This is a genomic window from Gemmatimonas sp., assembly GCF_027531815.1.
In the GTDB taxonomy this organism is placed as follows: domain Bacteria; phylum Gemmatimonadota; class Gemmatimonadetes; order Gemmatimonadales; family Gemmatimonadaceae; genus Gemmatimonas.
Genome location: NZ_JAPZSK010000017.1, coordinates 1 through 57,671 on the forward strand (window position 1 = coordinate 1; position 57,671 = coordinate 57,671).

General features: G+C 68.0%; 42 protein-coding genes (1 of these 42 running past the window's edge). 22 read left to right on the plus strand and 20 right to left on the minus strand.

Translation table 11 applies throughout. From position 1 onward, the window contains the following. Nucleotides 1-390: 390 nt before the first annotated feature. The 3 genes from O9271_RS16890 to O9271_RS16900 all read right to left on the minus strand — a co-directional run bounded on the left by O9271_RS16890 (nt 391) and on the right by O9271_RS16900 (nt 6,772). Nucleotides 391-1,377 carry an integron integrase gene (locus O9271_RS16890; protein WP_298272313.1) on the minus strand — a complete coding sequence of 329 codons (987 nt, stop codon included), beginning with the start codon at nt 1,375-1,377 and terminating at the stop codon, nt 391-393. A 200-nt stretch (nt 1,378-1,577) separates the two neighbouring features. Then, nucleotides 1,578-4,817 (minus strand): glycosyl hydrolase, encoded by a 3,240-nt coding sequence (locus O9271_RS16895; RefSeq protein ID WP_298272314.1) that lies wholly within the window; start codon nt 4,815-4,817, stop codon nt 1,578-1,580. 275 nt (nt 4,818-5,092) lie between these two features. Next, nucleotides 5,093-6,772, minus strand: a complete 1,680-nt coding sequence (locus O9271_RS16900) for an amidohydrolase (RefSeq protein WP_298272316.1) — start codon at nt 6,770-6,772, stop codon at nt 5,093-5,095. Nucleotides 6,773-6,836: 64 nt separating this feature from the next. Here O9271_RS16900 and O9271_RS16905 point away from each other — a divergent pair, with 64 nt between their 5' ends. After that, on the plus strand, nt 6,837-7,133 hold the full coding sequence (locus O9271_RS16905; RefSeq protein ID WP_298272318.1) for an antibiotic biosynthesis monooxygenase: 297 nt from the start codon (nt 6,837-6,839) through the stop codon (nt 7,131-7,133). A 72-nt stretch (nt 7,134-7,205) separates the two neighbouring features. Next, the gene (locus O9271_RS16910) at nt 7,206-9,116 is read left to right on the plus strand and encodes an amidase family protein (protein ID WP_298272320.1); all 1,911 of its coding nucleotides are present in this window, start codon (nt 7,206-7,208) and stop codon (nt 9,114-9,116) included. Nucleotides 9,117-9,342: 226 nt separating this feature from the next. On the opposite strand, the gene O9271_RS16915 is transcribed toward O9271_RS16910, so the two are convergent. The 4 genes from O9271_RS16915 to O9271_RS16930 form a co-directional block, all read right to left on the minus strand. Beyond that, nucleotides 9,343-10,560, minus strand: coding sequence for an aminotransferase class I/II-fold pyridoxal phosphate-dependent enzyme (locus tag O9271_RS16915; protein ID WP_298272323.1), 1,218 nt, complete (start codon nt 10,558-10,560; stop codon nt 9,343-9,345). Nucleotides 10,561-10,640: 80 nt separating this feature from the next. Next, nucleotides 10,641-12,929: a hypothetical protein gene (locus O9271_RS16920; protein ID WP_298272325.1), complete on the minus strand. Its 2,289-nt coding sequence runs from the start codon at nt 12,927-12,929 to the stop codon at nt 10,641-10,643. A 54-nt stretch (nt 12,930-12,983) separates the two neighbouring features. Continuing rightward, nucleotides 12,984-14,963, minus strand: coding sequence for an ABC-F family ATP-binding cassette domain-containing protein (locus O9271_RS16925; protein ID WP_298272327.1), 1,980 nt, complete (start codon nt 14,961-14,963; stop codon nt 12,984-12,986). A 1-nt stretch (nt 14,964) separates the two neighbouring features. Next, nucleotides 14,965-16,311, minus strand: coding sequence for a 1-acyl-sn-glycerol-3-phosphate acyltransferase (locus O9271_RS16930; RefSeq protein ID WP_298272329.1), 1,347 nt, complete (start codon nt 16,309-16,311; stop codon nt 14,965-14,967). A gap of 98 nt (nt 16,312-16,409) precedes the next feature. On the opposite strand from O9271_RS16930, the gene O9271_RS16935 reads away from it, so the two are divergent. The 4 genes from O9271_RS16935 to O9271_RS16950 all read left to right on the plus strand — a co-directional run bounded on the left by O9271_RS16935 (nt 16,410) and on the right by O9271_RS16950 (nt 20,244). Then, nucleotides 16,410-16,970, plus strand: coding sequence for an RNA polymerase sigma factor (locus tag O9271_RS16935; protein ID WP_298272331.1), 561 nt, complete (start codon nt 16,410-16,412; stop codon nt 16,968-16,970). Continuing rightward, nucleotides 16,967-17,608, plus strand: a complete 642-nt coding sequence (locus tag O9271_RS16940) for a hypothetical protein (RefSeq protein ID WP_298272333.1) — start codon at nt 16,967-16,969, stop codon at nt 17,606-17,608. Before O9271_RS16935 ends, O9271_RS16940 begins: the two co-directional genes overlap by 4 nt. 138 nt (nt 17,609-17,746) lie before the next feature. Next, complete coding sequence (locus tag O9271_RS16945) at nt 17,747-18,610, plus strand: aldo/keto reductase (RefSeq protein WP_298272336.1); 864 nt, start codon at nt 17,747-17,749, stop codon at nt 18,608-18,610. Continuing rightward, the gene (locus O9271_RS16950; RefSeq protein WP_298272338.1) at nt 18,607-20,244 is read left to right on the plus strand and encodes a family 16 glycoside hydrolase; all 1,638 of its coding nucleotides are present in this window, start codon (nt 18,607-18,609) and stop codon (nt 20,242-20,244) included. Before O9271_RS16945 ends, O9271_RS16950 begins: the two co-directional genes overlap by 4 nt. Before the next feature lie 76 nt (nt 20,245-20,320). Here the strand turns inward: O9271_RS16950 and O9271_RS16955 are convergent, their stop codons facing one another. Then, on the minus strand, nt 20,321-20,680 hold the full coding sequence (locus O9271_RS16955) for an ArsC/Spx/MgsR family protein (RefSeq protein ID WP_298272341.1): 360 nt from the start codon (nt 20,678-20,680) through the stop codon (nt 20,321-20,323). Between the two features lie 151 nt (nt 20,681-20,831). Here O9271_RS16955 and O9271_RS16960 point away from each other — a divergent pair, with 151 nt between their 5' ends. Then, a complete protein-coding gene (locus tag O9271_RS16960) occupies nt 20,832-23,702 on the plus strand; it encodes a pitrilysin family protein (protein WP_298272344.1) in 2,871 nt (956 codons plus the stop codon). Between the two features lie 5 nt (nt 23,703-23,707). Here the strand turns inward: O9271_RS16960 and O9271_RS16965 are convergent, their stop codons facing one another. Continuing rightward, nucleotides 23,708-24,967, minus strand: coding sequence for a dicarboxylate/amino acid:cation symporter (locus O9271_RS16965; RefSeq protein ID WP_298272347.1), 1,260 nt, complete (start codon nt 24,965-24,967; stop codon nt 23,708-23,710). A 64-nt stretch (nt 24,968-25,031) separates the two neighbouring features. Between O9271_RS16965 and O9271_RS16970 the strand changes: the two genes are divergently transcribed. The 3 genes from O9271_RS16970 (at nt 25,032) to O9271_RS16980 (ending at nt 27,214) form a co-directional block, all read left to right on the plus strand. Beyond that, nucleotides 25,032-26,075, plus strand: a complete 1,044-nt coding sequence (locus O9271_RS16970) for a hydrolase (protein ID WP_298272349.1) — start codon at nt 25,032-25,034, stop codon at nt 26,073-26,075. A gap of 186 nt (nt 26,076-26,261) precedes the next feature. Then, nucleotides 26,262-26,834 (plus strand): hypothetical protein, encoded by a 573-nt coding sequence (locus O9271_RS16975; RefSeq protein WP_298272352.1) that lies wholly within the window; start codon nt 26,262-26,264, stop codon nt 26,832-26,834. An 11-nt stretch (nt 26,835-26,845) separates the two neighbouring features. Then, nucleotides 26,846-27,214, plus strand: coding sequence for a hypothetical protein (locus O9271_RS16980; protein WP_298272355.1), 369 nt, complete (start codon nt 26,846-26,848; stop codon nt 27,212-27,214). Here the strand turns inward: O9271_RS16980 and O9271_RS16985 are convergent. Then, a complete protein-coding gene (locus O9271_RS16985; RefSeq protein WP_298272358.1) occupies nt 27,139-27,429 on the minus strand; it encodes a hypothetical protein in 291 nt (96 codons plus the stop codon). The genes O9271_RS16980 and O9271_RS16985 overlap by 76 nt on opposite strands. A gap of 113 nt (nt 27,430-27,542) precedes the next feature. Between O9271_RS16985 and mnmG the strand changes: the two genes are divergently transcribed. The 10 genes from mnmG to O9271_RS17035 all read left to right on the plus strand — a co-directional run bounded on the left by mnmG (nt 27,543) and on the right by O9271_RS17035 (nt 40,140). Beyond that, nucleotides 27,543-29,510, plus strand: coding sequence for a tRNA uridine-5-carboxymethylaminomethyl(34) synthesis enzyme MnmG (gene mnmG, locus O9271_RS16990; RefSeq protein WP_298272360.1), 1,968 nt, complete (start codon nt 27,543-27,545; stop codon nt 29,508-29,510). Nucleotides 29,511-29,916: 406 nt separating this feature from the next. Then, nucleotides 29,917-30,687 carry an SIMPL domain-containing protein gene (locus tag O9271_RS16995; protein WP_298272362.1) on the plus strand — a complete coding sequence of 257 codons (771 nt, stop codon included), beginning with the start codon at nt 29,917-29,919 and terminating at the stop codon, nt 30,685-30,687. A gap of 639 nt (nt 30,688-31,326) precedes the next feature. After that, complete coding sequence (locus O9271_RS17000) at nt 31,327-32,163, plus strand: AAA family ATPase (RefSeq protein ID WP_343213935.1); 837 nt, start codon at nt 31,327-31,329, stop codon at nt 32,161-32,163. 137 nt (nt 32,164-32,300) lie between these two features. Further along, nucleotides 32,301-33,179, plus strand: a complete 879-nt coding sequence (locus O9271_RS17005) for a ParB/RepB/Spo0J family partition protein (protein WP_298272365.1) — start codon at nt 32,301-32,303, stop codon at nt 33,177-33,179. A 43-nt stretch (nt 33,180-33,222) separates the two neighbouring features. Continuing rightward, nucleotides 33,223-34,290 (plus strand): BMP family protein, encoded by a 1,068-nt coding sequence (locus tag O9271_RS17010; protein WP_298272367.1) that lies wholly within the window; start codon nt 33,223-33,225, stop codon nt 34,288-34,290. A 3-nt stretch (nt 34,291-34,293) separates the two neighbouring features. Then, nucleotides 34,294-35,130, plus strand: a complete 837-nt coding sequence (locus tag O9271_RS17015; RefSeq protein ID WP_298272369.1) for a Nif3-like dinuclear metal center hexameric protein — start codon at nt 34,294-34,296, stop codon at nt 35,128-35,130. A gap of 83 nt (nt 35,131-35,213) precedes the next feature. Then, nucleotides 35,214-36,761: an ATP-binding cassette domain-containing protein gene (locus O9271_RS17020; protein WP_298272372.1), complete on the plus strand. Its 1,548-nt coding sequence runs from the start codon at nt 35,214-35,216 to the stop codon at nt 36,759-36,761. Further along, the gene (locus tag O9271_RS17025) at nt 36,761-37,804 is read left to right on the plus strand and encodes an ABC transporter permease (protein WP_298272375.1); all 1,044 of its coding nucleotides are present in this window, start codon (nt 36,761-36,763) and stop codon (nt 37,802-37,804) included. The genes O9271_RS17020 and O9271_RS17025 overlap by 1 nt, the downstream gene beginning before the upstream one ends. Next, a complete protein-coding gene (locus O9271_RS17030; protein WP_298272377.1) occupies nt 37,804-38,727 on the plus strand; it encodes an ABC transporter permease in 924 nt (307 codons plus the stop codon). The genes O9271_RS17025 and O9271_RS17030 overlap by 1 nt, the downstream gene beginning before the upstream one ends. Nucleotides 38,728-38,838: 111 nt before the next feature. Next, nucleotides 38,839-40,140: a dipeptidase gene (locus tag O9271_RS17035; protein WP_298272380.1), complete on the plus strand. Its 1,302-nt coding sequence runs from the start codon at nt 38,839-38,841 to the stop codon at nt 40,138-40,140. Nucleotides 40,141-40,312: 172 nt separating this feature from the next. Here the strand turns inward: O9271_RS17035 and O9271_RS17040 are convergent, their stop codons facing one another. The 6 genes from O9271_RS17040 to O9271_RS17065 form a co-directional block, all read right to left on the minus strand. Beyond that, nucleotides 40,313-41,662, minus strand: a complete 1,350-nt coding sequence (locus O9271_RS17040; RefSeq protein ID WP_298272382.1) for a TldD/PmbA family protein — start codon at nt 41,660-41,662, stop codon at nt 40,313-40,315. Then, the gene (locus O9271_RS17045) at nt 41,662-43,302 is read right to left on the minus strand and encodes a TldD/PmbA family protein (protein WP_298272384.1); all 1,641 of its coding nucleotides are present in this window, start codon (nt 43,300-43,302) and stop codon (nt 41,662-41,664) included. Before O9271_RS17045 ends, O9271_RS17040 begins: the two co-directional genes overlap by 1 nt. Before the next feature lie 347 nt (nt 43,303-43,649). Then, a complete protein-coding gene (locus O9271_RS17050; RefSeq protein ID WP_298272386.1) occupies nt 43,650-44,165 on the minus strand; it encodes a hypothetical protein in 516 nt (171 codons plus the stop codon). A 110-nt stretch (nt 44,166-44,275) separates the two neighbouring features. Continuing rightward, nucleotides 44,276-47,578: a DEAD/DEAH box helicase gene (locus tag O9271_RS17055; protein ID WP_298272389.1), complete on the minus strand. Its 3,303-nt coding sequence runs from the start codon at nt 47,576-47,578 to the stop codon at nt 44,276-44,278. Between the two features lie 65 nt (nt 47,579-47,643). After that, nucleotides 47,644-50,001 (minus strand): Tex family protein, encoded by a 2,358-nt coding sequence (locus O9271_RS17060; RefSeq protein WP_298272391.1) that lies wholly within the window; start codon nt 49,999-50,001, stop codon nt 47,644-47,646. Between the two features lie 244 nt (nt 50,002-50,245). Beyond that, nucleotides 50,246-50,992: a type 1 glutamine amidotransferase domain-containing protein gene (locus O9271_RS17065; RefSeq protein WP_298272393.1), complete on the minus strand. Its 747-nt coding sequence runs from the start codon at nt 50,990-50,992 to the stop codon at nt 50,246-50,248. 121 nt (nt 50,993-51,113) lie between these two features. Here O9271_RS17065 and O9271_RS17070 point away from each other — a divergent pair, with 121 nt between their 5' ends. Beyond that, nucleotides 51,114-51,452, plus strand: coding sequence for a helix-turn-helix domain-containing protein (locus tag O9271_RS17070; RefSeq protein WP_291260877.1), 339 nt, complete (start codon nt 51,114-51,116; stop codon nt 51,450-51,452). Nucleotides 51,453-51,494: 42 nt separating this feature from the next. Here the strand turns inward: O9271_RS17070 and O9271_RS17075 are convergent, their stop codons facing one another. Then, on the minus strand, nt 51,495-52,487 hold the full coding sequence (locus O9271_RS17075; protein ID WP_298272395.1) for a hypothetical protein: 993 nt from the start codon (nt 52,485-52,487) through the stop codon (nt 51,495-51,497). Between the two features lie 112 nt (nt 52,488-52,599). Between O9271_RS17075 and O9271_RS17080 the strand changes: the two genes are divergently transcribed. Continuing rightward, nucleotides 52,600-53,970, plus strand: a complete 1,371-nt coding sequence (locus O9271_RS17080) for an MFS transporter (protein WP_298272398.1) — start codon at nt 52,600-52,602, stop codon at nt 53,968-53,970. 21 nt (nt 53,971-53,991) lie between these two features. Here the strand turns inward: O9271_RS17080 and O9271_RS17085 are convergent, their stop codons facing one another. The 3 genes in view from O9271_RS17085 to O9271_RS17095 are tightly spaced (at most 26 nt apart) and all read right to left on the minus strand, a layout consistent with a single transcriptional unit that may run on beyond the window. Next, nucleotides 53,992-54,369, minus strand: a complete 378-nt coding sequence (locus tag O9271_RS17085; protein WP_298272401.1) for a hypothetical protein — start codon at nt 54,367-54,369, stop codon at nt 53,992-53,994. Nucleotides 54,370-54,381: 12 nt separating this feature from the next. After that, nucleotides 54,382-57,327: a DNA polymerase I gene (gene polA, locus O9271_RS17090; RefSeq protein ID WP_298272404.1), complete on the minus strand. Its 2,946-nt coding sequence runs from the start codon at nt 57,325-57,327 to the stop codon at nt 54,382-54,384. 26 nt (nt 57,328-57,353) lie between these two features. Next, nucleotides 57,354-57,671: the end of a GWxTD domain-containing protein gene (locus O9271_RS17095; RefSeq protein ID WP_298272407.1), read on the minus strand. 855 nt of this gene lie beyond the right edge of the window; the window shows 318 of its 1,173 coding nt (coding positions 856-1,173); its start codon lies off the right edge, out of view; its stop codon occupies nt 57,354-57,356.

Below are 57,671 nucleotides of genomic sequence, written 5' to 3' on the forward strand. Positions count from 1 at the left end.
TCTCGATGACGCATGGTGCAATACTCCTCAATAGTGAAATGACCAGCTACGAGGCGTGAACAAGCCTAGGTCAGCGCATCTTTTCGGTGGGACGGACATCCTCGAGGTGCCGCTTGTAAGTGACCCGCAATGCGCCTAACGAGTATTGGACTGCGGGCGATCACTGCAGAGCACGGATTAGACTGCGGATTTCTGCAGCCTAATCCGTCCGGCAGAACGGCCGCGCGAGCGGCGCAAGTGCTTTTGGCCAAGCTACTTGCCCGTGCACGCGGGGGACAGGCCGTTTCACGTTAGGCTGCAGATAATGCAGTCTAACGTTCAGTCGGGGCGAGAGACGCGCAAGGGAGGGAGCCACGCCGGTTCGGCGCGTGGCGCAACACCGCAGCACAGTCACCCCACCGGGCGCCGCACGGGCGGCGGCTGATCGAGCGGGCTGCGTACCCCCAGGCCGCCGCGGTTGAGCACATGCGTGTACAGCATCGTGGTCGACACGTCACGATGCCCCAGCAATTTCTGCACGGTACGAATGTCGTACCCAGCTTCCAGCAGGTGCGTCGCAAACGAGTGCCGAAATGTGTGACAGCCCACCCGTTGTGCGATACCGGCGCGCCGAGCCGCGGCGCTGACCGCCCGCTGAAGCACCGTGGGGTGCACGTGGTGCGTGCGGCGCTGCTGCGCCTCGGCGTCCCAGTACTCGCGCGAGGCCGGGAACACCCAGTGCCAGCCGCGGTTGCGCACGGCCCCCATGGCCTTGGCGCCTGGCGCGATGGGCAAGGCCACATACCCGCCGCCGCGACCGGCGCGACGCTGCATTTCCGTGTGCACCTCGGCCAGGTGCGCACGAAGCGGGTCGACCAACGCCGCGGGCAGCATGGTGACACGGTCGCGCGCACCCTTGCCGCGTCGCACGCGGATCTCACCGCGATCGACGTCCACGTCCTTCACCCGCAGCGTACAGCACTCCATGAGGCGTAATCCGGAGCCGTACAGCAGCGACGCCATGAGCCAGCAGGTGCCGGCCATCGCATCGAGGACCTGCGCCACCGCCGCACGCGAGAGCACGTTGGGAAGCGTGTGCGGGCGCTTCGCCGGCGTGATGCCGACCATCGCGGGCAACGGCTGCTCGAGCACGTTGCGATAGAGAAACTGCAAGGCGGCAAGCGCCTGGTTCTGGGTGGATGCCGCCACACCCTTCTCGTGCGCGAGGTGCGTCAGAAAGTCTCGCACGGCCGACGGTGGCAGTTCGGCCGGATGCCGGCGACCGTGGAACTGCACGTACGCCACCACCCACCGCGCGTAGGCATCGACGGTGCGGGGACTGAACCGACGAACCGCCGCGCGCTCGCGCAGCGACACCAACAGCCGAGGACGAGCCATGGGCGACAGCCTATCCGGAATCCGGCGCGGATGTCGCATCAATTTCTCGCGAGCAGTACCAATCCACGGCAATCGCGGGGCACTGAAAGCAGGCGGGGTGCGTCGCGAGCCGGGAAGCCGCCGGAAACGACAAACTCCCCGCGGGAGGCGAGGAGTTCGAAGTTCGTAGTGCCAGTTGTCAGTGATCGGTCAACAACCTTCTACGGCGTGATCGGCCGCGGCGCCGCACCCTCCACCTTGCTGCGCGTAATCTCCGGCTGACCCGCCGCCTTGAGCAGCGCGTTCACCTTGGGCAGGTTCGTGGTGATCACCCGCTCGAGGTTCGTCAGCTCGCCATCGGTCTTGGGCGCCAGCACGTTCCACACATCGTACGACTGCTTCGCCGGACGCCGCTCGCCGCTCGCGACGAAGCTCATGAGCCCCGCCAGCTGATCGTTGAGCCGGATGGGGAAGTTGAGCGGGTCCTGCCCGCTCTGGTTCTTCGTCTGGTAGAGTGAATCCTCCACCACGCTCAGCGACCCGGCAAAGCTCTTCGCCAGCGGCGCGAACGCCGCCGTGCCGGTCATCTTGGGCAGCCGGTCGTTCAGCTCACGCTTGATGTGCCGCGACTCGATCACCCCCTGGTTGGCCGCCGTGATCTTGTCCCGCACCTGCAGCGCGAAGCGCACCTGTTCCTTGAGATCCGCCTCGGTGGCCTCGCTGCGCGGGTCGGGCAGTACCCGGAAGTCGTAGCTCACCGGCGCCGAATTCCCTGCCGTCATGCGCACGCGATACGTGCCCGGCGCCATCGCCGGACCGGTGCCCCGCCCCGCCCAGGTGATCATGCCGCGGAAGGTCACCGCATCGTCGTGCTTCATGGTGTACGTGAAGCGGTTCACGCCCTTGCGTGTACCCGGCTTGGGCGGCGCCGGCGGCGTGAAGCCCATCTCAGCGAAGCGCGGATCCACCGGTGGCTTGGTCGTGTCGTTGCTCGCCGCCGTCCCCACCAGCTTCCCGGCCGCATCATAGAACTCGAACTTCACCACCATGCTGTCGGCGGGCAGACGATACGTGAACGCGGGCTGCGTTTGCCCGTTCAGCCGATACACCGGCACCGGCTTGTACAGATACGGCGCCGCACCCGCAGCCTTGGCCACGTCATCGGCCCAGCGCAGACTCGTGAGATTCTCCATCACCCAGAACGCGCGACCATGCGTGCTGATGGCCAGATCGTCGTCGCGCAGCATCATGTCGTGCACCGGCACCGGCGGCAGATTCTTCTGCAGGCTCTGCCAGCTGTCACCGGCGTCGTAGCTCACCCACACACCACGCTCCGTGGCCGCGTACAGCATGCCGGGGCGATGCAGATCTTCTCGAATCGCACGCGTGAAGTGATCGGCGGTGATGCCGTTCGTGATCTTGGTCCACGTCACGCCGTAGTCCGTGGTCTTGTACAGATACGGCGTGAAGTCGTCCATCTGATACCGGTTCCCCGCCACGTACGCTGTGCCCGGCGCGTGCTGCCCGGCCTCGATGATGCTCCAGCGCATCCACTCGGGGAGCCCCTTGGGGGTCACGTTCTTCCACGTCACGCCGTTGTCGCGGCTCACGTGCAGCAGCCCGTCATCACTGCCGGTCCAGATGAGCCCCTTCACCAGCTTCGACTCGGCCAGCGTGAACACCGTACCGTAGTACTCCACGCTCGTCTGGTCCTTGGTGATCGGCCCGCCCGACGCCCCGAGGGTGCGCGGATCGTTGCGCGTGAGATCCTTCGAGATCGGCGTCCACGTCATGCCGCGATCCTTCGAGCGGAACACCACGTTCGAACCCACATAGATGGTGTTGGGATCGTGCGGCGAATGCACGATGGGGTACGTCCACTGGAAGCGATACTTGCTGTCCTTCGCATCGTGCCCCATGGGGTTGAGCGGCCACGGATCGATGGAGAGCGACTTGCCCGTGCGCCGGTTCAGCATGTCCATGCTGCCGCCATAGTTCGCGCCGTACGTGATGTCCGGGTCGCGCGGATCGCTGCTGATGTAGCCGCTTTCGCCGCCCGCCACACTGTAGAAGGTGCTGAACGGGCTCGCCGGCTGTGCCGGGGCCGCGCCACCACCCATCATCTGCGCCATCATCGCCTCACGCCCGCCGAGCGCTGCCGCACGCACCGGGCCGCAGCTCGAGCCGGCGTCCTGCTTGGCGCCGCACACGTGATACGGGAAGTGGTTCGTGAGATGCACGTGGTAGTACTGCCCGGTGGGCGCCGCCACCCGCACGCTCGTCTTGCCGCCATCCTTGGTGACGATGAGCCCGTTGTCGTGCGCCACCGCCACACGCAGCGGATCGGTGGGATCGATCCAGATGTCGTGGTTGTCGCCACCACCGAAGCCGCGCGTGAACGTCTTGCCGCCATCCTTCGAGATGAGCGGGCTCACCTGCGGGCCGTACACCACGTTCGTGTCCTTCGGGTCCGCGTACAGCTTGCTGTAGTACCACGCGCGCTGCCGGAGATTGCGGTCGCCCGTCATGAACGTCCACGTGGCGCCCGCGTCATCGCTGCGATACACGCCACCATTCGGCTCGTGCTCCACGATGGCCCACAGGCGGCTCGGCTTGGCCGGGCTCACCGTGATGCCGATTGCGCCCAACGGCCCGCTCTGCGGCAGCCCCGGGTTGCGCGTGATCTCCGTCCACGTGTCACCACCGTCGGTGGTCTTGAAGATGCCACTCCCCATGCCACCGCTCACCAGCTGCCACGGCTTGCGCCCCGCCTGCCAGAACGAGACGTAGATGATTCGGGGGTTCGACGGATCCATGATCATGTCCGCCACGCCGGTGCTGTCGTTGCGGAAGAGAATGTTCTTCCACGTCTTGCCACCGTCGGTGGTGCGGAACACGCCGCGTTCCCTGTTGGGGCCGAACACGTGCCCCAGTGCACCCACGTATACGATGTCCGGGTTGTCCGGATGAATGCGCACGCGCGCGATGTACTGCGTTTCCTTGAGCCCCATGTACTGCCACGTCTTGCCGGCATCGGTGCTCTTCCACACGCCGTCGCCATGGCTCACGTTGCCGCGAATGGGCGTTTCGCCACCGCCCACCCACACCACGTCGGGGTTACTCTGCTGTACCGCGATGCTGCCAATGGTGCCGCCGAAGTACGCGTCGGTCACCGGCAGCACCGTCTTGCCGCCATCGGTGGTCTTCCAGACGCCACCGCCGGTGGTGCCCATGTAGTACTCGTCGGGGCGCGCCGTACTGCCGGCCACCGCCACCATGCGGCCAGCCTGGTTGGGGCCGATGTTGCGCCACTTCACGTCGAACGACGTGTCGGCGCTGGCGGCGGGGCGGCCGCCCTGGCCGCGCTGGGCCTGTGCCATTGTGCCGGTGAGGCCAAGCGCCAGCAGCGCGGCCGCGGACGCAGACGCCGCCGCGAGGGAATTTCGGGAGGAAAGTCGCACGGGATGTGGGGAGGATGGTCGGAAAGTCTTCACCCTCCTACGCAACCACCTGCCACCAACGTTGGCAAGCAGCCAACGGGCGCACCGCCCTCGGGCGTTGACCGGCCGCACCCTTGCCCCCGCGCCGCCCGCGTGCCAAGCTCTCCCGCCCATGACGCCTGAACTGCACGTGCTGCTTGCCGGGGAAACGGAGCCGCGCCGCTTCGAGTCGTGCGTCCGCGTAGGACGGGCGATCGACAATGACATCGTGCTCGACGACGCGGTTCCACCTGACGCTACGGGGCAACGAACGACTCCCGCCCCCCCACCACCGTGCGCACCACCTGCACGCGCAGCAGCTGTTCCGGCGGCACGCTCAGCAGGTCCTCGCTCAACACCACGAAATCGGCCAGCATGCCCGCGCGCAGCGTGCCCACCTCCTGCTCCATGAACGCGGCGTAGGCGGCATCGCGTGTGTAGTGTCGCAAGGCTGCCTCCACACCAATGCGTCCCGCGGGATACCAGCCGCCCTTGGGTGTCCCCTCAGGGGTCATGCGCGTCACCGCCGTGTATATGCCGCGAATGACATCCATGGGGAATACGGGATAGTCGCTGCCGAACGCCTGCACGGCGCCCGCGTCGTCGAACTGCCGAAAGCTGTTGCTCGACGCCGCGCGCCGCGGTCCGAGCAACGGCGCGTAGTTCGTGAGGGTGTTGGCGTCGGGGGTAGCGAAGATCGCCTGCGTGCTGGCAATCACGCCGAGCGCCTTGAAGCGGGGCAGGTCGCGCGGATGGGGCACCTCCACATGCTCCACCCGATGACGGCTGTCGCGCGCCCCGTTCACCCGCCGCGCGTGCGCGTACGCGTCGAGCGCCATGCGTATCGCCCGGTCGCCGATGGCGTGCAGCTCCACCTGCAACCCCGCACTGTCGTAGCGCGCCACGCCCCGGTTGAGGGTGGCCGCCGGCCAGAACGGCAACCCCGTGGCATCGGTCCCGGCATACGGCTCCAGCATGGCCGCGGTTTGCGCGTCTACCGTACCGTCGAGCATGCCCTTGGCAATGCCATAACGCAGCCACGGACCGCGATGACGCGCCCGGAGCGCCACGTACTGCGCGAGCTGCGCCCGCGTGACACCCGGGTCGAAGGGAACCGACACGTACCAGCGCACCCGCATGGTGTCCGCGCCGGCTGCCGCGGCGAGCACCTCGAACACGTCGCCGCGTGGCGCCCGCCGCGACGCCTCCTGCACCATGGTGATGCCGAAGCGGGCCGCGGCGCGGGATTCCTCATCGATGCGGCGCGCAATGTCGGCGCGCGATGGCGGCGGAACCAGCCGCGAGACGAGCCCGCTCGCACTCTCCTTGAGCAGCCCCGTGGGCACCCCACCGGCGCCACGCTCGATCACCCCCTGCGCGGGATCCTTCGTCGCCGCCGTTACCCTCGCCAGACGCAGCGCCACACTGTTGGCCAGCGCCTGATGTCCGTCGCGATCGGTGATGAACACCGGCCGATCGGGAAACGCGGCATCCAGATACTGCTTGTGCGCCGCGTTCTGCGGAAAGTCACTCGGCGTCCAGCCACGCCCCACTACCCAGGCATCCCGAGGCAACGCCGCAGCCCATGCCTGCAGCCGCTTCACGATTTCCTGCACGCTCCCCGCGCCCACGAGATCGGCGCGCGACTGCGTGGGCAGGTGCCAATGCGCGTCGATGAAGCCGGGCACGACGCGCCTTCCACCGAGGTCCACCACCCGGGTCCCCTCGCCCACCAGCGCGCGCACCGCGGTGTCGCTCCCCACGTGCAGCAGGCGCCCGTCGCGCACCGCGAGCGCCGTGGCGGCGGGGGCGAGCGAATCACCTGTCCAGATACGGGCGTTCACGTACACCGCCTCGGCCGGTTGGGCGGTTTGTGCGGCGACTCCCGCAACAGGGAGCAGGAGGCAGGCGGCGGGGAGCAGGGAGTAGAGGCGCATGCGCGAAATATGCGGGTGTACCGCGAGGTGCGTAGCTTGAGGGACACACCTTACCCCGCACCTCATGCTCATCGTCCAGGTCTTCGTGCACGTGAAGCCCGAGTACGTGGAGGCCTTCAAGGCCGCCACGCTCGACAACGCCACCCACAGCGTTCAGGAGCCGGGCATCGCGCGCTTCGACGTGCTGCAGCAGCACGACGACCCCACCCGCTTCACGCTCGTCGAGGCGTATCGCACCGACGACGCCCCCGCGGCCCACAAGGCCACAGCCCACTACGCGCGCTGGCGCGACACCGTGGAGCCCATGATGGCCGCGCCGCGCACGAACGTGAAGTACACGGCAGTCCACTTTCCCGACTGAGGGAACGGCTCCGCTCCTCCGTGCACTCCGCGAGAGCTGTTCACCCCACTCGCCGCCCACGCGGCCCCCGATATGCGCAACGGAAACTCCCCGTTCCTTCTCGCCGTCCTTGGCGTCGCACTCACCGCACGTGCCGCGCATGCGCAACCTGCGCCCCGCATCGAAGTCACCGAAGCCACCGTGGCCGACCTGCAGCGGGCCATGACCACGGGCAAGGCCAGCAGCGTAGACATCACGAAAGCGTATCTCGCCCGCATCGCCGCATACGATCACGCCGGCCCGCAGCTCAATGCGATCATCCGCGTGAACCCGCGCGCCCTGCAGGAAGCCGCGGCCCGCGACGCGGAGCGCAAGGCCGGCAAGGTACGCGGCCCACTGCACGGCATCCCCGTACTGATGAAGGACAACTTCGATACGGGGGATATGCCCACCACCGCAGGGTCACTGGCCCTGGCCAACAGTCAGCCGGCGCGTGACGCGGAAGTGGTGCGCCGCGTGCGTGAGGCGGGCGCGGTGCTCATTGCGAAAGCCAACATGCACGAACTCGCCGCCGGCATCACCAGCGTCAGTGCCTTCGGCGGTCAGACGCGCAATCCGTACGATCTCACGCGCTGTCCCGGCGGCTCGAGCGGCGGCACCGGGGCGGCGGTGGCGGCAAGTTACGCCGCGATTGGCTGGGGCTCGGACACCTGCGGCAGCATTCGTATTCCGAGTGCGTTCGGCAGCCTGTTCGGCCTGCGTCCGTCCACGGGCGTGGTGAGCCGCAGTGGTGTGGTGCCACTGTCGCATACGCAGGATACCGGCGGGCCACTCACGCGCTCCGTCGCCGACCTCGCCATCGCCATGGATCTCACGGCGGGCTACGACAGCGCCGACGCAGCCACCCAGCCCATGCAGTCGCGCACCATGCGCTTTCAGGCGGCCCTCGATGTGAACGCGCTCAAGGGCGCGCGCATCGGCGTATTCGCCCCATACTTCCGCGATACCGACGCCGAGATTGCCGACACCGTACGCGCCGCCATCGAGGTGATGAAGCAGCGTGGCGCCACGGTGGTGGACGTGGCGGTGGCCGACTTCGACTCACTCATCGTGCGCACCAGTGCCAACGAGTTCAAGTACGACTTCATCAATTACATGAAGACGGTGCCGAACGCGCCGGTGAAATCGCTGCGCGAGATTCTCGACCGCGGGTTGTACGACAAGTTCCAGGAGCCGCGCTACGTCGCGGCGGATACGGTCTCCGGACCCGATACACCCGACCATCAGGACGTGCTCGCGCGTCAGGCGGTACTGCGCACGCGTATCGAAGCCATCTTCGACAGCCTGCAGCTGGACGCGATGGTGTATCCCACGATACGTCAGCGCCCGGTGCTGATCGGCGAGGCACAGCCGGGGAGTACGTGTCAGGTGGCAGCGCAGTCGGGGCTACCGGCCATCAGCATGCCCGCCGGGTTTCTGCAGGATGGACTGCCGGTAGGCATCGAACTGCTCGGCAGGCGCTTCAGCGACGTGCGTCTCGTGGCGCTCGCGTCGTCGTACGAGGCAGCCGCGCCGCGCCGCCGCGCGCCCACCACGACGCCGGCGCTCGTCGCCGGCCGTGCGCCGCGTCCCACGGTCAAGACGCTCACCGTGACCGACGCCGGCACGGTGGTGCAGGCACGCGTGGAACTCGACGCCGTCCGCAACGAACTTCGCTGGCAGGCACGCGTGGTGGCGGGTGCGCCCAACGTGTCGGCGCTCGTCTTCCGCCGCCGCGGAGGCCGTGTCTTCACCTCGGTGGCCACCGCCAAGGTACCGGCGCAGCGCATCGTCGTACCAGACAGTGCGCAGCGGGTCGTGGCTCGCCTGCTCGGGCCGGAGATGCGTACAGCCTCGGGCACCCTCACGCTCACCTACGCGGACCGGTCTGCGCTGGCAGCGGGGACGTTCACGCTGGCACTGTACACGGCAACGAACCGGCAGACCGAGATCGCGGTGCGGTGAGCTGGGCGGCGTCAGAGGTGAGAGGTGAGAGGAAGAGTTGAGGGGTGAGCACGAGACTTGAGCTCGGATAGCGGTGAGAGTTGAGTGTTCTCGCAGTGAGAGTTGAGGAGGGCAACGCTCAACTCTCACCGCTGGCCAGCTCAACTCTCACCGCTATCCGGGCTCAACTCTCACCCTCTCAATTCTTCGTCTCGACTCTCGACTCTGAGATCTCAGCTCTCAGATCTCAGAGCGACGCCCTGTACGCCGCCGCGAACGCGCCCGTATCGCTCTTTCGCATGGCGCAGATCCCCACGCGCAACCCTTCCGGGAGCGGGATGACGAATACGTTGTGTCCCTGCATCTTCTCGCACGTCGCGAACGGGTCGGCCCCGCCGTCGAGCGTGACGAAGAAGCCGCCGTCGTAGGCGCACCCCGGCAGCCCTTCGGCCTTGAGCGCGGCGTCGAGCGCCACGGCCCGCTGGGCGAGCAGCGTACGCCAGTGCGCATGCTCACCCTCCAGCTTCGCCTGCAGGGCGGCATCGCGGCTGATGCGATTGAGCACGCTCATGGGCGCCCGCGCGCAGTTGCTCCAGGTGCCGCGGCAGCTCGTGATGAGCGCACCGTGCAGCGCCGCATCGGTTGCCCACGGAAACACCAGCGCGCCGGCGCGCGCGCCGTACAGCGTGTACGCCTTGCTGAGACTCAGGCACGCCCCCACCAGCACGTTCCCCTCGGCCCCGAAGGCGGCGTAGTCGTCGAGTGCCTCGCGCACCTGCTGCGGATCGCGCGCATAGTCGAGGTATGCCAGGTCGAGAATGAGCGTCACCGGCCCCTGGCTGGACACATCGCGCAGCATCTCCAGCAACGCCGCGCGATCGGCGCGCGTGAAGCTGCGCCCGGTGGGATTGTGGCACGGATCGTTGAGCCAGAGCACCAGGCGCCCCTGGGCGTCGAGCGTGTCGCGGCACGCGGCCTCCCACGCACCAATGTCGAGGCCCGTCTTCACGTCGGGATACGGCACCGTGTGGAGCTGCATCCCCACCTCGGCGGCGAGCGTGCTGTACGGCCCCCAGTAGGGCGCCGCGGTGAGCACCGTGTGGCCGCGATCGAGGAAGTTCTTGAGCGTGAGCGCCAGCGCGCCCGAGCCGCCAGGCGTGGCCACCCCCACGCCGATGCTCGTGAGCGTCGGCCAGTGCCGCTGCACGAGGTTCAACAAGTACGTGGGGTCACCGCCAATGGGCGCGTAGGGCGCCACCTCGGCGCTCGTGAGCTGCTGCCACTGCCCCATGACCGTGTCCAGCACCACGAGCTTCCCCGCGTCGTCATACAGCGCACCGATGGTGGCGTTGATGACCGCCGCCCCCTCGGCGGCGCGCTTCTGTGCGCGCGCGTTGAGGGTGAAGATCAAGTCGTCGCCGGCAAAATCACGGCGCGTGGGCAGGAGATGAGCAGTGGCGTCCATGCGCGAAATCTAGCCCCAGCTCTGACCCCAGCTCTGACCCCAGCTCTGACCCCAGCTCTGACCCCAGCTCTGACCCCAGGTCACCACTGCTGCCCGAAGCCGATCAACCGCGTCCACCCCGCGGCCTGGTCCACGGGACGCGTGACGCCCACGAACAGGCCGTTCCCGAAGAACCGGAAGCCCGCCGTCACACTCGCGCGAATCCGCTCCGTGGGACGCGCCACCGGCGCCCATGACGCCAGCAGCCGCGGATCGTAGAAGCGATCGAGCCGGTTGATCGCCTCGCGCGCCGCGGTGGTGGGTGCGTCGGCCCACCCGCCCTGCACGCCGACGCTGAACCCCGGCGCGATCGCCGGCAGAAACAGGGTCTTCACGCGAATCGGGTTGCGCAAAAACGGGCTGGTGTATTGCAGCGACCCACGCAGCGCCGCGGCCCGCGACCCGGCGAACTCCTTGTCGGCGTACGACGGCAGGTTCTGGAACCGCCCCAGCTCGAAGAGCTGCTGCGGAGGAATCCGCGCCCCCGTGACCACCCCAACGTCACCCCGCCCCAACAGAATGAACGGGCCGATCGGACGCCGACCGCTGAGGCGCAGTTCGGTCCGCTGGTACGAGAGGGTGCCATCGCCCCGCTCGTAGTACAGCCGCCCCCCCAGCCCCGGCTTCACGAACTCGGCGGCCACATCCGGGTGCCACTCAATGGTCGCCGCGCTCTTCAGGTAGCCACCTTCGTCTACCCCCTGGTTCTGGCGGAACAGCTCCCCGCCAAACGGCCCGCGCACATACTGGCTGGGGCGCCACCGGTCGTCGGCGTACCCCACATCGCCGCGCAGCAGCCACCGGCGCGCCCCGATGCGTCGCAGTGCCGATACCGCGGCGAAGTTGCGCGACACGTAGTCGTACGAATCGAGCGAGGCGAGCACCGCCGACGAGTTGCCGGAGTCGAAGGGTGCGCGGAAATCGTTGGTGATGTCCATCGAGCGACCACCACGCAGCTCCCACGTCCACGGGCCGCGCGTGCGCTCCACACTCACGCGTCCCCGCACGGTCTGCTCGGCCCACGCGTACCCCGCCGTGCCGCGCACCACCACGCCCGGCGCCAGATCGCGCAGCATGACCTTGCCGCCAACCCCCGTAAAGAGCCCTTCCACGCGATTGAAGTGGATCACGTCGGCGGCGCGCTGGGGCGTGAGGTCGAAGCGCGGGGCCCCGGTAGGCCGCCAGCGATCGGGCGCGATGTCCTGAAAGTCGTCGGCGTGCATCCCCTCGGTGATCACGCCCAAGCCGTTGCGCCACGACCCGAAGCGGGTGAGGGAATCGGCCGGGGCATAGAACAGCGGCCGCCGCGCCAGCGCCCGTAACGAGTCGGCCGTGGCCAGCGTCTCCGCCGACAGCGTGGTGTCGTTCACTTCCATGTCGGCGAAGCGGGACACGATACGGACAACGGCCCGCTGATCGCCGAGCACGGGCAGACTGGCCTGCAGCTCGATGCGCTGCTTGGCCGGCAGCCAATACTGGCCCAGGCGCTCGCCGTTCTCGTACTCCACGAACGCCACCGCATCGGCCAGCGTGCGGGCCAGCAGCGAGCGTCGCGTGCCCGTGCGCACGAAGTAGCCGCGCAGTCGCACCAGCGTCCCGCGCGACGCGTCGAGATCCATCTCGCCGTCGAAGAGCACCACCTTGTCGGTGATCCCCTCCCGCGGCTGCACGCGCACATGCGCGATGGGAATGCGGCGATCTCCCGCCTGCATCACGACGACCGTGTCACCACCGCGGTAGTCGTAGTAGCGATCGCGATCGGTGGCCAGTGGATGCACCGCCGGCAGCGTGTCGGTGCCGTCACGCCCGCGCGAGACGGAGGCGGCCTGCGCGCGTGAATCGGAGGAGCGCGGCCGCACCCGCAGCCGATTGCCGTAGAGCGACGGGTTGAGCCACCCGGTCTCGAACAGCGACAGCATGGACACGTTCGCCCCCAGCTGCTGCGATCGGTACCCCACCACCCGCTGATCGTAGGCCCCGGTGCGGTTCCACTTGAGGCGACTCGCCACCTGCTCGATGGCGGCCACCGCCTCCGTGCCTTCCTCGCGGCGCAGCAGAATGGCGATCTCCGTCTCCACCGCCGCCTTGTACGAGATCAGGTCGGCGGGGAGCCGGTTGTTCCGGCTCGCCTCGTCGAGCAGCTGCCGCAGCGCCGGCGGCATGGGCGGCACGGTCGATGCCGCGGTCGATGCCGCCGGCGAGGGCGCCTGCGCGTGCACCACGACCGGCGTGACGACCGTGACCAACAGGGCACCAACCCGCGCGCCAAGTGAGAAAACCCGCGCGGCCAGGATTTGGGCCACGCCACCGACATATCGTGAATGAGGCATACGTTACGTCGTACGCCGAAGGCCGACCCGAAGTTGCAGCACCCGCCGCTCGGGCTACGCCCCGTGTTGGCGCAGCAGCTCCACGTACTCCTCGGCGGTCCCCCAGTCGTGCATGGCATCCTCCAGGGCGTCGCGGGCTTCGTCGAGCGACTTGCCCATGGCCGCCGCCTTCTTCACCCCCGCCGGCGTGTCGTACAACGACGCGTCGTCCAGCTGCGCGGTGAGGTCAGCGATCTTCCCTTCCAGCACGCTCACCCGCAGCTCGGCGTCGGCGAGCGCCTTCTCGGCGGCCCGCCGCAGCTTCTTCGGATCCCCGCCGGCGGCCTTCTCCCGCTCACGCTGGTCGCGCTCCCGGTCACGCTGCTTCGCCGCGCGTTCGGCCTCCTTGCGATCATCCGCGCGCGACTGCTTTGCCTCGTGCTGCGCACGCTCGGCACGCATCGCCTCCCATTCCACGAAAGTGCCGGGAAAGATCTGCAGCTGGCCGTGACGCAGCTCCCACACCTGCGTGGCCAGCCCGCGCAGGACGGCGCGGTCGTGGCTCACGATGAGCACACTCCCGTCATACTCCTCGACGGCGTCCTCCAGCACCTCGATGCTTTCCACGTCGAGGTGATTGGTGGGCTCGTCGAGAATGAGCAGGTTGTTGGTGCTGAGGGTGAGCAGCGCCATGGCCACGCGCGCCCGTTCGCCCCCCGACAGGGTACCGATCGTGCGCTGCACTTCGTCGCCACTGAAGCCGAATCGCCCCAGGTGCCCCTGCACCTGGCGACGCTCCCAGAGTGGCCGCTCGTTGGCAATGGCGTCGTAGATGGTGCTCTCGAGGGGGAGATGTCCCACGTCCTGCCGGTAGTACGCCACGGAGGTGCTGGGACCCACCTTCACCTCACCGGCCAGCGGCGGCATCTCGCCCAGCAGCGTCTTGATGAGCGTGCTCTTGCCGGCGCCGTTGGGGCCCACCAGCGCCACCACCTCATTGCGCTCCAGCACCACCGCCACGTCGCGCACGAGGGCGCGGGGGCCCTCGGGAGTGGGCACGCCCACGGTCACGTCCTTGGCCTCGATCACCCGGTCCCCGCTGCGCGTGCCGGCGTCGAGGCGAAGTGCCATCACGCCGTCGGCGCCAATGGGCGCGGAGAGGCGCGGCATGCGGGCCAGCAGCTTGCGGCGCCCCTTGGCCTGACGCGTATTCTGCCCCGCCAGATTGCGGGCGATGTAGTCCATCTCCGACGCGATCTTGTTCTGCTGCTTGTCGAACTGTCGCTGCTGGGCCAGCCGACGCTCCTCGCGCTGCTGCACGAAGCTTTCGTAGCCGCCCGCGTAGGCGAACGCCGTGCCCCCCTCGAAGTGCAGCACATGATCGGCCATCGCGTTGAGAAAGGCGCGATCGTGGCTGATGCACAGCACCGTCTTCTCGGTGCTCGCCAGATACCCCTCCAGCCACGCCGTCGTATCGAGGTCGAGGTGGTTGGTGGGTTCGTCGAGGATGTACAGGTCGGCGGGCGTGGCCAGCTGCCGGGCCAGCGCCACGCGCCCCCGCTCGCCGCCACTCAGGGTGCCGATGCGCGTGCTGCGCGCCATCTGGGGATCGAAGGCCACGCCCATGAGAATCGCGTCCACCTTCGACGCCATCTCGTAGCCCCCGTCGCGCTCGAACCGTTCAAGGTCACGGCCGTACTTCTCCATGGCCGACTCACTGTGGTCATGCTCGAGATTGGCGGCCTGGTGGGCCAGGGAGTGCTCGAGCGCGCGCAGGTCACCAAAGGCGTCCGCCACGATGTCCCACAGGCTCTGGTCGCTGGGGAAGCGGCGGTGCTGATCCATGAGCGCCACGCGCAGCCCGGGCGTGCGCGCCACGCTGCCCCGCGTGGGCTGCAGGTCACCGGTCATGAGGCGCACAAGGGTGGATTTACCGGTCCCGTTGCGCCCGACCACCGCCCACCGCTCGCCGGCGGCCACCGTGAAGGAGATGTCGCGGAAGATTTCCGAGGCGCCGAAATCGACACCGACGTTGCCGAGGGAGATGAGCGTCATGCTACAGAGTAATCGCCCACGCGCGGATCACCGCCGCCGCCGCCCGCAGCGTCTCCCGCTCCGACGTGCTCCAGCGGCGTACCCGCTGTACCAGGCGCCTCGACCCCAGCCAGTCACGCCAGCCAAGCGCCGCGTCGCCTGATCGCGGAAGCGTGACCAGCAGCAGCACGGCCCAGAGCGGCGACCACCCCACTGCGGCCAGCGCCACGGCAGCACACACCGACACGAGCAGCCACCAGAACAGCACGAGGTAGAGCCCCGGCACGAAACACCCCGCCACAAGATCCACGCGCGCCTGGGCCCGCCGGGCAGACAGTGCGTAGACGAGCGGCAGGACAGGGGCATGCACCACCCAGCCGACGGCCGCGGCCGGTAGCGCCAGCCAGCGTGCGAGGGGCGGCACCGGCACGCCCGCCGCGTGCACATCCAGCGCGTACAGCAGACGCGCATGGTCCACCGCTGAGGTCCCGATGCCACCAGCGCGCTCCACCGCCGCCGCGAGGGCGCGCCCTGCCGTTCGCATACGAACTGCCTGCGGGCTGGGGCCGTCGCCATGGGCATCGGCGGCCAGCGCCGCGGCGGCGGGTACCAGCGCGGGCGCCGCGCCCAACGGGTCCTGCGGGGCACTCAGCGCGGCAGCCGCCGCCACCAGTTCGTCACGGGTCGTACCCTCCTCCCAGGTCGACGCGTTGCGCGTCGCGGCAAGCAGGTCCTGACGCAACCGTTCGGTGAGCGCGCTGGGCCCGCGCTGCTCCTCCGGCTGGCTTTCCCGCCAGGCGCGCACCGACCACGGCGTGCCCAGCACCGACAGCAGGTCGCTGCGCCAGCGGCGCGGCGCTTCGTACTGGTGACCGAAGGGTACCACGGTCACGTCGTTATCGTGCGCAGTATCGAGATGTTCCAGCATCATCTTCGCGACACCCGTGCGCAAACGGCCAATCTGGGGCACATCGTGCACCCCGCCTTCGGGAAAGACCTCCACCACTTCACCCGCGGCCAGTGCAGCAAGCACCGCGTCGGTCGCCGCCTGGTTCACCGCCGCCAGGTCCACCCCCTCGGCCTTCATTTTCCGCGCGTCGCGCACGCGCGCCACGGGAATCACGGCCATGGCGTCGTACATCGCCTTCGCCATGGCGTTGCTGGTCACCGACACCGTGGCGATGTATCGCGGATGGCGCGGTGACAGGTACAGCCCCGCAATCACATCGGGGAGGTCGTTCGGGTGATTACCAGCCAGCAACACCGGGCCCGAGGTCGGGACACGCCCGTACCCCACCACCCGGTGCTCACGATAGAACCAGCGCAGACACCGCCTGGAGACCCAGTAGACAACCCGACGGAAGAGCATGCGGCAGCATAGGCGTGCCGACCGTTGGCGTGAACCCCCAACCGCTCATCGGTGTCCAACTCCCCGTGACGTTTCCCGCGTTCTCCGGGTTAGCGGCTGTGCACCCACCACACACCGACCACCCCGCTACCGCCGACGCCGAGCTCGTCCGCCAGGTTCTGGCCGGACGGACCGAGGCGTTTGCGCAGCTCGTGGACCGGCATCACGCGCGCTGTCTCCGACTGGCGACGCATCTGCTCGCCGACTCCGACGAGGCGGAGGATGTGGTGCAGGAGGTGTTCCTGCGCGCATACCGGCACCTGGGCAACTACCGCGAGCGCGACAAGTTCGGCGCCTGGCTCACGCGCATCCTGGTGAACCAGTGTCGCACGCGGGCCTCCCGGAACGCGCGTTACGTGGCGCTCGATCCCGACGTGCACACCGCCGATCTGGTGGTGAACCCCGGTGACGACGACGTGGCCCGCCGCATCGAACTCGCGCGCGCGATGCAGCAGCTGGGGCCGGAACAGCGCGAAGCGCTCGTGCTGCGCTTCACCGACGAACTGAGCTACGACGAAATGGCGACGATCACCGGCGTGGGCGTCTCCGCCCTCAAGATGCGTGTGCAGCGCGCCTGTGCCCGTCTCCGCACCCTGCTGACGGAGCGTACTGCCACATGATGTCCGGTCCCTTCTCCCCCAATCACGACGACGGGACGGCCGGCACCCTCCCGGGATGGATGGGCGACGCCCTGCGCGCGCCCGTGGCCTCGCGCCCCGAAGCCCGTGCCCGCATCATGGCGCAGGTACGGGCGCTCCCCGCCCCCCATCGGCTGTCGGTCCCGCTCGTGCAGCACGCCTCGCGCTGGCGTCGGCGCGGCTCGGTGACCGGCCTGGGCGGCGCGCTGCTCACCGCCCTGCTCACGATGGCCGTGGGGGTGCGGCAAGGCGACCGTGTTGCCCTGGCGCAGCGTGTGCACCCCACCGCAATCATCGTTGGCGACAGTGCCGTTCCGGTGCGCGGGGCCGACTCGCTCGCGGCCATCGTGAGCGGTCGCCTGCTCGACACCATGAAAGTGGTGGACTACGTGGTGCGGGGCACCAACGTGCAGCGCGTGCAGGTGCAGCACGCCGTGCGGGACCCGCGCGCCAGGGATGCACACCCGGTACCCTTCCACCCCACCCGGCTCACACGCGTCTCCGTCAATGAGTGGCGCGTCCGTGCGCTATTGCCGCGCGATGCGGTGGCGGTATCGTTCAGCGTCAACGACCTCACGCTCGATCCCGTGCCGGTGCGTACGGGGAGTGCCACGCTCTAGTCGGACCCGCCTGGCACGGCCCGGCACGACCCGGAGCGCTGCGTGACACCACGTGCGACGCCGGACACGTGGTCATGCTCACCAAGGCGCTGCGCGACTAGACCCCCGGTCTCTCACACTCCCCTCTCCCTCGCACACATGCTTTCCCCCATTGTGGCTGGCGTCTGGCGCATGGCCTCCTGGAACTGGTCACCGACGGAACGGCTGCGCTGGATCGAGCAGTGTCTCGAGCTTGGTGTCACCAGCTTCGACCACGCCGACATCTACGGCGGGTACACGGTCGAAACGCTGTTCGGCGAAGCGCTGGCGCTGGCGCCATCGCTCCGGCAGCGCATGCAGCTGGTCACCAAGTGCGGCATCCAGCTGCGCGCCGCCGCACGCCCCGCCACGCGCATCAAGCACTACGACACATCGGCGCGGCACATCGTGCACAGCGTGGAGCAGAGTCTCATGCAGCTGCGCACCGACTCCATCGATCTCCTGCTGCTGCACCGCCCCGATCCGCTCATGGACGCCGATGAGGTGGCCGCAGCCTTCGAGCAGCTGCGCCGCCAGGGCAAGGTGCAGGCGTTCGGGGTGTCCAACTACACGCCGGCGCAATTCGAACTGCTGCACGCGCGCACGCCACTCGTCACCAATCAGGTGGAGTGCCATCCGCTGCACCGCGCACCCCTCTTCGACGGCACCTTCGATCAGGCGCAGCGGCTGCGCGCGCGCCCCATGATCTGGTCACCGCTGGCCGGGGGGGCACTGTTCAGCAGCGAGGCCGAGGAGGCCATGCGCGTGCGCGGGGTGCTCACCAGCATCGGGGCCCAATACGGTGTCTCGGCGGCGACCATCGCGTTCGCCTGGTTGATGCGCTTGCCCAGCAAGCCGTATCCCATCGCCGGCTCACGCCGCATCGAGGCGATGGCAGAAGCCGTGGCCGCCACGCGCATCTCGCTCGAGGTGCAGGAATGGACGGAAATCCTCACGGCGGCGACCGGCACGGACGTCCCATGAGCAGCCGCGAACAGGCAGCAGGGGGCGGGAAGCGGGGAGCAGGGTGCAGGAAGGCACGCGATGTGTTCTCCCTGGCACTGCTCTGTGCCGTTTCACTCGCGCCAGCCGGCGCCCAGCAGGCCCCCCTCGGCGGATGGCCGCAGCATTCGCGTGCACGCCCTGCGCCGCCGGTCGTCACGCCGGGGCCGTACGTGCAGGCACTTCCGCCCAAGGACGCCGTCGTGCTCTTCGACGGCAGCTCGCTCGATCGGTTCATGATGAGCGACAGCAGCCGCGCCACGTGGCGCATTGCCGACGGCGCGCTGGAAGTGGTGCCGGGCACCGGTACACTCATGACCCGCGAGGCGTTCGGTGATGTGCAGCTGCACATCGAGTGGATGTCCCCCAATCCGCCGCGTGGACGTGATCAGGATCGCGGCAACAGCGGCGTGTTCTTCGGCGGCGGCCGCTACGAAGTGCAGGTCCTCGATTCGTATCGCAACGCCACCTACCCCGACGGGCAGGCGGCCTCCCTGTACGGGCAGTTTCCACCGCTCGTGAACGCCAGTCGCCCGCCCGGCGAGTGGCAGACGTACGACATCACCTATCGTCGACCGCGTTTCTCCGCGAACGGCAAGGTCCTGTCGCCAACAATCCTCACGGTGATCCACAACGGCGTGCTCGTGCAGGATCATCGGGCACTCGTTGGTCCCACCACCAACGGCTCGCGCGCACCGTACGAACGGCACGACGACCGCCTGCCGCTCATGCTGCAGGACCACGATCACCCGGTCCGCTTTCGCAACATCTGGCTGCGCCAGCTCGAACCGCTCCCCGACGAAACGGTGCAGTACCGTACGCCGCAGGGTGATGTGTTCCGCGCGCTGCCCACCACGCCGGCCATCACCACCGCCCGTGCGGCCCTTGGCAACGACTGGGGCAACACCGACAAGGTCATCGCCCTCGGGGTGGCCCAGTCCGGTGCCCGGCAGTTCCGCGACGCCATTGCCACCTTCACGCGCGGCCTGCAGAACACCTCGGCAACGCAGCGCCCAAAGGATGCGGCCATGCTGCTGCGCTGGCGTGGACACCGGTACCTGTCGGTACGGGAGTTCGTGCGCGCCAACGCCGATCTCACCCGCGCCCTGCAGCTCGATAGCACCAACTACGGCGCGCTCTTCCATTTGGGCGTGCTGCGCTTCCGCGAAGGGCGCCACGCCAACGCCGCCGCGCTGTTCGCACGCGCGCAACCTCTCGCGCCCGACGGCGGCGAACGCGCCGGCAGCACCGATTGGTTGTACATGTCGCTCGCGCGCGCCGGCCGAGTCAGCGAGGCCAACGCGATGCTCGCGAAGCGCCTCGATCAGCAGCCCGACCCCAGGCCGGCGCCGCCCGGGTACGCCTACGTCACGCGTCTCAGGCTCTACCGCGGCGAGATCACCCCCGAGCAGCTCATCACGGAGAACGACACCGACGAGGTGAACCTCTCCACGCTCGCATACGGGCTTGGCAACTGGTATCTCGTGAACGGCGACAGCGTCAATGCACGACGTGCCTGGGAGCGTGCCATCAACAGCGGCGGCTGGCCGGGGTTCGGCTTCAATGTGGCGGAGGCGGAGCTCCGCCGGCTTGGCGGAGCAGGGACGCGGAGATAAGGAGACGCAGGGATGTCGATCGTGGCGTGTGGCGTCTGCGGTTTTCCGCCGCCACCGCGGACCCCCGGCACGGCCATCAACCCAGCCACTCCTTGAACAGCGTCTCGTCCACGCCTACGCACAGCTTGTTCTGCAGGCGGACCAGGGGCTGCTTCAGCAGATACGGTTCCTCGGCCAGGATCGACAACCACTTTTCCTCGCCGTAAAGCGCCGTCCGCAGCCCCAGGTCAGCGAACCGCTTCGACTCCCGGTCGAGGATGGCCTCCACGCCGAACTTCTGCGCGAACCGCTTCAGCTCCCCCAGCGACGCCGCACGCTCCGCCAGATCGACAAAGTGCGTCTTCACCCGTCGTTCGGCGAAGAAGCGCAGCGCCTTGCGGGTATCGGCGCTCTTTTTTGTGCCAAAGATTTGGACTTGCAGGTCGGCTGGCGGCATACGCACCAAAAAGAGGAATGGACGCGGCGACCCCTGCGCCGCAAGTACATCCGTGAAACATGGCGTTTCCCTCCGACGTATCAACTCAGTGCCCAGTTCTCCGTCCGGGCCCGCACCGTCCCTTGTTCCCACAAGACCAATGCCGCTTTCCGTGTCCCCGTCATCCTTCCGTTTCCGATGGATCGCCCCGGTAGCGGGTGCGCTGACCGCTTCGCTGGCGCTTGCCAGCGCCGCCACCGCTCAACGGCCCGCCCCAGCCGCCGGCGGCGCACGCCCGACCGCGGCCGCCGCCGCGCGCAGTGCGCCGGAGAAGGTGACCACCGTGGAAGGGATTACCGAGTATCGCCTGGCCAATGGCCTCAAGGTGCTGCTCTTCCCCGACCCGTCACGCGCCACGGTCACCGTCAACATCACGTATCTCGTGGGCAGCCGCCACGAGGGCTACGGGGAAACCGGCATGGCCCACCTGCTCGAACACCTCGTGTTCAAGGGCAGCACACGCCACCGGGACATTCCCAAGGAGCTGAGCGAGCGCGGCGCTCGCCCCAACGGCACCACGTGGTACGACCGCACCAATTACTTCGAGACGGTCGCCGCCACCGACGACAATCTCGACTGGGCGCTCGACCTCGAGGCCGACCGCATGGTGAACTCGTTCATCGCCAAGAAGGACCTCGACAGCGAGTTCAGCGTGGTACGCAATGAATTCGAGATTGGCGAGAACAGCCCCAGCCGCGTTCTGCTCGAGCGCATCATGAGTACCGCCTACCTGTGGCACAACTACGGCCAGAGCACCATTGGCGCGCGCAGCGACGTGGAAGGCGTGCCCATCGAACGCCTCAAGGCGTTCTACCAGCGCTACTATCAGCCCGACAACGCGGTGCTGGTGGTCGCCGGCAAGTTCGACGAAACGAAGACGCTGCGCCTCATCCAGCAGAAGTTCGGCGCCATCCCGCGGCCGGCACGCTCCCTGGCGAAGGGCAACCTGCTCTACCCCACCTACACGCGCGAACCGGTGCAGGATGGTGAGCGCCTCGTGACGCTCAAGCGTGTGGGTGAAGAACAGCTGGTGGGCGTGGCCTATCATGTGCCCGCGCTGGCCCACGCCGACAATCCCGCCGTGCAGGTGCTTGCTGGCGTACTCGGCGATCGGCCGAACGGCCGCCTCTACAAGGCACTGGTGGAGAGCAAGCTCGCTGCGGAAGCGGGGGCCTTCACCTTCGATCTCAAGGAGCCGGGACTGCTGTTCGGGCAGGCCAACCTGCGCGTCGAGCAGAACCTCGACACGGCGCGCGCCGTCATGCTGCGCACGATCGACGAGGTGGTGGCCAAGGCACCCACCGACGAGGAAGTCAACCGCGTGAAGGCCGGGCTGCTGAGGCAGGTGGAGCAGCTGCTGGCCGACCCGGACCAGGTGGGGCTCACGCTCACGGAGTACGAAGCGTCGGGCGACTGGCGTCTCTTCTTTCTCACGCGTGACCGCATCGAAAAGGTCACCGCCGCCGACGTGCAGCGCGTGGCCAAGGCCTATCTCAAGCCCGACAACCGCACGGTAGGGATGTTCGTGCCCACCAAGACCCCCGATCGCGCCGAGATTCCCGAAGCCCCCAACGCCGGCGAGCTGCTGGCCGGTTACAAGGGGCGCGCCGCCGTTGCCGCTGGCGAAGCCTTCGAAGCCACGCCAACCAATCTCGACAAGCGCACGCGTCGCGTGAAGCTCCCCAACGGCATGTGGCTCTCGCTGCTCCCCAAGAGTACGCGCGGCGGCAACATCTTTGCCGATCTCACACTCCGCCACGGATCGCTGGAAACGCTGCAGAACCGCGCCGTGGCCGGCCAGCTGGTGGGCGCCATGTACAGCCGCGGCACCACGCTGCGGTCGCGGCAGGCGCTCAAGGACACGCTCGACAAGCTCAAGGCCACCGTGCAGCTCAGCAACAGCGGCACCGCCACGTCGGGAAGCGTGCAGGTGAAGCGTGAGGCGCTGGTACCCACGCTGCGGCTGCTGGCCGAGATGGTGCAGAAGCCGGCGTTCGACAGCACCGAATTCGAACAGCTGCGCACGCAGCAGCTGGCCGGGATCGAGGCGGGGAAGAGTGAGCCACAGGCCATCGCGGTGACCGCCTTCCAGCGGCGGCTGCGTCCGTTCCCCAAGGGGCACCCCGAGTACACGCCCACCATCGAGGAATCCATTGAGGCGCTCAAGAGCGTCACGCGCGCGGACCTCGTGAAGTACCACGCCGACTTCGGTGGTGCGCAGGCCGGCGACCTCGCACTCGTGGGGGATTTCGACCCCGACAGTGTGGTCACGCTCGCTCGCGAACTGTTCGGCGCCTGGACGGCGAAGTCGCCGTGGAAGCCGCTGCCGCGCCAGTTTACCGCCACCGACAGCGGCACGACGGTGTTCGAAACGCCCGACAAGCAGAACGCCATGTTCATGGCCGCGCAGACGATGCCGTTGAGTGACAGCGACCCCGACTACGCCGCCATGCTGGTGGGCTCGCAGATCATGGGCGGTGGCTTCCTCAAGAGCCGCATGGCCGACCGCATGCGCCAGAAGGACGGCGTGAGCTACGCGGTGGGGTCACAGTTCCAGGCCCGCCCGGTGGACCGGGAAGCCTTTGCCTTCACCTTCGCGCTCTATGCGCCGCAGAACGTGGACAAGGTGGTGACCGGCTTCAAGGAGGAGCTCGCGAAGCTGCTCGAGGGGGGCATCACGCAGGAAGAACTTGATCAGGCCCGCACCGGCTGGCTGCGTGAACAGCAGCAGCAGTTCGCCAACGACAACGAAGTGGTGAGCACGCTGGTGGTGCACCGCCGCTGGGAGCGCAGCTACACCACCTACGAGGCGAAGCTCGCCGACCAGATCGGCAAGCTCACGGTGGCCGACGTGAACGCGGCGCTGCGCAAGTATCTCGACCCCAGCAAGACCTTCATCGTGCGCGCGGGTGACTTTGTCGGCGCGAAGAAGAAGGCGGCAGAAGAAGAAGCCAAGAAGAAGGAAGCGGCGAAGAAGGGCTGAGTCGCCTAGGCGACCGGTGCAGGACCCGCTTCCGCGAGGGCGCGTTTCGCATCGTCGAACGCGCCCTCGCTGCGTGAGACCACCAGCGTGGCCACGCCATTGCCGATGAGGTTCGTGATCGCGCGCGCCTCACTCATGAAGCGGTCCACCCCCAGCAGGAGCGCCACCCCTTCCACCGGCACCGTACGCGTGGCCGCCAGCGTACTCGCCAACACGATGAACCCCGACCCGGTCACCCCAGCGGCCCCCTTGCTGGTGAGCATGAGAATGCCGAGCAACGTAAGCTGTTCGCTCACCGGCAGGTCGATCCCGTACACCTGCGCAATGAAGATCGCCGCCATCGACAGGTAGATGCTGGTGCCGTCGAGATTGAACGAGTATCCGGTGGGAATCACCAGCCCCACGACCGGCTTGGCACAGCCGTACGCTTCGAGCTTCTGCAGCATGCGCGGCAGCGCGGCCTCACTGCTGGACGTGCCCAGCACCAGCAGGATTTCGTCCTTGATGTAGCGAATGAAGCGCAGCAGACGGAAGCCGTACAGGCGGCAGATGCCCCCCAGCACGATGAAGATGAAGAGCGCCATGGTGACGTAGACGTCGAGCATGAGGCGGCCGAGTGGCAGCAGCGTCTTGAGCCCGAAGGCGCCCACGGTGTAGGCCATGGCGCCGAAGGCGCCGATGGGCGCAATCACCATGACCATGGCCACGATGCGGAAGAACACCGCCTGCAGACGCACCAGCAGATCGGCGATGTCGCGCCCCGCATCGCCCACGGCGGTGAGGGCCACCCCGAACAGAATGGCGAAGAACACCACCGGCAGCAGGTCACCGCTGGCGAACGCGGCGAAGATGTTGCTGGGCACGATGTGCAGGAAGAACTCCAGCATGCTCTGCTGCTCGCCGGCCTTCACGAACTTGCTCACGTCGCCCTTGGCGAGCGCGCTGATGTCGAGTCCGGCCCCAGGCTTGGTGACGTTCACCACCACCAGACCGATGGCGAGGGCGAAGGTGGAGACGATCTCGAAGTAGAGCAGCGCCTTGCCACCCACGCGCCCCAGCTTGGACAGGTCGGCCATGCTGGCGATGCCGTGCACGATGGTGAGAAAGATGATCGGGGTGATCACCATCTTCACCAGATTGATGAACGTGTCGCCGATGGGCTTGAGCGACTTGGCGATGTCCGGCGCCACCACCCCGAGGATGATGCCAAGCGAGACGGCAACGAGCACCTGAAAGGTCAGGTTGCGGACGATTCTGTTGAGCACGCAGGGAGGGGGCGTGGGGGGCGGGTAACCGGTTGGCCTAGTGTAACACTTAGATTCCGACTTCATGGGCCCGTCGACCCGATCTCCCAACCATCCGCCAAAGTCGTATCGCCCGGCCTGGTGGCTTCCCGATCCGCACACCGCCACGCTCTGGGGCCGTCTGGGCCGCCGGGAGCCGCGTCTGGCGCTGCACACGGAGCGGTGGGACACCCCCGATGGCGACTTCGTGGAGCTGGTGCGTCAGGAGGGCGCGCACGGTGCCACCAGTCCGCGGCTGCTGCTGTTCCACGGCCTCGAGGGCGGGGCCCACTCGCATTACGCCCGGGCCATGTTCCGCGAGGCCCGCGCCCGTGGCTGGGCCGCCGACCTGCTGCTCTTTCGCACCTGTGGTTCTGAGCCGAACCGCCTGGCGCGCAGCTACCACTCGGGGGAGACCAGCGACCCTCGGTGGGTGGTCGAGCAGATCGTGCAGGCCTATCCGGAGGCGCCGCTCGGTCTCGTGGGCGTGAGCCTTGGCGGCAATGTGCTGTGCAAGCTGCTGGGCGAAAATGGCGATGATCTGCCGCCCGAGGTTCGGGGGGCCGTGGCCATGTCGGTGCCCTTCGACCTGGCGGCCGCGTCGCGGCACATCGGGCGCGGCTTCGGCGCGGTGTACGAGAAGTTCTTCCTCAAGTCGCTCATCCCCAAGGCGCTCGCCAAGATTGCCCGTCACCCCGAGTTGGCGTCGCTGCGCACCGTGGCCCGCGCACGCACCCTGTGGGAGTTCGACGATGCGTTCACGGCGCCGCTGCACGGGTTCGCCGACGCGGCCGACTACTATGCGCGCGCCAGCTCGCTGCCGTTCCTGCCAGGTATCCGGCGTCCCACGCTGCTGCTGAGCGCGGTGGACGACCCGTTCCTGCCCCCGGCGGTGCTCGACCGGGTGCGGGCGGCGGTACAGGGGGTGGCGGCCGTGGAGCTGGAGTTCCCCGCGCGCGGCGGACACGTGGGATTCACGTCGTACACCCGCCCGTGGCGGCCGTGGTACTACGGCGAGTGGCGGGCGGCGGAATTCCTCGCGTCCCGCTTCGATCAACGGAACGGACCCGTTGATCCACGGGCACCGTAGAAACAGCTCGCCGAAGTACACGGAGCAACGGAGACACGGAGAACTGATGGTTGTCCCCGTGTCTCCGCGCCTTCGTGGGCTCCGACGAGCTCTTCTGTAAGTACTTTCGGAGTCTTGGGTTTTGGGTCGCCTCGATTTTCTTGAGAGGCTGGTCCACCCGTCCGTCACCCCGTCGCCTTGCCTGCCGTGTCCGTCGTCGCCGTGGTCTCACTCGTCCTCTTCGTCGCCGGTCTGCTGCTCGGCGTGACCGCCATGCTGCACGGCACCGAGCGCCCGGTGGCCCCCACGGTCGCGCCGCACGAGCGCCGCAGTGAGCATGACCCGGCCGCGGAGCCGTCGCCGGTAGCCAACCGGGCATCACTCGCGGCGCTCGCCTTCGGGTTCGGCCTCACTGGCTATCTCGCAGACCGCTCCCTCGGCTGGCCCTGGTGGGGCGCGCTGCTGGCCGCCCTTGCCGCCGGGGGCGCGGCCTTTTCCCTGCAGTCGCTGCTCATTGCCCGATGGGCGATTCCGCGTGCGCGCGCCGACGAGCCCGACCCCCGGTATCTGCTGCAGGGCACGCTCGCCCGTGTCACCCGCGAGGCAGACGGAAACGAAGCTGGCGAGCTCGTCTATGAGCTGGACGGGCACCAGTGCGTCCTGCCGGTGCGTTCGCTCGATGGGTCGGCGCTCAGCGTGGGCGACGACGTGGTGATCGACCGCGTAGAGGATGGCGTGGCGTTTGCCGAACTGTGGGCCGCGGTAGAGCAACGACTCTAGAGGAGAGTCCCATGCCTGGACGCTGGAGCTGGACCGATGCCTGGATCTTCATTGCCGTCATTTCGGCGCTCCAGCTCAGCATGTTCGTACTGCTCACGAAGATCTACCTCGTGATGCTCCCCGAGGGCGAAAACTGCCCCGTGTGCGACTGCGATACGCTCTCCATGGAACGCTCGGGATGGCGCCGCCTGCTTGGGGGACGCTTCCGTCACAGCTGGTGCATTGACTGCGGATGGGCTGGGCTGCACCGGCGCAGCGATGCCTGGATGGCCCAGCACCGCCCCCGCTGGCGCCCCTTTGCGCGTCAGCTCCCCGCGTCCATGACGAAGAGCCGCAGCCACGCGGGCCAGTTGCCGCTCAACTCGAAGAAATCGTCGTAGTACACGAGGCCATGGTCTTCGAGCTGGGCGATGAGGTCGGTGAGGGTGTCGTCGCCGACCAGCGGCCCAATGGCGATAAGGCCGCCCTCCACGCGAAACTCGTTGTCCGTGAGATTGAGCGCCTCGTCGACCTGCGCGCGCGTCAGACCGACGCGCTCGAACGCGCTTTTCGTGATGAGTAGCGTGGGCGCGGTGTGCGAGATGGTGATGGGCATATGGCAAGTTACAAGGGAGGGAGCGGGAAGCAGGGGGTCAGGTTGAAGGTGGTAGGTGCCTTCGTCCTTCTGCCTGATACCTTCCCCCTGCCCCCTCCCCTGTAATTTGACGCATGTCCTCCGACCGCATCCCCTCCCCCACCAGTGCCTCCCTCGAAGCGTCGTTCGATGTCATCGTCGTGGGGGGTGGACATGCGGGCACCGAAGCTGCCGTGGCCGCGGCGCGGTGCGGGGCGCAGGTCGCGCTCATTACCGGCGCACTCGAGCAGATCGGCCAGCTCTCCTGCAACCCGGCCATTGGCGGCATTGCCAAGGGCACCGTGGTCCGCGAGGTCGATGCCCTGGGGGGGATCATGGCGCGGGCCACCGACCTCGCGTCGGTGCAGTTTCGCATGCTCAACCGCGGCAAGGGCCCGGCTGTGTGGGCGCCGCGGGCACAGTGTGATCGTGGTCTGTACCGGCGCGCGGTGCGCACGCTCCTCGAAGCGCAGCCCAACCTGCTCACCATGCAGGGCATGGTCGCGCGCCTGCTCTTTGACGAGAACGCGCGCGACGGTGACCGTCGGGTCGCCGGCGTGGAGACCGCCGAAGGTCGGCGATTTGGCGCGCGCGCCGTGGTGCTCACCACCGGCACCTTCGGACGCGGCACCATGCACATCGGCACCGGGACGCGCATCAGCGGCGGCCGTGCCGGCGAAGCGCCCAGTGTGATGCTGGGCGAACAGCTCGACGCGGTCGGACTCGACACCGCACGCTTCAAGACGGGCACACCGCCACGCATCGATGGACGCAGCGTATGCTATGGCACGCTGGAACAGCAGGACAGCGAGATCGAGGCGTTCGACTATTCGTGGTCGCACTTCTGGACCACCCCGCGCGTCACAGGCAACGAACACGGCGTGCGCTCGCGGCATCCCGTGCAGATGCCCTGCTGGATCACGTGGCTCGAAGGGCACGGCACGCAGCTCATAGCCGACCACATTGCGGAGTCGGCGATGTACGGCGGTGCCATCGCCTCGCGCGGGCCCCGCTATTGCCCGAGTGTCGAAGACAAGGTGGTGAAGTTCCCGGACAAGCATCGGCATCAGCTCTTTCTCGAGCCGGAGGGACACGACACCACGGAGTTGTATGTGAACGGGCTCTCCACGAGCTTGCCCGCGCCGGTACAGCTGGAGGTGATGCGCACGGTGGCGGGACTCGAGAACGTGCGCATGACGCGTGCCGGCTACGCGATCGAATACGACTATTACCCGCCCACGCAGCTCGACGCCTCACTCGCCTCGCGCGCCATTCGCGGGCTGTACTTCGCCGGTCAGGTGAACGGCACGACCGGGTACGAAGAGGCGGCCGGCCAGGGGGTGATCGCGGGCATCAATGCCGCGCGCAACACACAGGCTCGCGAGCCGCTCGTGCTGGGACGTGAAACGAGTTACATCGCCGTGCTGGTGAACGATCTGGTCACGCGCGGCGTGGACGAGCCCTATCGGCTGTTCACGTCGCGCAGTGAGTTCCGCCTCACGGTGCGTCAGGACAACGCGCTGGCGCGGCTCGGGCCCATCGCCGAACGCGAAGGGCTGCTCAGCGATGGCGAACGCGCGGTGATGGCCACGCGGCTTGAGGCCGTACGCGAAGCCATCCGGCTCGCCGAACGAACCAGCATGCCCCCCGAGATCGCCGACCCGGTGCTGGAAGCGGTCGGGTCGCGGCCTCTGCTGCACGCCGTGCGCGCCGCCGAACTGGCCAAGCGCCAGGATGTCTCGCTGCAGGCGCTCCTCGAGGCCGTTGGGGTTGGAGCCGATCTGCCCGGCGATGCCGTGGTGGGCGCGGAGCTGGAGATCAAGTACGCCGGCTACTTCGAGAAGGAGCGCAGCCGCGCTGCTCGCCTGGAGGCACAGGGAATGGTTCGCCTCCCAGCTCATCTCGAATACGAGTCACTGCTGACGCTGTCCACGGAGGCCCGCCAGAAGCTGGCTCGGCTTCGCCCGGGCACCCTGGCACAGGCAAGCGCGATTCCTGGCATCAGTCCGGCGGATCTGCAAAACCTCCTGATGGAGCTGCGGAAGGCGCGCGCATCTATATAGTACAGGGGCGAACGAACACGACACGGGAAACCCGAACTCACGTCCCGGAACTGATCCGTTGAGGGTAGGGAGTTTGGGTTCTGCGTGCTGGGTGTGCCCACGTCACACCCTCCCCGAACGCTGAACACCCGACGCTGGACCCTGAGCGGGTGTCGCTGTCAGTTCACCACGCGAACGAGCGGCATTGTGCGGGCGGCTGACGGCACGCCCGTTCAGGGCTGGGGGTCGTGCGTGAGGGGTGGTGGGCGGGTTCGGGAATGACCCTCGGAAAACTACTGGCATTATACTGGCGCTAGTAGCGTCATCAAGAAGCCAGCATGGAACATGCGAACTTCGGTTACGAACCGGTGTCTCCGTTGGTAGGATTGCGAAGACCCTCAACCAGTCGGCCGAGTGGCCGGGAGACATGATGGCGATGCACGTGGAGCGAACGGAGCAGCCGATCCGGAGCACCCTGCTGGCGATGGCGGCGGGTGCGGTGGCCATGACGTTGATGAGCGCCGGCTTGGCGCATGGCCAGCAGCCGAGCGTCCCGCAGCCGCCCACGATTTTCGTGTCGGGGCGTGGTGAGGTACAGGTAGCCCCCGACCGGGCGCGGGTGCAGGTGGGCATGGAAACCCAGGCGCGCACGTCGCAGCTGGCCGCGCAGGAAAACAACCGGAAGCAGGCGTCCATTCTGGCGGCCGTTCGCAAGCTCGGCATCGCCGACGCAAACATCCAGACGCTCAACTACAGCGTGAGTCCGGTGCAACGCTACGACGAGAAGCTGCGCCGAGTCGTGATCGATGGCTACCAGGTCACGAACATCGTGCAGGTGGAGACGGAGCGGCTGGAGTTGGCGGGGCCGATCATCGACGCGGGGCTGTCGAACGGGGCGAACCGGGTGGCCGGGCTCGACTTCATCGTGAAGGACCGGGCGAAGGCACAGGATCAGGCGCTTACCGATGCCGTGACGTCTGCTCGCCGCCAGGCGGACGTAGCCGCCCGGGCCGCCGGCGGCATGATCGTCGAGCTCATCGAGCTCACGATCAACGAATTTGAGCGTCCGGAGCCGCGCGGCATGGTGGCCATGGCGATGAAAGCTGAAGCCGCCGACGCGCCCGCACCGATTGCCTCGGGCACCAATACCATCAGCGTGAGCGTGGGCACGCGCTGGCGCTTTGCCAAGAGCCCCTGAGGCTCCCGCAGGGCATGTGCGCAACTGTTTCACGTGAAACACCGTGATCTTTCCGCTCTGGCAGCGGAGGAAGCCCGCGGACCTGCCCCTGCAGCAGGGAAGCCGCGGGCTTCTTCGTTGCTCCCTCGATCAGTTCCCCCGCTGGTGACGCCGAACTGATGTGGGGAGAACCGGAGAACCCGGGAAAGGGAGGACGCTGGCCGCCGTGACCACATTTGCTGCAACAGCTCTGCTGCAACAGGTTTGCCGCGGAAGGTTCAAGGGCCCCCAGTTTCTCTGTTTCTCCGATTCTCCCCCGATCAGTTCCCCCCGCCGGTGACGCCGAACTGAGGTGGGGAGAAACGGAGAACCCGGGAAAGGGAGGGCGGTGGCCGCCGTGCTCGGAGTTGCCGCGACAGGAGTGCCGCGGAAAGCTCACCGGACACCCAATCATCTCCCTTTCTCCGATTCTCCCCCGATCAGTTCCACAGCGCGGGTTCCCCACCCGCTAGCCAACGCCGAGCCAGGCCATCGGGCCGCGTTTCACGTGAAACCCGTAAACGGCGGGAGGGGCGGCTGGAATTTCGCCGCGCACCATGGTGAGCCGCACCGGATCCTCCTATACTTCGCCTCCCGCGAACCCCTCTCTCAGCCATCCCCGTGGGACGCATCCTCGCCATCGCCAACCAGAAGGGCGGAGTCGGCAAAACGACCACCGCCGTAAACCTCGCCGCCTCCCTCGCGGTCGCGGAGCAGCGCACGCTGCTCATCGACGCCGATCCGCAGGGGAACGCCACCTCCGGCTGTGGCATCAGCCGAGACGACTTCACCGCCAACACGTACGACGTGCTGCTGGGTGAAGCGACCGTCGATGAGGCGCTCGTGCGCGGGGTGCAGTTTCGTCATCTCGACGTGCTGCCCACGACTCCGGACCTCGCCGCGGTGGAGGTGGAGCTCGTCGATGCCGACGATCGCGTCTCGCGCATGCGGCAGGCGTTGGCTGGGGTGCGTGACCGCTATGACTTCATCCTCATCGACTGCCCACCCAGCCTGGGGCTCATTACCCTCAACATGCTGGTGGCGGCTGACGCCCTGCTGATCCCCCTGCAGTGCGAATACTACGCGCTCGAGGGGTTGTCGCAGCTCATGGAGACGGTGCAGCGCGTGCAGGAGTCGCTCAATCCGGCGCTCGCGCTCGACGCGGTGCTGCTGACCATGTTCGACCCGCGCCTCAACCTGTCGAAGCAGGTGGCCGCCGACGCGCGCACGCACTTCGGCGACCTGGTGCTCCAGACGGTCGTGCCACGCAACATTCGGCTGGCCGAAGCACCCAGCTTTGGCAAACCGATCGTGGTGTACGACGTGGCCTCGGTGGGCGCCCAGGCGTATATGGCCGTGGCGCGCGAGCTGATCGAGCGCGCCGCGCATTCGGCGCCCGCCGCGGCGCCCGCTGAGAACACCGGGCCCGCCGATGTCCCCGTGGAGGGCGCCCCGTGACCCCGGAACCACCGCGCCGTCTGGGCCGCGGGCTCGATGCCCTGCTGGCCCGACGAGAGCCTGCCAAGACCGCTCCCGCCCCGGGCGCCGGCGCGACCGGGGCAGGGACAGCGGACACTGCGTCCGCAGCAGCCGCCATGTCGCCGTCCGTGTCGCCCCCCGTGGCGACCGCGCCGGCGGACGACGCCAATGCGGCCGGCACCCTGCGCACGCTCAAGCTGTCGGAGATTCGCCCCAATCCCTTCCAGCCGCGAAAGGAATTCCGACCGGATGAATTGGCCGACCTTGAGAACAGCCTGCGCACCAATGGGCTGCTCCAGCCCATCACCGTGCGTCCAACTCCTGGCGGCAGCGGGTACGAGCTGATCGCCGGCGAGCGGCGCTACCGCGCGGCCAGCCGGCTGGGGTGGACGGAGATCCCGGCGTTGGTGAAGCCCGTCGACGACCGCATGCTGGCGACGCTGGCGATGATCGAGAATCTGCAGCGGGCCGACCTCGATCCGATCGAAGAAGCCGACGGATACCAGCGCCTCATCGACGACTTCGCGCTGACCAACCAGGAAGTGGCCGACGTGGTGGGCAAGGACCGCTCGACGGTGGCCAACGCCCTCCGCCTGCGGCAGCTCCCCGCCAGCGTGCGCCGCCTGCTGCAGGACAAGCAGCTGACGGCCGGTCATGCGCGAGCGCTGCTTCCCCTCGCCACAGAGCGGGCCATCGTGGACATGGCGCGCGACGTGGTGGCGAACGGCTGGTCGGTGCGCGAAGTCGAGCGTCGGGTGCACGCTGGGCGCCCCAAGCCGCCTGCTGCCGGAAAGAAAGCGGACGCCTCGGCCGCTCCCACCGGGGGGGCGTCAGGCGCCGTGGTGCGGCAGATCGAGGAAAAGCTGCGCCGGAAACTGCAGACGGGCGTGTCCATTCAGTTGACAGCGAAGGACAAAGGCGAAGTACGCATCGCCTTTTTTTCCAACGACGACCTCGAGCGCCTGCTCGAGGTACTTGGAATCGCCCTGGATTGAATCACACAGGCGCCACAAATGCGCCACTATCAGGACAAAAACCATGATCGAGACGCTTTCGCGTTCGTTCGGTCGCCGAGCGGCCCTGTTGGCCCTCGCGGCAGCGGCCGTGGGCTGCGGTGGTGGTGAGCGGTCCGGCAGCGCTGACAGCACTGCCGGCGGTGTCCCATTCAAGGTGGCGCTGCTGACGCCTGGACCGATTTCCGACAAGTCGTGGAACGGCGGGGCCTACGCGGGGCTGACCATGCTGCGCGACTCGCTGGGCGCGCAGATCTCGCATATCCAGACCAAGACCCCTGCCGAGTTCGAGGAGAACTTCCGGCAGTACGGGGCGCAGGGGTATGCCATGGTGGTGGGCCATGGCTTCGAGTTCCAGGACGCCGCCTCGCGGGTGGCCCCCGCCTATCCGCAGACCCGCTACATCGTGACGTCTGGGCGGGTGGTGGGGCCCAACCTGGCGGGCATTGCCTTTCTCTTCGAGGAGGCCTCGTACCAGGCGGGCATGATTGCCGGCGCGATGACCACCAGCAACAAGCTGGGGCTCATTGCCGGCACCGAGCTCCCACCGGTAAAGGCCAGCTTCGAAGCCTTCGCCCGTGGTGCCAAGGCGATCAATCCCAAGGTCGAGATCATCACCTCGTACATCGGCAACTGGGACGATGTGAGTGCCGGCAAGGAGCAGGCGCTGGCGCAGATCGCGCGGGGCGTGGACGTCATCTTCCAGAATGCCGACGCCGCTGGGCTGGGCATCTTTCAGGCAGCGAAGGAGAAGCGCGTGTATGCCTTCGGCACCAACGCCAACCAGAATGACGTGGCGCCAGACGTGATCATCGGCAGTGTGGTGATCGACCTGCCGCGGGCCTTCATGCGTATCGGGCGGGAGGTGCAGGGCGGAACCTTCCGGGGGCGCGTGATCAGCCTTGGCGTGAAGGATGACGTGGTGCGACTGGTGCTCAATCCGGCGCTCGCCTCCCGCGTCCCGTCCGCCGCCAAGGCCGCTGCGGACAGCGTGGGAGTCTTGCTGCGTGACGGGCGCTTCGACGCGGTGAAGGACCTCACGATGGGCGCCGACAGCGCCAGGCCCATCGCCTCGCCCGCCCCGAAGAACTGAGGTATGTCCACCCCATCGAAGGACCGCATTCTGGCGGCGGCCACCGGGAACGGTGTGGCCGGGGCCCACGCCCCGCTGTGCGACATCGTGCGCGCGCTCGACGACGAGCTGCGCACCGCCGAGCTCCCCGATTATGCCGGTGCCATGAACGGGCTGCAGGTGGCCAACCGCGGCACCGTCACCAGGGTGGCCGTAGCCGTGGATGCATCACGCGCCGCGATCACCGAAGCGGCGATCTGGGGTGCCAACCTGCTGATCGTGCACCATGGGCTCTTCTGGGGTGGAGCGCAGCCGCTGACCGGCGTGGCCTACGAGAAGTATCGCGCCCTTTTTGGCGCCGATATCGCCGTCTACGCCACGCACCTGCCACTCGACGGGCACGCTGAGCTGGGCAACAACGTCCGCCTGGCGCATGCGCTCGACCTCGCCCCCAGCGGCGGTTTCGCCCGCTACAAGACCTTCGATGTGGGCGTGATGGGCGAAGGTCAGCTGCCGACTGCCGAGCTCGTGGCGCGCGTGGAAGCCATGGTCGCGCGCTACGGGGGAACGGTGCGGACATCGGTGGAGGCGGCCGGTCGCACCACGCGTCGCTGGGCGATCTGCACGGGGGGCGGCGCGAACAGCGAGACACTGCGGGAAGCGCGTGAGCGCGGCATTGACACACTCATCGTTGGAGAAGGTCCCCACCACACCACGGTGGAGGCGATCGAGCACGATCTGTGTGTGGTGTACGCCGGCCACTACGCCACCGAAACGTTGGGGGTGCAGGCGCTCGGTGCTTGGCTCGAGCAGCGTTTCGGCCTGCCGTGGACGTTCCTTCACCTCCCGACCGGTTCGTGAGCCATTCCGGGGCGCCCGCCGGCGCGGCACCGGAACACGGGCCGGACGCTGGCGGGGCGCCCGCGTTCGCCCGATCCGCGTCCGTGACGCCGCTCCTGCTGCTGGACGGCCTGTCGCATCGTTTCGGTCGCGTGGAGGCGCTGCGCGGCGCGGCGCTTACCGTTCGCCCGGGGACGGTGCACGCGTTGCTGGGGGAGAACGGCGCCGGAAAGAGCACCCTCATGCGCGCCGCCTTCGGCCTGCTCCAGCCCGATCGGGGGGAGCTGCGCTGGAAGGGGGCTCCGCACCGGCTCGCATCCCCAGCCGCCGCGCTGCGTCTGGGCATTGGCATGGTGCACCAGCATTTCACGCTGGTGCCGGCGATGACCGTCGCGGAGAATGTGGCGCTGGGGGGGCATGGCCGGTTCGACCCCGCACAGGCGGCGGCGCGGGTGCGCGAGGTGGCCACGCGGGCGGGACTCACACTCGACCCCGACGCGCGCGTGGGGACGCTTCCGGTTGGCGCGCAGCAGCGCTGCGAAATCGTGAAGGCGCTGGCCCGCGACGTCGAACTCCTCATCCTCGATGAACCCACGGCCGTTCTGGCCCCTGGCGAGGCGGCCGAGCTGCTGGCCTGGGTTCGGCGCTACGCCGATGCGGGAAACGCCGTGGTGCTCATCACGCACAAGCTGCGCGACGCGCTCGCGGTGGCCGACGACGTGACCGTACTGCACCGGGGGCGGACCGTGCTGACCACGCGCGCCGCCGACAGCTCCCAGGAGGCACTGGCCGCCGCCATGATCGGTGACGCCGCGGCGGGACACGGGAAGGCGGGTCACGGAAACGCGGGTCACGGAAACGCGGGTCACGGGAACGCGGGTCACGGAAACACGGGTCCCGCCACCACGGGTCCCGCCGACCGCGCTGCCACAGTTGGCCCGAGCAGCGCCGCCCCGGTGGCGACCGGGCGCGTGGTGCTGGCGCTCGACGGCGTGACGGTGCGCGATGCGCGCGGCGTCCTGCTGCTGCGCGAGGTGACCCTCACCGTGCGCGCCGGCGAGATCGTGGGCGTGGCCGCGGTGGAGGGCGCCGGCCAGCATCAACTGCTGCGCGTGCTCGCCGGCCGCATGGCAGCCAGCACCGGACGCGTGCAGCGCCCGGCACGCGTGGGGTTCGTGCCGGAGGACCGGCATCGCGATGCGCTGCTGCTCGACGCGCCGCTCTTCGAGAACGCCGCCCTGCGCGGCGCCGGCGCACGGCGTGGGCGCATGCCGTGGGCGGCGCTGCGGGCGCATACGAGCGCCCTGCTGGCGCGTCACGATGTGCGGGCGCCGCACGCCGCGGTGTCGGCACGCACGCTCAGCGGCGGCAATCAGCAGAAGTTCGTGCTGGGACGTGAGCTCGCCGACGAGCCGGAGGCGCTCGTGGTGGAGAATCCCTCGCGCGGACTCGACTTCATGGCCACCGCTGCCGTGCAGTCGGCGCTGCGCGCCGCCCGCGATGGCGGCACGGCCGTGGTGGTGTACAGCAGCGATCTCGACGAGGTCCTCCTGCTCGCCGACCGCGTGGTCGTCATGTATGCCGGTCAACTCACCGAGGTGGCGCGCACGCGCGAGGCCGCCGGACGCGCCATGCTGGGGAGCGCGCGCTGATGCGCGGCAGCGCGCGCGCCCTCGCGCAGCTGGGGATCGTGCTGCTGGCCGCGCTGGCGCTGTTGTCGCTCCTGCTCGTGGCCACCGGCCATGCGGTGGGCCCCGCACTGGCCGCGCTCGTGCGGGGCGCCTTCGGCTCGTCCTACGCCATCACCTCGGCCACCATCGTGCGCATGATCCCGCTGGGGTTTGCGGGACTGGCGGTGTCGCTCGCCTTCCGCGCCGGCATTCTCAACATCGGCGCCGAAGGCCAGCTGCTCATGGGGGCGGCGGCGGCGGCGGCTCTGGCGGTGCCTCTGGCGGCGGCGCCGGCAGCGGTCGGCATTCCGCTGCTGCTGACCGGGGGCGCGGTGGCAGGTGCCGCGTGGGCGGCAGTGGCGGCCCTGCTGCGTCTGCGCTTTGGCGTGCTGGAAGTGATCAGCACCATCATGCTCAACTTCGTGGCGCAATACCTGACCGGGTGGCTGGTACGCGGGCCGTTGCAGGAGCCCACGCGCGTCAATCCGCAGTCGGCCTCGCTGCCCAGCGCGCTGCAGCTGCCGGTGCTGCTGGAGGGCACACGGTTGCATGTGGGCGTGCTGCTGCTGGTGGTGGTGGCGTTCGCCACGTGGTGGTGGCTGACACACACGGCGAGCGGTTTCCGTGTGCGCGCCGTGGGGATGAACGAAGCGGCCGCACGCAGCGCCGGCGAAGTGGCCGTGGGGCGCACGATTGCCGGCGCGTTCGTGGTGAGCGGGCTGCTGGCTGGTTTGGGAGGGGCGGTGGAATACACCGGCGTCACGTACGCCCTGTACGAGAATTTTTCGCCGGGGTACGGCTACACGGCCATTGCGGTGGCGCTGCTGGCACGGCTGCATCCGCTGGGTGTGCTCGGTACCGCGCTGCTCTTCGGCGCGCTGGAGGCCGGCGCCAACGCGATGCAGCGTGACGCCGGCGTCCCGAGTGTGGTGGTGAGCGTGGTGGAGGCCGTGCTGATTCTGCTCATCGTGGGCGCCGATCGCTGGTCGGACCGACTGTCAGCGCGCGCGGAGGCGGCCACCTGATGCAGGAGAGCAGCGTGCTCGCGATCGGCGGCGGGTTTCTCGAGGCCACGGTACGCACGGCCACGCCGCTGGCGTTTGCGGCGCTCGGGGAGTGCGTCAGTGAACGCGCCGGTGTCATCAATATCGGCCTCGAGGGATCGATCATCGCCGGCGCTCTGGGCGCCACGGTGGCGGCCGGTGTGCTGGGTGTGGGAGGCGGCTTCGCGGTGGGGGCCTTGGCCGGACTCCTGGTGGCGGCGCTCTTCGCCTGCTTCACCGTGGGGCTGCGCGCCGACCAGATCATCACGGGCACGGCGATCACCATGTTCGCCCTCGGCCTCACCGGTACGCTGTACCGCTCGATCTTTGGCGCGGCCGGTGTGGCGCTGGACACGCCCACGGCCGGCGTGGTGCGCATTCCCGGCCTGGCGGAGCTGCCGCTGGTGGGGGGCGCCCTGTTCGCGCAGCCGCTCGCCACGTATGTCGTGACGCTCCTTGCCTTCGTGCTCGCGTGGTACATGGCGCGCACGCACCAGGGGCTCGCGCTGCGCGCCATTGGCGAGTATCCCGACGCGGCCATTGCCGCCGGCATCACGCCGCGCCGCTATCAGGCGCTGGCGGTGCTCTTTGCGGGCGGCATGGCGGGGCTGGCCGGCGCCACGCTGGTGCTCGCGCAGGCGGGCACGTTCGTGGAGGGGATGAGTGCGGGGCGTGGGTTCATTGCCATCGCCATCGTCGTGCTCGGGCGCTGGCGCCCTCTTGGCGTGGCCGCGGCGGCGCTGCTCTTCGGTGCGGCCAACTCCCTGCAGGTGCTCTTCCAGAGCATGGGGTGGCAAGGCGTGCCGTATCAGCTGTTTCTCGCCCTGCCGTACCTGCTCACGCTGGTGGTGCTGGCCGGCGCCAGCGGGCGGGCGGCCGCGCCCGCCGCGCTCGGCCGGCGGTAGACCGAACGGCCAACTGACAACGCGCTCTCACCAGCGACCGGGCAGGGGGTCGCGTATCTCAGGCGTCAACCGTTCACGTCGGCCGTTCGCGTCCCCTTCACTCTCCAGTGCATGCTTACCATTCGCACCCTCGCTCCAGCGCTTTGCCTGGGGCTGTTCGTCGGCCTGCCGCCGTTCCTCGCGGCGCAGAGCGGGCGCGCGCCGCGTGATGAGACCGCCGTGATGACCGCGGCGCGGGCCATTCATGCCAAGGTGCTGTCCATCGACACCCATGTGGACATCGCCCCGTCGAACTTCACGGCCAGCGGCCCCAACTACACGCAGAAGCTGCCGCGCACGCAGGTGGATCTCGTGAAGATGGAAGAGGGCGGCCTCGTGGGCGCCTTCCTCATTGTGTACGTGGGGCAGGACACCGCGCTCAACGCCGCCGGCTTCGCGCGCGCCAACGCGCAGGCGATCGAGAAGTTCGAGGCCATTCACCGGCTCACCGACACGCTGGCGCCGTCGCGCGCGGCGATTGCCTACACGGCGGCCGATGCGCGCCGGATCCACCAGAGCGGCAAGCGGGTCATCTTCATCGGCATCGAGAACGGCTTTCCCATTGGCAGCGACCTTGCCAACGTGCAGAAGTTCTACGAGCGCGGGGGCCGGTACATGTCGCTGGCGCACAACGGACACAGCCAGCTCTCCGACAGCAACACCGGCGAGCGCGACGGGGTGTGGCTGCACAACGGGCTTTCCCCGTTGGGCCGGCAGGTGATTGCCGAGATGAACCGGCTGGGCATGATGATCGACGTCTCGCACCCCAGCAAGCAGTCCATGCTGCAGACGGTGGCGCTCAGCAAGGCGCCCATCATGGCGTCACACTCGGGGGCCCGCGCGCTGTGCGGGCACAGCCGCAACATGGACGACGAGCAGCTCGACGCGCTCAAGAAGAACGGTGGCGTGATTCAGCTGGTGGCCTTCAACAGCTACGTGAAGTGCAACCCTGCGCGTGACGCCGAGCGGGCGGCCGCCATGGATGCGCTGCGCAAGGAGTACGGCATTGCCGCCGGCAACCGTATGGAGGTGCAGCGTGCCATCGAAGCGCTCCCCAACGATCAGCGCAACGCATACCTGGCCAAGCAGGAAGACATCATGGCCCGTCGCTACCCGGCCGACCCGGCGGCTACGGTGAAGGACTTCGCCAACCACATCGATTACGTGGTGAAGCGCATCGGCATCGACCACGTGGGAATCAGCAGCGACTTCGACGGCGGCGGCGGCGTGGATGGCTGGCGCAACGCCTCCGAGTCGTTGAACGTGACCGCCGAACTTGTGCGCCGCGGCTACACCGAGCAGGAGATCGCCAAAATCTGGGGCGGGAACCTGCTGCGGGTGATGGAGGCGGTGGAGAAAGCCGCCGGCAAGTAAGGGGCGACTGGCGGGGATCGCTGGAGAGATCGCGTGTGGGGCGGGGGAGTTCGTAGTTCGTGGTAATAGTCATCAGTCGTTAGTTGAACTAACCACTGAGAACTACCACTAACGACTACGAACTCCCCCGCCCCACACGCGATTTCAGCCCACGGCCCTTACGCGAAATCCCTCAAACCGCCTCACTCAACGACGTGAAGTTGAAATCCCTCACCTTCATGCTCGGCATCACCACGTCGCCGCCCTGCTCCGTGCCCGCCACCCGTTCGGCGCGACCCAGCGCCTCGAGATTGTTGAGCATGAACAGCGGCGATTCGTTGAAACGGAAATTGCGCAGACTCTTGGTGATCTTGCCGTTCTCGATGAGAAACGTGCCGTCGCGCGTGAGTCCCGTGTAGAGAATGGTGCGCGGATCCACTTCGCGCAGATACCACAGACGCGTGACGAGAATGCCGCGCGTGGTGCCCTTCACGAGGTCGTCCACGCTCTGGGTGCCACCCGCCATCTTGAAGGTGCTGGGCCCGCCGGTGGGGGTCTTGCCCTGCTTCTTGGCCCAGAAGCGCGAGTAGATGAGCTGCCTGAGCACACCGTTCTCGATCCACACCTGACGACCGAGCGGCATGCCTTCGAAGTCCCACGGGCGTCCCTGCAGCTGCGGATCGCTCGGATCGGAAAAGAGGGTGACGCGTTCATCCATGATCTTCTCGCCCACCTTGTTGCCGCCGCCTTGCTTCACGAACGGGCTGCGACCTTCATCGGCGCTGCGGGCATCGGCATACTGACTGATCAGCTGCACGATGTCCCCCACGGCCTGCGGCTCGAGAATGACCGTATACCGTCCCGGCTCGATCGCCACCGGATTGCGCGACAGCGTTGCCTTCTCGCTCGCCGTTTCCGCCACCCGGCGCGCGTCGAGCTGTGCCCAGTCGGCGTTGTCGGCCGCGGCCCAGCCACTCCCCGTGCCGTCGGTGGTACGCACCGTGAGCGTGTAATTCGCGTTGGTGCTGCGGTGGTACGCGAACATGCCCGTGCTGTTGCCGATCGCGAGCGCGCCCGCCGTGGTGACGAGGTACCCGGCGGCCTTGAGATCCCCCGCCTTGCGCGCGATGTCGAGCGCGGAGAGTGCGGCCTTCGCCCGATCCTCGGCCGAGAGATTCGCCGTGCGGTCGAACCACGCATTCACCGGCGCGTACTGCTGCGCCGCGAGCTGCGGCATGTTCTCCGGATCTTCCGGGGCGAGCCGCGCGAGGCGCTCGCTTTCGGCCACGGCGCGCGCAATGCTGTCGTCGGAGAAATCGTTGGTAGTCACCACGGCGTGACGCGCGCCGAAGAAACTCTGAATGCCGAGCTGTCCGTCGGTGGTGCTGCCCGCGGTGCTCACCTGATTGTCGGCGAAGCGGATGTTGCCCGCGGTGTACGTGTTCACCTGCACGTCGATGGCATCGGCCTTGGAGCGCTTGATCGCCTTCTCCACGATGGCCTGCGCCTGCTCGCGGGTGAGGATGGCATTGTTCGATTGCATTATGCCTTCCTCCCGGTGTTGATCACGTTGACGTTGCGGAAGCGCGCCGGCGGTGAGCCGTGCGACACCGCGTTCACCTGCGGCGGCTGCCCCTTGCCGTCGAAGAACGAGCCACCCAGCTCGTAGCTGCGCGCGCCGCCGATCATGTCCATGCTGTTCCAGAAGTCCGGGGTACGAATCTGATAGGCGACATCCTTGAGCACGCCGACCACCTTGCCGCCCTTGATTTCGTGATAGAGCTGACCGCCGAACTGTGCATTGAAGCGCTGCTGGTCGATGGAGAAGCTGCCGTCACCTTGAATGAGGATGCCGCGGTCGGTGGCGGCGATGAGATCGTTCATGGTGAGATCCTTCTCGCCGGGCATGAGCGACACGTTGGGCATGCGCTGGAATTGCACGTTGTCCCACCCCTGGGCGTACGAGCAGCCGTGCGAGCGTACGGGACGGCCGTTCTTTTCGTACCACCAGCGCAGCCACGGCGCCTGTTCGCGCGTGGTCTGGTAATCGTTGAACATGCCGTTCTTGACGATGAGGAACTCGTCGGGCTTCACGCCATCGTCGTCCCACCCAATGGTGGAGAGCCCGCCTTCCTGCGAACGGTCACCCTGGATGTTCATGAGGCTCGGGCCGTACTTGAGCGTGCCCAGCATCTTCTCCGGCGGCGCAATGAAGCTGGTGCCGGCGTAGTTGGCTTCGTAGCCCATCGCCCGATCGAGCTCCGTGGGATGCCCGATGCTTTCGTGAATGGTGAGCCAGAGATTCTGCGGGTCGAGCACGAGATCGTAGCGCCCCTGCTCCACCGGCTTGCCCGTGAGCTTCGCCGCGGCTTCTTCGCCCCACTGCTGTGCGTTCCCCACCAGATCGTTCGAGAGCACGTACTCCCAGCCGCGCGCCATGGGCGCCACCATGTTGCTGCGGTTCTGGAAGTCGGTGAAGTCGGCGCTCACGGCGGTGATCTGCATGGTGGGCCACGAGCGCACCACGTCCTGCTTCGTCACCGTGCCGTCGGTGTTCGCGTAGTTGCGTTCGTCCTTCACGAAGAAGAAGCCGCTGAAGACGTACTTCACGTTCTTGGCCTTCATGGCATTCGCGTTGGCCTTGATGAGCAGATCGGCCTTCTGCTCCACCGGCACCTCGAAGGGATCCTGCGTGAAGGCACTCTTCCAGTAGCCGTTCGTCACCGTGGGTGTGGGCAGCCACTCCACGCCATTCGTGCGCGCGACCTTGCTGGCCTTGGCAATGGCGACCGCCTCACGAGCGGCGGCGGCCGCGCCGTCGCTGGTGAGAATGCGCGTCGCCGCAAAGCCCCACGTGCCGTCCACCAGCGCGCGGACGCCGATCCCTACCGTGTCGGTGTCCACGACGTTCTGGATCTGCTGCTCGCGCGTGAACACGAAGTTCTGTCGCTGCCGGCTGCAGCGCACGTCGGCGTAGCTGGCGCCCGCCATTGTCGCCGCATTGAGCGCCGCGTCCATGAGCGCGCGCACGTTCGCGATGTCCTCGAAGGTCTCGAGGGTGCGCCAATCAGGGGCCGGGGCTGCAGTCAGCAGCCGTGGGATGCCGGCCAGACCACTGCCAGCCAGCAAGGCGCCGCCGAACGCGGTGCCGCCTTGCCAGAGGAAATCACGTCGGGAGGTCATGAGGGGGCGCTGACTCCGTCAAACAGGTGGGAAGGCGGGCGGGGCGCCCGCGGACAGTGCCGACCCGTACGAACACGAGGTCGGCTTCGTTTCGACACCCCGAGAGCGCGGCAACGTTGCTGCCGCGCTCACATCGGAGACTCCAGTCGTCAGCGGGAAAGCTGAGTCGTCAGACGGGGACTTGAGCCCGGATAGCGGTGAGCACGAGGGTTCTCGCGGTAAGAGTTGAGCGTCGTCCCCCTCAACTCTCGCTGCTGGCCAACGCAACGCTCACCGCTATCCAGGCTCAACTCTCCATCTCACCGCTCAGCTCCGGCTCTCAGGACTCAGATCTCAGGTGTGAGGCCTCAAAGGTGCCCCCAGAGGCCGAGCACCTCGTGCACCCGCTCGTCCGCCGTCGCCCGCGCCTGCGCCCACGGAATCAGCCCTCGCGCCGCGTCCGTGCACAGCAGCTCCGCACGGGGCCTGATCCCCACGCGTCCGAGGTCCAGCCGGTCCGCGTCCCAGCAGGCCAGCAGCGTCGCCTCGCCGGTCGTGTGTCCGTCGGTGTGCAACCGGCACGCCTCGTAGAGCAACTCGAAGCGCGTGTCGTCGAGGTGCACCAGCGAGCCGCGCAGCGTGTGCGCCAGATCGCCACCACGCAGCCCGTGATCGGGGTCGAGGTGCTCGTTCACCCGCCGCGCGTCATGAAAGAGCGCGAACAGCCGCACCACCTCCGCATCGCCCCCATGTACCTCGGCCACGCGCAGTCCGTTCTCCCACACCCGCGCCCAGTGGAACACCCCATGATAGCCGTCGTGCGGCAGCGCGTAGCCGCGGAGAATGACCTGGAGCAGCGCACCGTAGTCGTGAGAGTGGGGCATGGCGAGGGTGAGGCTTGGGAGGAAGAGCTCAGTCTGAGAATACCGCCGGAGCGCTGCGCCTGGATAGCGGTGAGCACGAGGGTTCCCGCGGCGAGACGGGGTCTCACGACTCACCCGAACAGCAGCTCCAGCTCGGCGCGCCCGATCGCCCCCAGCCCCCCCTTGTCCTCGCCCAGAATGGCATCGGCCAGCGCCCGCTTGCTGGCCTGCAATTCAAGAATCTTGGACTCGATCGTATCGCGCGCCACCACGCGCGTGGCCAGCACATGACGCAGCTGCCCGATACGGTGCGCGCGATCGATCGCCTGCGCCTCGACCGCCGGATTCCACCAGGGATCGAGCAGATACACGTACTCCGCGGCCGTGAGATTGAGTCCGTGCCCGCCCGCCTTGAGGCTGATGAGGAACACCGGCGCGCCGTCGGCCGACTGGAAGCGCGCCACGCGCGCGCCACGGTCACGCGTCCGGCCGTCCAGGTACTCGTAGCGCACCCCCGCCTCATCGAGGCGCGTCTTCACGAGGGCCAGGAAGCTCGTGAACTGCGAGAAGACGAGCGCCTTGTGCCCTTCGGCGGTGAGCTCCTGCAGCGACGGAATGAGCGCATCGAGCTTGGCACTGGGCAACGTGGTTCCGCTGGCGTCCACCAGCCCCGGGTGACAGGCCGCCTGCCGCAGCCGCAGGAGCCCCTCGAGGATATGCATGCGGGAGCGTGCCATCCCCTCGCGGTCCACCAGATCGAACAGCTGTTCGGCGTACCGCACCCGCACGGCTTCGTAGAAGGCGCGCTGTTCGGGCTCCAGCTCCACTTCCAACGTCTGTTCGATACGGGCCGGCAACTCGGCGGCCACCTGCGCCTTCGTGCGCCGCAGAATGACCGGACGCAGCGCCCGTGTGAGCAGGTCGTCGGGCGCCTCAGGGGTACTCCACGCGCCAGCAGCGGCAGTGGCTGGCCCCAGGAGGCGTGCGGCCGAGCTGAACTTCGACGACGCCCCCAGCATCCCCGGGTTGAGGAACTCAAAGAGACTCCACAGCTCCTCGATGCGGTTTTCGATGGGCGTCCCGGTGAGTGCCAGCCGATGGTCGGCCTGCAGCACACGAGCCGCCTTGGCGGTGGCCGTGCCCGCGTTCTTGATGGCCTGTGCCTCGTCGAGCACCACGTAGTCGAAGCGCTTCTGCCCCAGCTGCACCACGTCGCGACGCAGGGTGCCGTAGGTGGTGATCACCACATCGGCATCGAGCGCGTCGAGCGCCACATCGGTGCGGTCGCCATGACTCAGGTCCACCACCCGCAGACGCGGGGTGAAGCGTGCCGCTTCCTGCATCCAGTTGAAGACGAGGGAGCGGGGAACCACCAACAGCGACAGCCCCGCGCGTTCCACCCGCCGGGCTTCGAGCAGCGCCAGCACCTGCACCGTCTTGCCGAGTCCCATGTCATCGGCCAGGCAGCCGCCCAACCCGAACTGGCGCAGGAAGGCGAACCAGCCCAGCGCCTCGTGCTGATAGCCGCGCAGCGCTCCCACGAACGTGGCGGGCACCGGGACGGTGCCGATCGTCCGGAAGGTGCGCAGCTTCGTCCGCGCCTCGGCGAGTTGCGCGTCCACATCCACCGCCGGCAGCGACTCGAGGAGAATGTCCACCAGCGCGAGTTGCCCGCGCTTGAAGCGCACCACCCCGCCCCGCCGCTCCCCGAAGGCCTGCAGGGCCTGCCACGCATTGAGCGATTCGCGAGGGAGGACGCCAATGGTGCCATCGGGCAGAGACAGTTGCGTGGCGCCGCTGGCGCGCGCGGCGAGGACCTCCATCAGGGGCACCACATGCGATCCGAAGGTCACGTGGCCGTCGAGATCGAACCAATCCACGCCGGTGCGCCCGGTCACCGTGACCGGACCGGCTGCCACCAGCGGCTGCCCTTCGTATTCCACATGCCAGCCGTCGTGCACGAGCGCCGCCAGCACCGTCGTGGCCTGCGGCGCGGGGAGTGCCAGCCCCATGCGATGCTCCGCCGGGAAGTAAAGCTCCTGCGCCCCGGCAGCGCGCACCTTCGTCACGGCTTCCCGTTCGAGCGACAGGCGACGGCGGTAGAGGGTCCGCGTGGTGCCGTCGAATACCCACGGCGTGGACGAGTGCGCATCCACGAACGCGTTGCCATACCGAAATCGCACGGTGAGACGCGTGAATGGCCGCCGCGACCAGGGAGCATCCGCGCGCGCCATGAGGTAGCGCGTGGGGGTGACGTCGAACTCGGTGTGCACCGTACCATCCGGCAGCGCGAGCGCCGGCAGCCCGGGCGTACCGTGGTATTGCTCGAGAAAGGCGGAGGGATCGTCGCCCAGATCGAGCTCACCCTCGCGCCAGAGCAGCGTGAGCAGCGGCTGCAGCACCCCCGTCTCCACGCGCGCCAGGGCATCGCCCTTGAGCATCAGTCCCGACGGCGTCAGCACGTCCACGTCGTGCAGCGCATGCTCCTGCCGGTCGCGCACCAGCGACGCGGTGAGTGCGTAATGCGAGGCCGACGTGGGGGAGGCGGAGGTCGTGACACGCAGCTGCACGGTGTACGGCGCCCCTTCGTCCCACCGCAGTACGCGCCCCTCGAGCGACGGCTTGAGACTGCGGACCATGCTGCGCCCCGTTTCACAGAGCAGACGCAGGGTGGTGGGAAAGGCGCGCAGCGGAATGACGAAGCCCTTGGCGGGGATCGCGGCATCCGGCGTGCGGTCGCTGGTCCCGAGCAGCAGGTTGGCGATAAGGCGATCGGCCGGATCAGGCGCATCCACCCACGCCTCGGCGGCAAAGCCGAAGTGCCGCGGCGTGTCCCACACCCCATCACGGTTGCGGCGCTGCGTCGCGACTTCCACGCGTACCCCATCGGCCTGCTGCGCACCGGTGAGATGCACGAGGTAGACGATGCGCCGGTCGCTGGGGATCGATCGTGCCGTCTGCCGGTTGGCGGAGAGCTCGCGTTGTGCCTGCGCTCCCGCAATCTGCCGCAAGGCCGCGCGCCATGGCTCCACCGCCGTCTGCGTACCGAGCTCGAGCACCGCCCCCCCATCCTGCTGCTCGAGCGCCTCCAGATAGGCGTCGTTGACAGGCGCCGCCGCTTCGAAGGTCACCGACGGCGCGGGGGCATCGGCACGCAACGCCGCCGGCAGGACTTCGTCCTCGTCGAGGCGCAGCAGCAACGCCCATTGGTGCTTGCAGGCACCACGCCCCGCTGCCGCCGCACACGAACAGGAGAGCGTCACCGCTGATGCCGCCACGGTGATCGTGGTCTCGTAGGTCGAGGTGCCGCGCACCACCGCCACCACATGCTCCGGGCCGATCTCCAGCACCCGGAGACGACCGGCGGCGACGTACGCGCGCGCCCGTTCGACCACGGGCGCGGGGAACAGGGCAGCAAGGCGAGGATGAATCACACGGTACCGAACGGAGGGGGCGGCCAACACCGCCAAGAGAAGGCAACCGTCAAAGATAGCCCACCTTACTTGAAGCGGATGCCGTTGGGCGCCACCGCCCCCTTCGTAGGGACGAAGGGCTTCGCGGCGGGCTTGAAACCACCCTTGAGTGGCGCGCGCTGGGCATTGCCCTGCTGCCGATTCTCGCGGTTGTTCTGTTCCACATCGCGACGCGTCCCCCCCTCGGCGCTCCCCCCCTTGGGACCCATGCCACCGTCGCTGCGCATGCTCAGCGCAATGCGGTTGCGCGGCAGATCCACGCTCTGCACCGTGACCTTCACCTTCATTCCGACCTTCACGACATCGTTCGGATCCTTCACGTAGCGGTCGGCAATCTGGCTCACGTGCACCAGCCCATCCTGGTGCACCCCGATGTCCACGAACACACCGAAAGCCACGATGTTGGTCACCACGCCTTCCAGCACCATCCCCGGGAGCAGATCGCTGGGCTTCTGGATGTCGTCGCGGAACGCCGGCGGTTCGAACGCGGCACGCGGGTCGCGCCCCGGCTTTCTGAGCTCAGCCGCAATGTCCACGAGCGTGGGCATCCCCACATCGCCACTCACGTACTTCCGCAACTCGATGCGGTCCACGAGGGCGTCGTTGCCAATGAACTCGGCCACGTTCACGCCCAGGTCCTGCGCCATGCGCTCCACCAGGGCGTAGCGCTCGGGGTGTACGGCGCTCGCATCCAGCGGATGCGCCCCCCCGCGCACGCGCAGAAAGCCGGCCGCCTGTTCGAACGCCTTCGCACCGAGGCGCGGCACTTCGGTGAGATCCTTGCGGGAGCTAAAGCCGCCCTTCCGGTCACGTAACGTGACGATCGCCTGCGCGAGACTCGGCCCGATCCCCGCAACGTAGCCCAGCAGCGCCGCCGAGGCGGTGTTCACCTCCACGCCCACGCGATTCACGGCGCTTTCGACCGTTTCGTCAAGACGCTGCTTGAGCTTCGTCTGGTTCACATCATGCTGGTACTGCCCCACGCCAATGCTCTTGGGGTCGATCTTCACGAGTTCGGCGAGGGGATCCTGCAGGCGGCGCGCGATGCTCACGGCGCCACGCAGCGACACATCGAGCTCCGGGAACTCCTGGCGCGCCAGGTCGCTGGCGCTGTACACGGACGCACCGGCTTCGTTCACCACCACCACCTGCGGACGCGGCGCCTCCAGTTCACGCAGCGCCGCCTTGGTGAGCGTTTCCGTTTCGCGGCTGGCCGTACCATTGCCAATGGCAATGAGCTCGGGCTGGAAGCGCTCCACCATGGCCCGCACGGCGCCGGCGAAGCGGTCTTCCTGATGCAGATACAACGTGTCGGTGTGCACGAGCGCCCCGGTGGCGCTGACCACCGCCACCTTCACGCCGGTGCGGAATCCGGGATCGAGGCCAATGGTCTTCTTTTCGCCGGCCGGGCTGGCCAGCAACAGCTGTTCGAGGTTGCGCCCGAAGATGGTGATCGCTTCGTCGTCGGCGCGCGTCTTGAGTTCCACGCGCAGCTCCACCTCGATGGCCGGCGACAACAACCGCTTGTAGGCGTCCGTGCACACGAGCGTGAACTGCTGCTGCGCCTTCCTGCCCGCGCCGACCTCACTGAGCAGTCGTGCGTTGATTTCCTCCACCGGCGCTTCGATGCGCCAGAGCAGTTCGCCTTCGGTTTCGCCGCGGCGAATGGCGAGCATGCGATGGCTGGGAATGGTACCGAGCGACTCGGCGAAGTCGAAGTAGTCCTTGAACTTCGATTCGTCGCTCTTCTTCTCGGCCAGCACGCTGCTCTTCACCACGCCCTTGGCGCGCGTGACCTCGCGCACCCAGCCGCGAACGACCGCGTCTTCGGCGATCTGCTCGGCGAGAATGTCCCGCGCGCCCTGCAGCGCAGCCTCGGCGGTGGGCACCTCGCTGGGCTTCCCGTCCACTTCGGGGAGCACGAACTCAGCGGCCTTGACGAGCGCGGCGGCATCATCGAGACCGCCGTCCCACAGCGCCTCGGCCAGCGGCGCGAGGCCACGCTCGCGGGCAATCATGGCGCGCGTGCGGCGCTTGGGCTTGAACGGCAGGTACAGGTCTTCGAGGGCCTGCTTCGTGTCGGCCGCCATGAGGGCGGCCTTGAGCGTCTCGTCGAGCTTGCCCTGCTCCTCGATGCTCTTGAGGATGGCGGCGCGGCGATCCTCCATTTCCTGGAGGTACTCGGCGCGCTCACGCACATCGCGGAGCTGCACCTCGTCCAGCCCGCCGGTCATCTCCTTGCGGTAGCGGGCAATGAAGGGCAGGGTGGCGCCCTCGGCGAAGAGGGCGAGTGTACGCTGAACCTGCTGCGGGTTGAGCGACAGCTCGGTCGCCACGCGGGCCACGAGCACGGGGGCGAGTGTATCGAGGGTGGGGGCAGTCATAGGCGCGGATACTACGTGCGCCGAGACTGGAATTGGAGGGCTTGCGGAACCAGGTGAGGCGCGTCTGCGACGCGCCCTGATTGCAGGGGAGGGGGCAGGGAGCAGGACGCCGGAAGCGGGGCGCAGACACACCAATGGTGGTGTCCGCTGCCGCCCGCATCCTGCCGCCCGCTCCCTGCGCCCTGCCTTGTAAACGAAGCGGGCCAGCCAGCAGCCGGCCCGCCTACCCCGCGCGCACCGCCACTCAGCGCCCCAGCGTTTCGATCACGAGCCGCGCCGCGGCGGCGCCCGAGTACTGCTGCTGCCCGGTGATGAGTCGGCCATCGCGGACCGCGAATGACCGGAAACGCTGGTCCACTACGAAGTTGGTATCGGCCATCGCGCGCGCCTCGCCCTCGATCCAGAACGGCTGGATACGCATGCCCACGAAACTGTCGGCGAACTGCTCCTCGCTGTTCGCGAAGCCCGTCCAGGTCTTCCCCTTCACGAGGAGCTCGCCGTTCGACAGGCGCGTCTCGAGCAGCAGGCAGGTCCCATGGCACACGGCCGCCACCACCTTGCCCGCCTCGTAGCACTCGGCCAGCAGTGCTTGGAGGGCGGTGTTGCCGCGGAAGGTGATCATCGGCGACTGCCCACCGATCACGAACAGGGCGTCGTAGTTCGCCACATCGAGGCCCTCGATCGACGCGGTGTTCGCGAGCAGCGAGGCGTGCGACGGCGACCTCTTGAAGCCCAGCGAAATCAGGTCGTGCGCCGAGTACCCGCTGGCGTCCTCCGGATCGGAATAGCTGTCGGCCTGCAACGCGCCGCCAAGCGGACTGCGGATCTCGACGGAGTATCCGGCTTCGGTGAATTCCCAGAATGGATGGGTGAGTTCGGCCCACCAGAAGCCCACGGGCCACTGCGTCACGGGGGACACGGCGGCATTGGCCGCGAGCATCAGCACGCGCTTGGGGCGGGCCGTGGTCGACACATTGATGTTGGCACTCATCTGGCTGTGGTCGGTGAGGAGTTGACAGCGACAACGGATCGACCACAGCGTATGGTATCACTCCCCGCCGGACCAGTATGCACTTTTTGGGGTGATACTTACACTTTTGAGAGTGTTATCGATGCCTGAGTTCGTATTCGAAGGGCTCGTGTTTCAGAGTCCCGTGGAGCTCGCCCTGCACGCCATCGGCGGCAAATGGAAGATGCCCATACTCTGGCGTCTCAATCGGCGCACGTGGCGCTACAACGAACTGCACCGCGACCTCACGCGCGTATCGCACAAGATGCTCACGCAGCAGTTGCGCGAGCTCGAGCAGGCGGGATTGCTCACGCGCACCGTGCACCCCGTGGTGCCCCCCCACGTGGACTACGCGATCACGGATCTCGGACGCACCGCGCTACCGGCGATCGAGGCGTTGCGGGCGTGGGGAATGGCCTACCGGAGAAAGCGGGAGCGGTGAGCGAGCGGACCGGCGGGGACGCCGGTCTGTCCCTCTCGACGCTCAGCCGCACCCCGCAATCGCACTCTCCCACAGCACGCGCCACGCGCCTTCGCGCCGCGCGAGAACGGCGGCACCGAGCGCTACGCCGTCATCGCGGCCGAAGAGCAGCCGCACATCCGGCGAACCGGTGGCGCGGAACGCGAGCAGCGGTTCGGCCACCACGAGTTCCTCCTCGTGGCCCGAGGCTCGCTCGTGCCACCCCACGCGCCACGTGGCCGCAGTATTGCCGAGCGCGTCGACCACGAGCACGAGGCGCTCCTCCTTGGGATCGTCCTCCTGATTCACGCGGCGGGCCAGCAGGGCCACGACGAACGTGCTGTCGACACCGCGGGAGCGCCACGCGCGCAACACCACGAAGGGGAGCGCGCGGAAGGTGGCACTCGTGTCGTCGGGGAGACGTGAGGCGAGGCGGGTGAGATCGGCGGCGAGTCGCGCCGAGTCTCGCGGCGCGAGCCCCTCGATCGAGTCGAGCGGAATGGCCGTCACGTGTCCTGCCGCAAAGGCGGCCGTCCAGGGCTGCACGGTGACGCCGGCCTCCACCGCAAGGCGCGCCACCGGCCACGCGGTGCATCCGGCCTCACCCGCCGGCGACGTCTCCACCGACAGCCGCGCCGTACTCACCAACCCACCGCGCGCGAAGAGCTCCAGCTGGCCGTCGCCCAAGAGCGCTCCCACGCCGGTCGTGTCGCCCACGGTGCTGTCAGCGGCTTCCGGCAGCAGGAGCGAGCCCGCCACCATACCGCCATCCACCGTAGGCAGTACCACGTACGGACCCGCCGCCACGTCCCAGCCACTCGAGCTTGCAGCTCTGGTCATGCTGTCGGCGGGTGTGCTGACGCCGGGCGCCGCCGCCGTGTCGGCGGCGCGTGACGTGGTGTCGCGATCGCAGGCGCTCAGCACCAGGCCGCCGGCGAGCAGCACACGGCGCAGCGACCAACGCGGGGTCGGGAACCGGCCCATGGAATGGCCGGTCAGGCGCAGGGGCGGGCACATGCCCAGAAGTATGACACACGCACCACTGGACAGCGACCACATCGGTTCCGAGCATTAGCACGCCCCATGGGCGCCACCCGGCAACCGCTCGCCCCACCCGCAGCCCTCACCTGTGACGCCCGACACGACCGTCCCCGCCCGCAAGGGATTGCTGAACGCCCTCGGACTGCACCGCCCGGAGCTGCGGGCATGGGCCATGTACGACTGGGCCGTGTCGGCCATGCAGACGGTCATCACGACCGCGGTGTTCCCCATCTACTTCATCTCGGTGGCGGGCGCCGACATGCCGAAGCCTCAGGCCACGGCATGGTACTCATGGGCCAACACCGCCGCCGCCGTCCTCATCGCCGTGCTGTCCCCCATTCTCGGCGCCATGGCCGACTATCGCTCGGCGAAGAAGCGCTTCCTGCGCGTCTTCATGCTGCTCGGCGTGTTCAGCACCATGGGCATGTTCTTCATCATGCACGGGGACCTGTTCCTGGCCGCCACACTGTTCGTGCTGTCGCTCGCGGGCGCCACGGGCAGCATGACGTTCTACGAGTCGCTGTTGCCGCACATCGCGCGCGAAGACGAAATCGATCGCGTCAGCACCGGCGCCTACGCCATGGGGTACATCGGTGGCGGACTGCTCCTGGCCATCAATCTGGCGTGGATCAGCAATCCGGCGCTCTTCGGCCTCCCCTCCGGCGACAATCTCACGCCGGCGGAGGCCACGCTGCCGGCACGTCTGGCGTTCCTGAGCGTGGGGGTGTGGTGGTTGCTCTTCAGCATTCCCATGCTGCGCGGCGTGCCCGAGCCGCCGCGTCGCATCGAGACCGACGAAACGCCAACCGGCAACGCCGTGGTCGTGGCGTTCTCGCGCCTGCGCGAAACGCTCGGCGAGCTGCGTCTCTACAAGCAGGCGTTCCTCACCATGCTGGCGTTCACTATCTACAACGACGGCATCCAGACGATCGTGCGCATGGCCACGGTCTTCGGTGAGGAGCTGGGGCTGCCGCGGTCGGACCTCATCACGGCCGTTCTCATCGTGCAGTTCGTGGGCATTCCGTTCGCGTTCCTGTTCGGCACGCTGGCCTCACGACTGGGCACGAAGCGGTCCATTCTGCTGGGGCTGGCGGTGTACACCGGTATCTGCATCTACGCCTACACGATTCACACGGTCACGGAGTTCTACGTGCTGGCCGGCATGGTGGCCATGGTGCAGGGCGGCACCCAGGCGCTCAGCCGTTCGCTGTTTGCCAGCATGGTGCCCAAGCACAAGAGCGGCGAGTTCTTCGGCTTCTACAGTGTGTTCGAGAAGTTCGGCGGCATCCTCGGGCCGGCGGTCTTCGGCATCGCGGTCAGCACGACGGGCAGCTCGCGCAGCGCCATTCTGTGGGTGATTGCCTTCTTCGTCGTGGGCGGCGCCATGCTCATGACGGTGAACATCGCCGAGGGGGAGCGCATGGCGCGCGACGCCGACGCGCGCACCCTGTCGGCCTGAGCGCCACGACCCGCCAATGTTCTATGAGGTTCCCACGCCCACTGCCAGCAGTCGCTCGTCGACCGGCGGGTAGACCGGTCCGCCCAGGTCCCAGTGCCAGGCGTCACGGCGCGTGCCGGTGCGTGGATCCTTGAGCGGCTTGTACTGGAGCCGCGCGACACTCAGGCCGAGGGCCGCGCCGTACGCCACGAGACGGGCGCGATCGGTGCTCACCAGATGCACCAACGGTGTGTCCTTCCAGACATGCCGGTGCAGCCAGAGGCCGCCGTCCATGGCGTGGATCATGCCCTCGCGGCGCTTGGCGTACTCGCGGCAGCCGCTGGAGTAATTCAACTCCCGCAAGCGCGCGTGGCGCCGACAGGAGTCGGCGTCGTTCACAATGGCGGGTAGCGTGGGCATGCCTCCATCCCCTCAGGACTTGGCCGCCACCCAGTCGGTGCCAATCCCCATTTCCACAAGCAGGGGAACGTCCAGCTTCGCCGCGCCCTCCATTTCCCGCTTCACCAGCGCCGACAGCGCCGCCTCTTCCTCCGGGGGGAGCTCGAACACGAGTTCATCGTGCACCTGCAGCAGCATGCGGGCGGCAAGCTGCTCGCGTGCCAGCGCCTCGTGCACCCGGATCATCGCCATCTTGATGAGATCGGCGGCCGACCCCTGGATGGGGGCATTGGCGGCCACGCGCTCGCCGAAGGCGCGGATGTTGAAGTTGCGCTCCTTGAGCTCGGGGATGTAGCGACGACGCTTGAAGAGGGTTTCGACGTAGCCCTTCTGCCTGGCCTCCACCACACACTGGTCAAGGAAGGCCTTCACTCCGGCAAAGCGCTCGAAGTAGGTGTCGATGAACGCCTTCGCTTCGGCGTTGGAAATGCGCAGCTGGCGGGAGAGCGCATGCGCCCCCTGGCCGTAGATGGTCGCGAAGTTGATCGTCTTCGCGCGCGCGCGCATCTCGCCCGTCACATCCGTCACCGGAACGCCGAAGATGATGGCGGCCGTCTGCTTGTGAATGTCACCGCCTGCCCGGAAGGCGCTGACGAACGCCGGATCACCGCTGAGGTGCGCGAGGAGGCGCAGCTCGATCTGTGAATAGTCAGCGCTCAGCAGGCGCCACCCGGTACGGGGCACGAAGCCGCGACGAATCTCGCGCCCCAGTTCACGTCGGCTCGGAATGTTCTGCAGGTTGGGATCGGAGCTCGAGAGGCGCCCCGTGGCCGCGACCGTCTGGTTGTACGACGTGTGCAACCGGTGGTCGCGCGGATGCACGAGCCGGGGCAACGCATCGATGTACGTGCCCTCCAACTTGAAGATCTCGCGGTACTCCATGAGCAGCGTGGGAAGCACGTGCCCTTCCTCGGCCAACTCCTGCAGCACGCTCGCGTCGGTACTGGGCCCGGTGGCCGTCTTCTTCTTCACCGGCAAGCCTAGCTCATCGAAGAGCACCGTGCGCAGCTGCGGGTTCGAGTTGATGTTGAACTCGCGGCCTGCCTCCGAATAGATCGCCTGCTCGACCCGCGCGCGCTCGGCGGCGAAGCGCGTCTTGAGCGAGTCGAACCAGGGCAGATTGATGGCGATGCCGTCGTACTCCATGTCGGCGAGTACCGACACCAGCGGCACCTCCATGTCGCGCAGCAACGGCAGCATGGCGTGCTGCTCGAGCTGCGGCTGAAGCAGCGCCCGCAGCCGCATCGTCACGTCGACATCCTCGCACGAATAGTCGCGCGCGGCATCCACTGGCACCACATCGAATCCCAGCTGCTGCTTCCCCTTGCCGCACAGCTGCTCGTACGCGGTCATGGTGTGCCCGAGATACTCGAGCGCCAGCAGGTCGAGCCCGTGTGAACGACGACCGGGATCGAGCAGGTAGCTGGCGAGCATCGTATCGAACTCGAGTCCGGCCAGCCGCACACCGGCGCCGCGCAGTACGAGCATGTCATACTTGGCGTTCTGCGCGATCTTCTTCACGGCCGCGTCTTCGAGCATGACGCGCAGCGGCGCGCAGGGCGCGCTGTCGAAGGGCGGCAGATTCACCGGCTCCGGCGCACCGGCGTTGATGCGGCGCCCGGCGATTCCGGCATCGCCCGAGAGCAACGCCAGGTTGCCCCCGCCGTCATCGCGGCGATGGCGGAAGGGCAGGTAATAGCCCTCGCCCGGCGCGACGGCGATGGAGAGCCCCACGAGCGTGGCACGCATCGCATCCACGGGATTGGGCGCATCCGGATCGCACACCGTTTCGGTATCGATGGCGATGTACGGCACCTCACGCACCCGCTGCAGCACCATCGTCAACGCGTCGACCGTGTCGACCGTGGTGTAGCGCGCGTCGGCCAGCACCGGCACGCCACTCGTGCTTTCCCGCACCGGCGGTGCCACGGGCCGCGCGCCCACGTGGGGCTCGGGAGCCGCCACAGCAGGGCCGGCGGCGGTCGTGGCCGCCACCGGCGGTGCGACGGTCACTCCCCCGACATCCTTCAGCAGGCTCGTGAACTCGAGCTCCAGATATAGCGCCCGCAGCGCGTCGGCATCGGGGGCGTTCACGTGCAGCTGCTGCGGGTCCAGCTCCACCGGCACGTCGCAGTGAATGGTGACGAGCTGCTTCGACAGGCGTGCCTCCGCCTCGTACTGCAGCAGCGCCTCGCGCGAGCGCTTTTTCGTGATCGCCGAGGCGTGCGCGAGGATGTTCTCCAGCGGGCCGTACTGCGTGATGAGTTCGATGGCGCCCTTTTCGCCGATCCCCTTCACCCCCGGCACGTTGTCACTGCTGTCGCCCACGAGCGCGAGATAGTCGATCACCCGCTCCGGCGGCACACCCAGCCGGACGCTCGCGTTCTCCATGCCCACCCAGCTCTCCTCGACGCTGGCGGGCCCGCCTCGCCCGGGGTTTAGCAGCCACACCCCGGGGCGCACCAGCTGCTGAAAATCCTTGTCCCCCGACACGATGACCACGTTGTAGCCGGCCTCGACCCCCTTCTTGGCCATGGTACCGATCACGTCGTCGGCTTCGAAGCCCTCGGCGGTCAGCACCGGAATGCCGTAGGCCGCCAGCAGCTGCAGCACCCGCTCCAACCCCTGGTCGAAGTCGGCCTGCAGATCGTCGGCGAGCTTCTCGCGCGTGGCCTTGTAGTCGGGGTACAGCTCGTCGCGGAAGGTGGCGCCGCTGTCGTGAACCCACGCCAGCAGCTCCGGCTGGTGCGTGCTGAGCAGCCGCTTCAGGAAGTTGGCCACGCCCCACGCAATGCTGGTGTTCTCACCGCGACTCGTACTGAGCGGGCGCTGCAGAAGCGCGAAAAACGCGCGGTAGATGAGCGCGTAGCCGTCGATGAGAAAGAGTCGTGGCGCCTGGGGGCGCGTGAGGTCAGCCACGGCACCCCCGACCGGCGGGTGCGCGCTCAGCGCGCGCCGAGCTTTCGACGAATGGCGAGGTCGAGGTCGCCGCGGCTCTGTGCCGAGAGGCGCCAGCGGCCAAAGCCGGTCTGGTCGATGAAGAAGAGCTGGATGCGCAGCTCGCGGTACTCCCAGATCTGCTGGCGGACGCGCTCATTCGGATTCAGCAACCCGGTGTCGATGATGTTGTCCGGATCGCCCAGCGCCACGAAGGCGGTGCCGCGATCCGACTGCCAGCCGGCTCCGGCATCATCGCGGAAGCGGAGGTTGGCGGTGCGGATACGGGCAAAGTAATCACGCAGCCCCTCGTGTTCAGCGGTGCC

Bases quoted from the DNA above. Each gene is read 5' to 3' on its own strand.
- O9271_RS16890 (WP_298272313.1), bottom strand. From the start codon at position 1,377: ATGGCTCGTCCTCGGCTGTTGGTGTCGCTGCGCGAGCGCGCGGCGGTT.
- O9271_RS16900 (WP_298272316.1), bottom strand. From the start codon at position 6,772: ATGCGCCTCTACTCCCTGCTCCCCGCCGCCTGCCTCCTGCTCCCTGTT.
- O9271_RS16905 (WP_298272318.1), top strand. From the start codon at position 6,837: ATGCTCATCGTCCAGGTCTTCGTGCACGTGAAGCCCGAGTACGTGGAG.
- O9271_RS16910 (WP_298272320.1), top strand. From the start codon at position 7,206: ATGCGCAACGGAAACTCCCCGTTCCTTCTCGCCGTCCTTGGCGTCGCA.
- O9271_RS16915 (WP_298272323.1), bottom strand. From the start codon at position 10,560: ATGGACGCCACTGCTCATCTCCTGCCCACGCGCCGTGATTTTGCCGGC.
- O9271_RS16920 (WP_298272325.1), bottom strand. From the start codon at position 12,929: ATGCCTCATTCACGATATGTCGGTGGCGTGGCCCAAATCCTGGCCGCG.
- O9271_RS16925 (WP_298272327.1), bottom strand. From the start codon at position 14,963: ATGACGCTCATCTCCCTCGGCAACGTCGGTGTCGATTTCGGCGCCTCG.
- O9271_RS16930 (WP_298272329.1), bottom strand. From the start codon at position 16,311: ATGCTCTTCCGTCGGGTTGTCTACTGGGTCTCCAGGCGGTGTCTGCGC.
- O9271_RS16940 (WP_298272333.1), top strand. From the start codon at position 16,967: ATGATGTCCGGTCCCTTCTCCCCCAATCACGACGACGGGACGGCCGGC.
- O9271_RS16945 (WP_298272336.1), top strand. From the start codon at position 17,747: ATGCTTTCCCCCATTGTGGCTGGCGTCTGGCGCATGGCCTCCTGGAAC.
- O9271_RS16950 (WP_298272338.1), top strand. From the start codon at position 18,607: ATGAGCAGCCGCGAACAGGCAGCAGGGGGCGGGAAGCGGGGAGCAGGG.
- O9271_RS16955 (WP_298272341.1), bottom strand. From the start codon at position 20,680: ATGCCGCCAGCCGACCTGCAAGTCCAAATCTTTGGCACAAAAAAGAGC.
- O9271_RS16970 (WP_298272349.1), top strand. From the start codon at position 25,032: ATGGGCCCGTCGACCCGATCTCCCAACCATCCGCCAAAGTCGTATCGC.
- O9271_RS16980 (WP_298272355.1), top strand. From the start codon at position 26,846: ATGCCTGGACGCTGGAGCTGGACCGATGCCTGGATCTTCATTGCCGTC.
- O9271_RS16985 (WP_298272358.1), bottom strand. From the start codon at position 27,429: ATGCCCATCACCATCTCGCACACCGCGCCCACGCTACTCATCACGAAA.
- mnmG (WP_298272360.1), top strand. From the start codon at position 27,543: ATGTCCTCCGACCGCATCCCCTCCCCCACCAGTGCCTCCCTCGAAGCG.
- O9271_RS16995 (WP_298272362.1), top strand. From the start codon at position 29,917: ATGATGGCGATGCACGTGGAGCGAACGGAGCAGCCGATCCGGAGCACC.
- O9271_RS17005 (WP_298272365.1), top strand. From the start codon at position 32,301: ATGTCGCCGTCCGTGTCGCCCCCCGTGGCGACCGCGCCGGCGGACGAC.
- O9271_RS17010 (WP_298272367.1), top strand. From the start codon at position 33,223: ATGATCGAGACGCTTTCGCGTTCGTTCGGTCGCCGAGCGGCCCTGTTG.
- O9271_RS17015 (WP_298272369.1), top strand. From the start codon at position 34,294: ATGTCCACCCCATCGAAGGACCGCATTCTGGCGGCGGCCACCGGGAAC.
- O9271_RS17025 (WP_298272375.1), top strand. From the start codon at position 36,761: ATGCGCGGCAGCGCGCGCGCCCTCGCGCAGCTGGGGATCGTGCTGCTG.
- O9271_RS17030 (WP_298272377.1), top strand. From the start codon at position 37,804: ATGCAGGAGAGCAGCGTGCTCGCGATCGGCGGCGGGTTTCTCGAGGCC.
- O9271_RS17035 (WP_298272380.1), top strand. From the start codon at position 38,839: ATGCTTACCATTCGCACCCTCGCTCCAGCGCTTTGCCTGGGGCTGTTC.
- O9271_RS17040 (WP_298272382.1), bottom strand. From the start codon at position 41,662: ATGCAATCGAACAATGCCATCCTCACCCGCGAGCAGGCGCAGGCCATC.
- O9271_RS17045 (WP_298272384.1), bottom strand. From the start codon at position 43,302: ATGACCTCCCGACGTGATTTCCTCTGGCAAGGCGGCACCGCGTTCGGC.
- O9271_RS17050 (WP_298272386.1), bottom strand. From the start codon at position 44,165: ATGCCCCACTCTCACGACTACGGTGCGCTGCTCCAGGTCATTCTCCGC.
- O9271_RS17060 (WP_298272391.1), bottom strand. From the start codon at position 50,001: ATGACTGCCCCCACCCTCGATACACTCGCCCCCGTGCTCGTGGCCCGC.
- O9271_RS17065 (WP_298272393.1), bottom strand. From the start codon at position 50,992: ATGAGTGCCAACATCAATGTGTCGACCACGGCCCGCCCCAAGCGCGTG.
- O9271_RS17070 (WP_291260877.1), top strand. From the start codon at position 51,114: ATGCCTGAGTTCGTATTCGAAGGGCTCGTGTTTCAGAGTCCCGTGGAG.
- O9271_RS17075 (WP_298272395.1), bottom strand. From the start codon at position 52,487: ATGTGCCCGCCCCTGCGCCTGACCGGCCATTCCATGGGCCGGTTCCCG.
- O9271_RS17085 (WP_298272401.1), bottom strand. From the start codon at position 54,369: ATGCCCACGCTACCCGCCATTGTGAACGACGCCGACTCCTGTCGGCGC.